The sequence below is a fragment of the Pseudoalteromonas sp. SG44-8 genome (assembly GCF_014164125.1).
GTDB classification, from domain to species: Bacteria; Pseudomonadota; Gammaproteobacteria; order Enterobacterales; family Alteromonadaceae; genus Pseudoalteromonas; species Pseudoalteromonas rhizosphaerae.
In genome coordinates this window covers 1,439-45,152 of sequence record NZ_JACJEQ010000030.1, presented here as the reverse complement: position 1 = coordinate 45,152, position 43,714 = coordinate 1,439, and the positions used below count along the sequence as shown (strand labels likewise).

35 protein-coding genes and 1 tRNA gene are annotated in these 43,714 nt (G+C 36.6%); 34 read left to right on the top strand and 2 right to left on the bottom strand.

The annotated features are described in order from the left end of the window. Positions 1-168: 168 nt before the first annotated feature. A complete protein-coding gene (locus tag H5163_RS17755) occupies positions 169-2,817 on the top strand; it encodes a family 20 glycosylhydrolase (protein WP_182735664.1) in 2,649 nt (882 codons plus the stop codon). Between the two features lie 257 nt (positions 2,818-3,074). Next, positions 3,075-4,370, top strand: a complete 1,296-nt coding sequence (gene nagP, locus H5163_RS17750) for an N-acetylglucosamine MFS transporter NagP (protein ID WP_182735663.1) — start codon at positions 3,075-3,077, stop codon at positions 4,368-4,370. Between the two features lie 489 nt (positions 4,371-4,859). On the opposite strand, the gene H5163_RS17745 is transcribed toward nagP, so the two are convergent. Together H5163_RS17745 and H5163_RS17740 are read right to left on the bottom strand one after the other, a co-directional pair. Further along, the gene (locus H5163_RS17745; protein ID WP_182735662.1) at positions 4,860-5,327 is read right to left on the bottom strand and encodes an REP-associated tyrosine transposase; all 468 of its coding nucleotides are present in this window, start codon (positions 5,325-5,327) and stop codon (positions 4,860-4,862) included. 529 nt (positions 5,328-5,856) lie between these two features. Further along, positions 5,857-5,932 (bottom strand) — tRNA-His (locus H5163_RS17740). Between the two features lie 282 nt (positions 5,933-6,214). Here H5163_RS17740 and H5163_RS17735 point away from each other — a divergent pair. The 32 genes from H5163_RS17735 (at position 6,215) to H5163_RS17580 (ending at position 43,123) form a co-directional block, all read left to right on the top strand. Then, entirely contained in the window at positions 6,215-7,033 is an 819-nt protein-coding gene (locus H5163_RS17735; protein ID WP_182735661.1) for a mechanosensitive ion channel family protein, read from the top strand. A gap of 32 nt (positions 7,034-7,065) precedes the next feature. Next, complete coding sequence (locus tag H5163_RS17730; RefSeq protein ID WP_182735660.1) at positions 7,066-7,842, top strand: YdiY family protein; 777 nt, start codon at positions 7,066-7,068, stop codon at positions 7,840-7,842. A 121-nt stretch (positions 7,843-7,963) separates the two neighbouring features. Further along, positions 7,964-10,639: an SLBB domain-containing protein gene (locus tag H5163_RS17725; RefSeq protein ID WP_182735659.1), complete on the top strand. Its 2,676-nt coding sequence runs from the start codon at positions 7,964-7,966 to the stop codon at positions 10,637-10,639. 55 nt (positions 10,640-10,694) lie between these two features. Further along, positions 10,695-11,612, top strand: coding sequence for a Wzz/FepE/Etk N-terminal domain-containing protein (locus tag H5163_RS17720; RefSeq protein ID WP_182735658.1), 918 nt, complete (start codon positions 10,695-10,697; stop codon positions 11,610-11,612). After that, the gene (wecA, locus tag H5163_RS17715) at positions 11,613-12,674 is read left to right on the top strand and encodes a UDP-N-acetylglucosamine--undecaprenyl-phosphate N-acetylglucosaminephosphotransferase (RefSeq protein WP_182735657.1); all 1,062 of its coding nucleotides are present in this window, start codon (positions 11,613-11,615) and stop codon (positions 12,672-12,674) included. Next, positions 12,671-13,666 (top strand): RimK family alpha-L-glutamate ligase, encoded by a 996-nt coding sequence (locus H5163_RS17710; RefSeq protein ID WP_182735656.1) that lies wholly within the window; start codon positions 12,671-12,673, stop codon positions 13,664-13,666. The genes wecA and H5163_RS17710 overlap by 4 nt, the downstream gene beginning before the upstream one ends. After that, entirely contained in the window at positions 13,666-14,772 is a 1,107-nt protein-coding gene (locus H5163_RS17705; protein ID WP_182735655.1) for an alanine dehydrogenase, read from the top strand. Before H5163_RS17710 ends, H5163_RS17705 begins: the two co-directional genes overlap by 1 nt. Beyond that, entirely contained in the window at positions 14,762-15,988 is a 1,227-nt protein-coding gene (locus H5163_RS17700) for an oligosaccharide flippase family protein (RefSeq protein WP_182735654.1), read from the top strand. Before H5163_RS17705 ends, H5163_RS17700 begins: the two co-directional genes overlap by 11 nt. Then, positions 15,981-17,231 carry an O-antigen ligase family protein gene (locus H5163_RS17695; protein WP_182735653.1) on the top strand — a complete coding sequence of 417 codons (1,251 nt, stop codon included), beginning with the start codon at positions 15,981-15,983 and terminating at the stop codon, positions 17,229-17,231. The genes H5163_RS17700 and H5163_RS17695 overlap by 8 nt, the downstream gene beginning before the upstream one ends. Next, a complete protein-coding gene (locus H5163_RS17690; protein ID WP_182735652.1) occupies positions 17,218-18,411 on the top strand; it encodes a glycosyltransferase in 1,194 nt (397 codons plus the stop codon). Before H5163_RS17695 ends, H5163_RS17690 begins: the two co-directional genes overlap by 14 nt. Further along, positions 18,387-19,139 carry a WecB/TagA/CpsF family glycosyltransferase gene (locus H5163_RS17685; protein ID WP_182735651.1) on the top strand — a complete coding sequence of 251 codons (753 nt, stop codon included), beginning with the start codon at positions 18,387-18,389 and terminating at the stop codon, positions 19,137-19,139. The genes H5163_RS17690 and H5163_RS17685 overlap by 25 nt, the downstream gene beginning before the upstream one ends. A gap of 136 nt (positions 19,140-19,275) precedes the next feature. Then, the gene (gene rfaH, locus H5163_RS17680; protein ID WP_182735650.1) at positions 19,276-19,764 is read left to right on the top strand and encodes a transcription/translation regulatory transformer protein RfaH; all 489 of its coding nucleotides are present in this window, start codon (positions 19,276-19,278) and stop codon (positions 19,762-19,764) included. 920 nt (positions 19,765-20,684) lie between these two features. Beyond that, entirely contained in the window at positions 20,685-21,803 is a 1,119-nt protein-coding gene (locus H5163_RS17675; RefSeq protein WP_182732670.1) for a polysaccharide export protein, read from the top strand. Between the two features lie 8 nt (positions 21,804-21,811). Next, positions 21,812-22,246, top strand: a complete 435-nt coding sequence (locus tag H5163_RS17670) for a low molecular weight protein-tyrosine-phosphatase (protein ID WP_182735649.1) — start codon at positions 21,812-21,814, stop codon at positions 22,244-22,246. Between the two features lie 14 nt (positions 22,247-22,260). Further along, positions 22,261-24,498 (top strand): polysaccharide biosynthesis tyrosine autokinase, encoded by a 2,238-nt coding sequence (locus H5163_RS17665; RefSeq protein WP_182735648.1) that lies wholly within the window; start codon positions 22,261-22,263, stop codon positions 24,496-24,498. 375 nt (positions 24,499-24,873) lie between these two features. Further along, positions 24,874-25,755: a glucose-1-phosphate thymidylyltransferase RfbA gene (gene rfbA / locus H5163_RS17660; RefSeq protein WP_182735647.1), complete on the top strand. Its 882-nt coding sequence runs from the start codon at positions 24,874-24,876 to the stop codon at positions 25,753-25,755. Next, complete coding sequence (rfbC, locus tag H5163_RS17655) at positions 25,752-26,297, top strand: dTDP-4-dehydrorhamnose 3,5-epimerase (RefSeq protein ID WP_182735646.1); 546 nt, start codon at positions 25,752-25,754, stop codon at positions 26,295-26,297. The genes rfbA and rfbC overlap by 4 nt, the downstream gene beginning before the upstream one ends. A gap of 12 nt (positions 26,298-26,309) precedes the next feature. Next, complete coding sequence (gene rfbB / locus H5163_RS17650; protein WP_182735645.1) at positions 26,310-27,374, top strand: dTDP-glucose 4,6-dehydratase; 1,065 nt, start codon at positions 26,310-26,312, stop codon at positions 27,372-27,374. A 1-nt stretch (position 27,375) separates the two neighbouring features. After that, complete coding sequence (gene rfbD / locus H5163_RS17645) at positions 27,376-28,224, top strand: dTDP-4-dehydrorhamnose reductase (RefSeq protein WP_182735644.1); 849 nt, start codon at positions 27,376-27,378, stop codon at positions 28,222-28,224. A 248-nt stretch (positions 28,225-28,472) separates the two neighbouring features. Then, positions 28,473-29,486: a glycosyltransferase family A protein gene (locus H5163_RS17640; protein ID WP_182735643.1), complete on the top strand. Its 1,014-nt coding sequence runs from the start codon at positions 28,473-28,475 to the stop codon at positions 29,484-29,486. A gap of 58 nt (positions 29,487-29,544) precedes the next feature. Then, entirely contained in the window at positions 29,545-30,756 is a 1,212-nt protein-coding gene (locus tag H5163_RS17635) for a hypothetical protein (protein WP_182735642.1), read from the top strand. A 56-nt stretch (positions 30,757-30,812) separates the two neighbouring features. Beyond that, positions 30,813-32,114, top strand: coding sequence for an O-antigen polymerase (locus H5163_RS17630; RefSeq protein WP_182735641.1), 1,302 nt, complete (start codon positions 30,813-30,815; stop codon positions 32,112-32,114). A 9-nt stretch (positions 32,115-32,123) separates the two neighbouring features. Then, entirely contained in the window at positions 32,124-33,185 is a 1,062-nt protein-coding gene (locus H5163_RS17625; RefSeq protein WP_182735640.1) for a glycosyltransferase, read from the top strand. After that, positions 33,186-34,406 carry a glycosyltransferase gene (locus H5163_RS17620; RefSeq protein WP_182735639.1) on the top strand — a complete coding sequence of 407 codons (1,221 nt, stop codon included), beginning with the start codon at positions 33,186-33,188 and terminating at the stop codon, positions 34,404-34,406. It abuts the gene before it with no gap. After that, a complete protein-coding gene (locus tag H5163_RS17615) occupies positions 34,396-35,481 on the top strand; it encodes a glycosyltransferase family 4 protein (RefSeq protein WP_182735638.1) in 1,086 nt (361 codons plus the stop codon). The genes H5163_RS17620 and H5163_RS17615 overlap by 11 nt, the downstream gene beginning before the upstream one ends. 1 nt (position 35,482) lies before the next feature. Next, positions 35,483-37,069 (top strand): hypothetical protein, encoded by a 1,587-nt coding sequence (locus H5163_RS17610; RefSeq protein ID WP_182735637.1) that lies wholly within the window; start codon positions 35,483-35,485, stop codon positions 37,067-37,069. Positions 37,070-37,139: 70 nt separating this feature from the next. After that, a complete protein-coding gene (locus tag H5163_RS17605) occupies positions 37,140-38,177 on the top strand; it encodes a polysaccharide biosynthesis protein (protein WP_182735636.1) in 1,038 nt (345 codons plus the stop codon). 2 nt (positions 38,178-38,179) lie between these two features. After that, positions 38,180-39,286 (top strand): UDP-2-acetamido-2,6-beta-L-arabino-hexul-4-ose reductase, encoded by a 1,107-nt coding sequence (locus tag H5163_RS17600; RefSeq protein WP_145236644.1) that lies wholly within the window; start codon positions 38,180-38,182, stop codon positions 39,284-39,286. A 2-nt stretch (positions 39,287-39,288) separates the two neighbouring features. Then, complete coding sequence (gene wecB / locus H5163_RS17595) at positions 39,289-40,419, top strand: non-hydrolyzing UDP-N-acetylglucosamine 2-epimerase (RefSeq protein WP_182735635.1); 1,131 nt, start codon at positions 39,289-39,291, stop codon at positions 40,417-40,419. Further along, complete coding sequence (locus tag H5163_RS17590; protein ID WP_182735634.1) at positions 40,419-41,627, top strand: glycosyltransferase family 4 protein; 1,209 nt, start codon at positions 40,419-40,421, stop codon at positions 41,625-41,627. The genes wecB and H5163_RS17590 overlap by 1 nt, the downstream gene beginning before the upstream one ends. After that, complete coding sequence (locus tag H5163_RS17585; protein ID WP_182735633.1) at positions 41,624-42,559, top strand: SDR family oxidoreductase; 936 nt, start codon at positions 41,624-41,626, stop codon at positions 42,557-42,559. The genes H5163_RS17590 and H5163_RS17585 overlap by 4 nt, the downstream gene beginning before the upstream one ends. 15 nt (positions 42,560-42,574) lie before the next feature. After that, on the top strand, positions 42,575-43,123 hold the full coding sequence (locus H5163_RS17580; RefSeq protein WP_182735632.1) for a sugar transferase: 549 nt from the start codon (positions 42,575-42,577) through the stop codon (positions 43,121-43,123). Positions 43,124-43,714 lie beyond the last annotated feature (591 nt).

The following is a 43,714-nucleotide window of genomic DNA, read 5'->3' as shown; positions in this document are numbered from 1 at the left end:
ACCGCTTACCGCTTACCGCTTACCGCTTACCGCTTATTCCCTATTTTTTCAATTAATGATAGCGCTGTCATTTTATCTTTTATATGATGGTGGTGAATAAATAATAATAAATAACAGATTACGTGGGGGGAAATGCGTAGTCTTAGGGTATACAACGAGGAGAGAGCAATGGATTTTAAAAAGCGAACTTTAGCGAGTTTGATCGCGATAATGCCATTAATGGCACAGGCGCAGTTTTCGCAAACTGATGTGAATAACTTTGCCAAAGAGACCACTCTGACATTTGCTGTGGTTGATAACTTTCATAATAAAGACGCTGGTTTTTTAGGAACTATTACACTAAACAACCAATCTGATGTTGCACTTCCTGCAGGTGAAAGTGACTGGCAGTTGTATATTCACTCAGTTCGTAAGATCAGTACTGAGCTAGTTGCGGGTTTAAATATTGAACACGTAAATGGTGATTTACATCGCATTACCCCAACTAAAAACTTTACAGGGTTAGCTTCAGGTAAAAGCTTAGTACTTGAGTTTGACGCTCAAGTTTGGGTGGTTGCTTATTCTGATTTTATGCCACGTGCTTTTTTTGTATCTGGTGATAATAAACCGGCTATTTTTGCAAATACTGACAGCGAAGATATGACCCAGTTTGTTGCACCGTTCGAGCGTGAAAATCAACTGCGTCGTTATAACGAGCCAAAAGATTTAACGGTATTAGTCACCCCACAAGTGCGTTTTGAGCGTAATCAACAAACGACAAGTCAAGTATCGCAACAAGACGCATTAAAGCGGATCATTCCAAAGCCACAAAAAGTAGAGTTTAATCGCGGTAATGCAACACTTGATAGCAGCTGGCAGATCACTTTCCAAGGTCAGTTAAAGAACGAAGTCATGGTGTTTATGCAAGATTTGCAAGATGACTATGGCCTGACCTTAAAAGCACAGCCAGATCACATCAAACTAGCAAAAGAAAAACTGATCAGTTTAAAAGTAAATCCACAGTTGGCCGGTGGTAAATCAGAAAGTTACACTCTTGAAATAGATGACGATCGTATTGAAATTGTTGGGAGTGATAATGCCGGTGTCTTCTATGCCATGCAGAGCTTACTTAATCTACTCCCGGCAAATAGCCAAGGTACTGTAGACATTCCACAACTTGAGATTGAAGACAGCCCTCGTTATACCTGGCGTGGTATGCACTATGATAATGGCCGCAATTACCACGGCAAAGACGCTATGTTCAAATTGGTTGAGCAAATGGCGCGTTATAAAATGAATAAACTACATTGGCACTTTTCAGAAGATGAAGGTTGGCGCTTAGAAATTCCAGGATTACCAGAGCTAACTGATATTGGTGGTTATCGCTGTTTTGACCTTGAAGAAAAAGAATGTCTGTTAACACAGCTAGGAACCGGGCCATTTAAATCGGGCTCAGGTAATGGTTACTTAACCCGTAGCGAGTTTATTGAATTACTAACATTTGCTAAAGACCGCCATATTCAAATCATTCCTGAAATTGAAGGGCCGGGGCATGCTCGAGCATCAATCAAAGCAATGGAAGCGCGTTATCATAAGCTTGCTGATGAAGCTCAAAAAACAGCTAAAAATAACCTTATTAATAAAAAGAATGCAGGAAAAGAAACGCAGCAAGTCGATATTAGTGCAGCGACACAATATTTATTGAGCGATCCAAAAGACACCTCGGTATATATGACGGTGCAAAACTACAAAGATAACTCGATGAACGTATGCATGGATTCAACCTATGCTTTTTTAGATAAGGTTACCTACGAATTACAACAAATGTACCGCGAAGCCGGTGTGCAATTGACTAACTTACACTTTGGTGGCGATGAAGTGGGTGCCGGTTCATGGGTTGGCTCGCCAATATGCCAAGCAATGTTTGCCGACCCCAATAATGGGGTTGCCGGTGCCGCAGATCTAAAACCTTACTTTACACAACGTGTGGCCAAGTTACTTGAAAAGCGCGGTATTTCGCCAGGTGCATGGGAAGATGGTTTAATGTATGACCGCACTAACCCGTTTAAGCGCGATGAATTTCCAAATAAAACCTTTACAGCAAACGTCTGGGACAATATTTGGGAGTGGGGTGTTGCAGACAGAGCTTACCGCCTTGCCAATGCAGGTTATCAAGTTATATTATCGCATGGTACACACTTATACTTTGACCATCCTTATGAAGCTCACCCAGAAGAACGTGGGTATTATTGGGCAACTCGCTATACCGATACTAAAAAAGCATTTAATTATATGCCAGACGATGTGTATGCCAATGCCGATTACACCCGAACACGGGAGCCGATAGATAACCTTGAAGCTTTAGTTGGTCGTCCACTACCAAAATTAGAAAAGCCAGAAAACATCTTAGGTATGCAAGGACAAGTTTGGTCTGAAACTATTCGAACCGAAGATCAAGTATTGGCAATGATATTCCCGCGAATTCTGTCTGTTGCTGAGCGTGCATGGCATAAAGCACCATGGGAGGGCGAGCAGGTTGATCGTAAAAGCCAAGAAAAAGACTGGGCACAATTTTCTGCTGCAGTTGGTTTGAAAGAGCTTACAAAGTTGGCAAATGCAGGTGTAACTTTGAATTTACCTGTACCTGGAGGTGTGATCAACAATGGTAAGCTTGAGATTAATACGCCATTTGCATATTTAAATACCGAGTATAGTTTAGATAATGGCGCGAGTTGGCAGCAATATACAGCTCCGATCAGTGTTTCTGAACAGCAGTCTGTGGCATTACGTAGTAGCTTAAATAGTAAACTGAAGAGCAGAATTACTCATATAAATTAATATATTAGTAACTAATTACGTTTTGAAAGGGCCATAAAGGCCCTTTTTTGTGCCGTTGTAAAATAAATTGTTACTAGTAATATGGCTGTAATTAACGTAAAGTTTTATGGCAGCGCTGTCATTTTTGTTTCGACATTGTCATTTAAATGTCGCCAAAGTGTTATAAAGTACAGCAACGCTAATCGTCGATTTAAGTTTTTTTTGAACTTAATTGCAATAAATAATTACAACGATAGCTCGCAACAAGAAGAAGTTTTATGGAAGCCACTGTGTCAAAAATAAACAAACAAAGTAACTTTATACCCATGGCCATTGTTGCCACTTTATTCTTCATCCTAGGTTTTGCAACCTGGTTGAACGGTTCACTAATGCCATACTTAAAACAAGTATTACAGCTTAGTCCATTTCAAGCGTCACTGATTTTATTCTCGTTTTATATAGCTGTTACTTTTACTGCAGTGCCATCGGCAATGATCATTCGTAAAGTTGGTTATAAAAATGGTATGGCACTCGGTATGGCAACCATGATGGTGGCAGGTTTGTTATTTATTCCAGCTGCAAAAACTCAAGTGTTTGCTTTGTTTTTGTTTGCGCAGTTGGTTATGGGGGCTGGTCAAACCTTGTTGCAAACAGCAGTAAATCCGTATGTTGTTAGGATTGGGCCTGAAGAGTCAGCTGCTGCACGTGTTAGTATCATGGGGATATTAAATAAAGGCGCAGGCGTGATTGCGCCAATCGTTTTTACAGCATTAATTTTAAGTGATTTTACTGGCCTCGTTGGTAAAGATTTATCACAAGCTGAAATTGATTCAATGGCGAATAGTTTAATTTACCCTTATTTAGGGTTAGCGCTATTTATTGGTGCACTGGCATTTGCCGTGACAAAGATGCCATTACCAGAGCTTGTTGATGATGAGGAGCAAGGTGCTAAAGGGCAAGTAAAAGAGGCGCTTTCCCATCCAAGTCTTGCACTAGGGGTGCTTGCTTTGTTCGTTTATGTAGCCGTGGAGGTGATTGCAGGCGATACCATTGGTACTTTTGCGTTATCGCTAGGTGTTGAAAAATATAGTGTCATGACCTCTTATACGATGGCTTGTATGGTGCTGGGTTATATCTTAGGTATTGCACTTATACCACGTGTTATTTCGCAGCAAGCTGCATTGAGTTTGTCTGCTATTTTAGGCTGCGTACTAACCCTTGCCGTGGTATTTAGCGATACTAGTTCAGTGGTTGTCGCAACAGCGCTTGGTTTAGAGGTACAATTACCAGATACACTATTGATGATAGCTGTGTTAGGATTTGCGAATGCTATTGTATGGCCTGCGGTATGGCCGTTAGCGTTGTCTGGGTTAGGTAAATTAACCAGTGTTGGTTCTGGTCTGCTTGTAATGGGTATCGCCGGTGGTGCGTTTGGTCCACTATTTTGGGGTCTAGCAAGCGGTGGTGTGGATTCTGCCGAGGCTCAGCAGGGCGCTTATATCGTAATGTTACCTTGTTATTTATTCATCCTTTTCTATGCTGTTAAAGGGCACAAGATGAAAAGCTGGAAATAGATAACTTCGTAGGTGCTAGGAAAAGTTTGACAAGAATCGAGCTATTACAAACCTTGTAGCACCTAGAACCTTATTTTTGAAAAGAATTTCTATAATGTAGAAATAATCCCGTGTGTAATGCCACCGAAAGGTGGCATTTTTTTGTCTGCAAGAAAGCAGCTTGCGAGCTGGCGAGAGTAAAGTTCGCGAGGGTACGCTAATCGGCGCTAAAGCGCTCTCCTACGGGATAATGCATGTGTATGTTGCTTGTGGGAGCAGGCTTCAGCCGTGATTATGTTTAAACCTAGGTTATATGTAAAAGCTAATCGGCGCTAAAGCGCTCTCCTACGGGGGGATGTGTGTGTATGTTCCTTGTAGGAACAGGCTTCAGCCGTGATCGTGTTTAGACCTAGGTTATATGCAACAGCTGATCGGCGCTAAAGCGCTCTCCTACGAGGTCATGTGTGTATTGTATGTTGATTGTGGGAACAGGCTTCAGCCGTGATTGTGTTAATCATGTTCAGAGGGGTTTAAATAAATACAATCCCAATGGGGATAACTTCCAAGGTTGTCAACAATACCGGCTCTCATTGGGTTGGCAGCTATGTATCTTGCTTGATGTAATAAATGTTCTTCATCTCGAATTAATGAATCGTAGAAACCAGCTTGCCAAATTTGCTCATTTTTAGCTTTGTGCATGAGAAATGATGTACGCCCTTTTACTTTAGCCACCACCGAAGATAGCGAATCTTGTGTTTTCAGCTGCAATAACCAATGCATATGATCAGGCATTATTACAAAGCAAATTGTTTTAGTTAAGCCATTTAAATCAGATTGTTTTAGTGAGCGTATTAGAATTCGCGCATTACAAAAATCCTCAAATAATTTAACTCGTTGATGTGTACATGTGGTCACAGAATAATAATGGTTAATAATAGAGTGACGATGTTGACGTAGCTGCTGTGACCGAAGTTTCATTTTAATCCTTTAAATATAAAACGGTTTAATGAAGTATAGATTAAATTATGCAATCGGCGCTAAAGCACTCTCCTACGAGTAATGCATGTGTATTGTATGTTGCTTGTAGGAACCGGCTTCAGCCGTGATTGTGTTTAGGCTTAGGTTATACGCAACAGCTAATCGGCGCTAAAGCGCTCTCCTACGGGGGGATGTGTGTGTATGTTTCTTGTAGGAACAGGCTTCAGCCGTGATTATGCTTAGGCTTAGGTTATATGCAAAAGCTGATCGGCGCTAAAGCGCTCTCCTACGAGGTCATGTGTGTATTGTATGTTGCTTGTAGGAATAGGCTTCAGCCGTGATTGTGTTTAGGCTTAGGTTATATACAACAGCTAATCGGCGCTAAAGCGCTCTCCTACGGGATAATGCATGTGTATATTTCTTGTAGGAACCGGCTTCAGCCATTATTTTTGGCTTATGCTTAATATTAATTAATCAATAGGATGAAATTTTAAGACGTATTTGATATTGAAATTAAGAAGGGAAAAGATGGGGCGATTGACGGGGCTTGAACCCGCGACAACCGGAATCACAATCCGGGGCTCTACCAACTGAGCTACAACCGCCACAACACACCTTGTTTGGTGTGGCGCGGATAATACATAAAATAATAAATCTTGTGAAGGGTTAAGAGCAAAAAAAATGAAAAAAATTTAGAATTGAATATTTTTGTTCATAAAATGGCCTTGTGATGAGTTTTTAAATCACTTTTTTATCTGATAGGGCTAAATAAAATTAATCCTAAAGAATTTCTTTTAAAGATAAATAGATTAATTAATGAAATAATAAATTGAAATCAGATATAATTTAACCAGCAAATTGCTTAATACTGAATATCAGGAGTGATAATGGATACAATACTTAACTGGATAAACGAAAACTCAGGTTTGATTTTGCATTATGGCATTCAAGCTGTAATCGCATTGGTGATCTTTCTATTGGGTGGTCGTGTTGCAAAATTTTGCTCTAACCTAACTGAAAAAGCATTCGACAAAAAGAAAGTAGACAAGGCTGTAGGTTCTTTCGTATCAAGCATTGTTTATGCCATCGTATTTATGGCGACAATCTTAATGGCGTTGTCACAAATTGGCATAGAGACCACTTCATTTATAGCTATTTTAGGTGCTGCAGGCTTAGCTGTTGGCTTAGCACTTCAAGGTTCACTATCTAACTTCGCATCTGGCGTACTTATTATTTTACTTCGCCCATTTAAATCAGGTGACTATGTTGAAGCTGGCGGTAAAGCTGGAACAGTTAAAAAAATCGAGATCTTCTCTACAGAATTTCGTACTCCAGATAACAAAGTAATCATCATGCCTAACTCGGCAATTATGTCTAGCCCAATTGTTAACTTCTCTCGTGAGAGTACTCGTCGTATCGATTTAGTCATTGGTGTAGGCTACGATGCTGATTTACGTAAAGCAAAACAAGTACTTAAATCAGTGTTAGATAAAGAGTCTCGTATTTTAAAAGATCCAGCATACACAGTCGCAGTATCTGAGCTTGCAGATTCGAGTGTAAACTTTGTTGTGCGCCCATGGGTTAACTCTGGCGATTACTGGCCAACATATTTCGATTTGATGGAAAATATCAAAATCTCATTAGATGAAGCTGATATTACTATTCCATTTCCGCAAATGGATGTTCACTTTCACAAGCAAGATTAATCAACCAAACAAGTAGCAAAGGTTATTTTTTAATGAAATTAAAGCTTTTATCAATTTTAGTTGCAGCATCTGCTGCAACTAACGCATTCGCTGAAGATACTAAAACATGGGAAGTTACCAGTGAGCTAGGTGCAATTATTACCAGCGGTAATACAGAAACAACCACACTTAAAGGCGGCATCAAGGCGTTACATAACTTAGAAAGCTGGAACAACGAGTATAAAATTAACGGTCTTTATAAAGAAGACGACGTTGAGAATGATGCTGGTATAAAAGAAACGCAACGTACTAACGAAAAATACTCGTTATCAGTACAAGGTAACTATAAGTTAAATGAAGAGCATGCGCATTTATATGTTTATGGTTCACACGTTTCTGATTACTTTGGTGCTTATCGCAGCGAGTCGGTTATTTCAGCGGGTTATGGTCAACGTTTATTAGACCGCTCTGACATGTGGTTAAATGCTGAAATTGGTCCTGGTTATAAGTACTTTCAATACCCTGATACAAGCAGTGAAGTTGATGAAAATGGTAACTCTTTAGCGGGTGAGCGTGAAGGTGAGGTTATCGCTCTAGGTAAGCTTGATTATAATTGGCAAATTTCTGATAACGCAAAGCTTACTCAGTTAGTTTCAGTCGAATACGGTGATACCAACACTAAAACACGCTCAGAAACAGCGCTTTTAGCTAAAATTAACGGTTCATTACAAATGAAGGTTGCTTATAACATTACTAACAACTCAGTTGTTGCTGACGACAAAGAAAGCACAGACACAGAAACGTCGCTGACACTGGTTTACAGTTTTTAACAATTTAGCCTCGTTTAGTGACATTTAACTGTAATAAAGGGACGTAAGTCCCTTTTTTATTTGTTTGTAAATAATGTAGAATAGCCAATCTTTTGGCCGTTGTTCTAGGAAAAACCTACTTGTGATGCTTTTTAAACGATTTTTAATATTTTTTTTACTGCTAACGACTGCGTCTGCATTTGCTTTCACTCCTACTGCATCGCAAATTGAACAATTTAAAAAGCTACCGAAAGCGCAGCAAGAAGCACTTGCTATGCAATATGGTGTTGATCTAACAAGTATCACTGGTAATCAATCATCACCTAGCGCAGCAGCAGAAGAACAACAAACTGTTTATCCGCGTCAAGAACAAGAAGAGCCTGTTTTAACAGACGAAGAACGCTTTGATCCACAAAGAGGTGAAATCAAGCCTTTTGGTTACGAGTTATTCTCTGGTGAGCCTACGACCTTCATGCCAAGTGAAAATGCGGCTGTACCAGAAACATATTTAATTGGCCGCGGTGATCAATTAAAAATTAACTTTTATGGTAAAGAAAGTGAAAGCTACGAAGTTGTAGTGGATCGTGAAGGCCGAATTAATATACCTAACTTAAGCCCTGTCACCGTTGCTGGGCTTACATTTGGTGAAATTAAAGAACTTATCAAAGCTAAAGTTGAACAAGAAATTATAGGCGTAAAAGCGTTTGTATCTTTAGGTCAATTGCGCAGTATGCGTATTTTAGTGTTAGGTGAAGCATATAAGCCGGGTAGTTATAGCGTATCGTCGTTGACCACAGTGTCGCATGCACTTTTTATTAGTGGTGGTGTATCAGACATTGCATCCTTACGTAATATTCAAGTAAAACGTGCTGGTAAAGTCATTGCAAACTTTGATCTGTATGAACTACTGATTAAAGGTGATAGTAGAAACGATATCACTTTAAAATCAGGCGATGTGGTTTTTGTTCCACCCGTAGGGGCCCAAGTTGCTGTTGAAGGGCTGGTTAAACGTCCTGCAATCTTTGAAATAAAAAATAATGAAACTGCCCAAGATATATTGAAAATGGCCGGTGGCTTAAAGCCAGAAGCGTATGCACAAAAAGCAATTATCGAGCGCTTTAATAATTACAATGCGAAAGAAATTTTATCAGTCGATTTTAGTGTTAACGATATCAACTATATTCCGCAAGATGGCGACAGAATTCGTTTTAATCCGGTAAGTTTACAGATTCAAAACTCAATTACCGTTATTGGTGCAGTAGCTCGCCCAGGAAGTTATCAATGGCATCAAGGTAAGCGTATTTCTGATGTATTTACGTCTGTTCGTGGTGATTTGTTACCACAAGCTGACCTTAGTTATGCTTTGTTAGTGCGTGAAATCAATATTGCAGGCGATATTGAGGTGTATCAATTTGATATTGCGCAAGCGATTGTAAAAGCAGCTGAACACGATTTAGAGTTGCAAGCAAATGACAAGTTATTAGTTTTTAGCCGCTTTGAAGCAAAAGAAGCTGAAGAGTTAGCGATAACAAATATGGCACTGACTGAAAAGCAGCAGCAACAACAAATCAAAGTTGAGCAGTGGCATAAATATCAAAAGAAAGAATTCGAAAAATACATAGGGGTTATTCAAAGTGAAGATCCTTTCAAAAAGCCTGATGACGGCGCCAATTTAACTATTGCTCAATTGGCCAAGCAAAGAAAAGCGGCTGAAGAGGCTGCTGAGCTTGCGCCTGAAGATTATTCAATCTTTAGTCGCTATAACATATTAAAACCAATTAAAGCTAAATTAAAACAGCAAGCTTCAGTAACTCAAGCCATGCAGTTAATTGAAATAAATGGTCACGTTGCTTACCCAGGTGTATACCCATTAACAGTAGGCGCTGAAGTTAACGAACTAATTATAGCCGCAGGTGGGTTACTTGAATCTGCTTATACAGAGCAAGCTGAAATTACTCGGTTATTAGCTGGTGATGCTTCTAAAGTCGAGCACATAAAGTTTAATTTACATAAAGCTATGCTAGGGGAACTTGGTGATAACCGAAAACTGCGAAGTAAAGATAGTTTAAATGTATTCTCAATCCCTAACTGGCAAGAAAATGTAAAAGTTGAGTTAAAAGGTGAAGTTAAATTCCCTGGAACTTATACAATTCGTCGTGGTGAAACATTGACTAACCTACTAGAGCGCGCAGGTGGGTTCTCAGAGTTTGCTGAAGAAAAGGCTGCGATTTTCACACGCGAGTCGATTCGTAAACAAGAGCAGCAGCAATTAACTAAGTTATCAGAAGAGTTACGTCGTGATCTTGCACAAAAAAGCTTTGAGAAAGGCGCCAGAACGTTATCGTACGATGAGATGAACAAGTTACTTATCGACTTAGCAGATATAGAAGCGGTAGGGCGACTCGTTATTGATCTTCCTTTAATCGTTGAAGATAAACAAAAGCTGGTTCTGCAAGACGGCGATACTTTATATGTGCCAAGTAAGCGTGACTCTATCAGTGTAATAGGCGAAGTAAACTATGCCACATCTCACTTATTTAAACCGGGTATTTCATATAATGATTACATCGCCCTTAGTGGTGGTTTAAAAGAGCGCGCTGATGATGAGCGTATCTATATTATCAAAGCCAACGGCTCAGTGAAAATTCCAAATTCAGGAAGTTGGTTTGCTGTCAATGATTCACAAATTCTAGAGGCTGGTGACACAATCGTAGTTCCACTCAATTCTGGTTATATGGATAACTTGACTCTGTGGAGTACAGCAACACAGATCATTTATCAGCTAGGTGTAGCAGTAGCTGCTATTAGTAGTATTTAAAAGCACAGCAGAAAGCTGTATTTCAGAATTTTATAGGGTTACGAGAAGCTTAATTATGAGTGTTGAACAACAAAATCCAGAGTTGTCATTTGGTGACTTAGTTAATCAGGTTTGGAAAAATAAGGGGTTAGTAATAGTTGTTTGTATTTTTACGACGCTAGCTGGATTATATGTAGCAATAAGTAAACCTGATGTTTATATGTCGGAGGTGCTTTTATCACCAAATAGTGATGACAAGTCATCTTCATTGGGGGGGTTAACATCTGAGTTGTCAGGTATATCTACATTAGTCGGTTTATCATTAGGTGGCAGTAAAGTTGATCAGACTCTACTTAATCTTGAGGTTCTTAAGAGTAGACATTTTCTAACAAACTTTATTGAAGAGAATGATTTAGCCGTCAAGATAATGGCAGTTACAAGCTGGGATATGCATAAAAAAACATTAAGCTATGATGAGAAATTATATAATCAAGACTCAGGGCAATGGGTTCGAGAAGTTAGCCCCCCAAGACAACCAAAGCCATCAGCACAAGAACTATATGAAGCTTTTACTGAAGATAATTTAGTCATCACAAGCAATACTGAAACAGGACTTTTAACTGTAGCTATAAAGCATTATTCCCCTTATATTGCGCAACAAATACTCACTGGATTAGTTGATGGGATAAATAAAGAGCTGAGGGAGAGAGCTTTAAAAGAGGCTGATTTAAGTATTCAATATTTAGAGTCAGCGATGAAAAATACTGATGTGTCGCAATCAATTCGTATTTTATATGAACTTATCGAAACTCAGCAGAATGAAAAAATGCTTGCGAGCGTTAAAGACGACTATGCATTTAAAATAATTGATCCAGCAATAGTACCAGAGAAGAAGTATGGGCCTAGCCGAGCATTGATTATCGTCCTAGCTATGATGTTGGGTTTATTTTTGTCTGTAACCATTATAACTATTAAGTTTTCAAGGTCGTTATAAATGCCAGTTAACTTTTTTTATTTTCTGTTCTGTGCTTACTTACTTACTTATTTACTTATATGGATAGCAAAGCCTATTGCATGTAAGTTTGGTCTAGTAGATCAACCCAATCACAGAAAGCTTCATGAAGGCTCTATTCCATTAGTAGGTGGTGTCTGTGTATTTTTTGGTATTAGTATTAGTACTTTTATGCTGTTGCCTTTAAGTATAGAAGTATTCAGTTATATTATATTGTCAGGCTTAATGGTACTCGTAGGTGTTATTGATGATTATAAAGATATATCAGTAAGACCAAGATTATTTGTACAAATAATAATTGCACTTGCTATGATTTTTATTGTTGATTATAAACTACTTTATTTAGGTAATATTTTTTCTAATGGTGAAATAGAACTGGGACAGTTCTCTATATTATTTACAGTTCTAGCTGTAGTCGGTTGTATTAATGCATTTAATATGGTCGATGGTATTGATGGTTTGGTTGGTCTATTGTCGTTGATTGCTTTTTCTGCGCTAGCTTTTTTACTATATCAGGCAAATATTCCATGGTATGCGTTATGTATTTTTTTTATAGGCGCGATAATTGCGTATCTTATGTTTAATTTGAATTGGCCTATAAAAAAATATAAAAAAATATTTATGGGTGATGCTGGTAGTATGCTAATTGGATTTTCTATTATATGGCTTTTATGCATAGGAACTCAATCTCATAAACCAGCCCTAAGCCCAGTCACTGCTTTATGGATAGTTGCCGTTCCACTGATCGATATGGCCGCAATTATGCTAAGAAGGATAAAAAAAGGCGATTCCCCTTTTAAACCTGATAGAGAGCATTTGCATCACATATTTATGCGTGCTGGAGCTACGCCAAAACAAACATTATTGATTATTAGTATGTTTTCATTATTAATGACTTGTTTGGGTATTTATTTAGAGCGAATAAACGACACCGTCAGTTTTATAGTTTTTATTATAATTTTTTTGATTTATAGCTATTTAATAAACCATGTTTGGAAAGTACTTATATATATTAGAAAGTTCAAAAGTAAGGTGTTGAAATGAAGTTTGCTATTTGCTCATATCTCCCTGATGCTCAGCAGTCTATTGCAAATGCGTGTGAAAAATATGGTATACAGTTCGAACACATAAACTTATTGTCTCAAGATTGGCTTAACAAGTTTCAAAAAGGTAACTATGACGGTGTTGTGATACGTCCTCCTTGTACATTTGAAGCACATAAACAAATGTATGATGAGCGTAGCTATGTGCTGAACAAGAAGCTGTCACTTCCCATTTACCCAAGCTATGAAGAGCTGTTTGTATACGAAAGTAAGCGCAATATGCATACGTGGGCGATGTTATATGATCTGCCACATCCAAAAACGAATGTATTCGCTACTAAAAAGGATGCATACGATTTTTTTCAACACTGCGAATACCCACTAGTAAGTAAAAGTAATGTTGGTGCAAGTGGTATCTCTGTTAAAATTATAAAAAATCAACAGAATGCAAAAAAATTAGCGAGAAAAATTTTTGGCGCAATAGACCCTGAACTTGCCCTAGGGTACTGTCCTATTGGTAAAAAGCATAATATACCCTACCCACGATTTGGAAGACGACAAAGTCATTACATGATTTGCCAGCAGTTCCTTGATATAAAATGGGAATGGCGAATTATCAAATTACACGATAGTTACTTTGGCCATAAAAAACTAATTGGGGAAAATAACATGGCAAGTGGTTCGATGTTAGTTGGTTGGGAAGATCCGCCAAAGCAGTTATTACATATGGTGAAGGACTTTTCTGATAGTGCTGAATTTACCACTGTTGCGCTAGATATCTTTGAAACTCAAGATGGGCATTATTATGTTAATGAAATTCAGCCAATTATTGGGGCAATAGCGCCATCACAGATGTACATTAATGACATACCTGGCCGCTATAAATTTATTAACGAAGAGTTTGTGTTTGAGCAAGGCGAGTTTTGTAAAAACCAGTGTTGGGATTTGCGTATTGAAGCATTTATTAGACAGCTAGAGTCAGGGGAGCAGTAATGTACATTGGAATATTTGGTACGTCGTTAAAAAAAAATGAAAAAAGAATACCAATCCACCCCGAACACTTTGATGATATAGATGATCATATACTGAAAAAACTCATTTTTGAAGAAGGTTATGCTCAAGAGTTTGGGTTTGATATAACCCAACATAAGGACAGAATAGCGGGAATATTATCGCGCTCAGAAATGTTTGAGCAGTGTGATATATTGATATTGCCAAAGTTTTCAGCGCAAGATAATAAAAACTTTAGGCAGGGGCAAACTATCTATGGGTGGCCGCACTGCGTTCAAGGAGATGAAATCACTCAAACAGCCATTGATAAAAAGCTAACTTTAATTGCTTTTGAGGCTATGTTTAGCGGAAAGCATCATATTTTTCATAAAAATAATGAAATAGCAGGCTTTGCATCATTAAACCATTGCTTGCAACTAAATGGAGTCACAGGGCTATACTCAAAGCCAATGAAAGCAGTTGTGTTAGGGTTTGGCTCGACTGGACGAGGTGCAGTTACAGCGTTACAGTCTCAGGGAATTAATACTATTGAAGTATATACTCAGAGACCATCTCATTTAATTCAAAACCAAATACCAGGTGTTATTTATTCGCAATATCGAGTTAAAAATAATCGCGCATATCACAACAGCAAAGAATTGTTACTCGAAAAATTAAAAGATGCCGATATTATTGTTAATTGTATTTTGCAAAACCCAAATAACCCAGTTGATTTTGTTTGCAACACTGAGGTTTTAGCATTAAAGAAGAATGCTATGCTTATTGATGTTTCTTGCGACACTGCGATGGGGTTTGAGTTTGCCATACCAACTTCTTTTGATGAGCCAGGCTTTAAAGTGCAAGAGCATATTTATTATTATGCCGTTGACCATACACCTACACTCTTTTGGAACAGTTCATCATATGAACTCAGCAAAGCTTTGTTACCTTTTATAACAAATATATGTGAAGCTGCCACTGCGTATAATAACGATGAAATACTTTCAAAGGCAGTAGAAATTGAACATGGTAAAGTTAAAAATTTGGCAATATTAGAATACCAAAACCGCCAAAGTAATTATCCGTACAGAAAAAATAATGAGTGCTAAAAAGCAGTTTTTCTCAAATTTAGCTGGAATAGGGATAATAGATGGATTAAATCTATTAATCCCATTATTAACTATACCTATCTTGTCTAGAGTACTCGGCCCTGAAGAGTATGGTGTGTATTTGCTGATTCTTACAATCGTAATGTTTGGCTATACATTTATTGACTATAGTAGTAATTATGTTGGTGTAAGGCAGCTTTCAAAAACAAACAATAAACTAGAGCATAGCGAAATTTTTATTAATCATTTTTGTTATCGTTTAGTTTTCACTTTTTCGTACATTTTTTTTACATTTATATTAGTCACTTTTTTATATGAATGGCAAGTAGTCATGTTAACACTATATGTCTGCATGCCTTTTTTGATCGGCTATGCATTAACTAATGCATGGTTTTATATTGGTACCGAAAAAATTTATTTGTTGGCATCTTTGACTGTTTTAGGGAAATTGGTGCATCTAGTTGTTATTTTACTCTATGTAAAAAAACCAGAAGATCTTACATTAGCACTGCACTCATTAAGTCTACCAACCCTAATTGTGGGTTGTATTTTATGTTATTTAATATATAGAAAATATTTTATTAGATTTTCAGGAATAAAACAGTTGTATAACCGCTCTTTGGCTGAATTAAAGCAGGGTGTAAATGTGTTTGTAGGTTTACTTGCACCAAACTTATATAATGCCATACCATTAATTGGCGTTGCTGCATTTTATAGTAAGTTAGATTATGCCTTGCTTGCATCTGCAGTAAAAGTCGCAGGAGTCATACTTATAGTACAAAATGTTATAGCAAAAGCTCTGTTTCCCATTTTGAGTAAGGGGGATAGCCGTAACTTAAATATAGTACTATTGATTAATTTGGTTGTTGCTATTGCGATGTTAATTGGGTTAATAATACTTGGTGAGTGGTTAATAACTAGTTTTTTAGGTGAGCAATATTTGGAGGCTTATACTTATTTAATTATTATGGCTATCAGTGCTATTTTTACTGGTGTAGCAAATACTTATGGGCAAGGTTATTTTTTAGCTAAGGGAAAAGATACGCAATACCGAAAAATTACTGTTTACAGTTCAATTGTCGCAGGGGGAGTGATGCTCGTCTGTATTTATTGGCAAGGCTTATTTGGATTTGTGCTTGGAATGTTAGTGGCTCGCTTAATTTTGGCTATTTGTTTATATATTGCTTACTACCGTGAAGGAAGTAAAGTTGCTTAATAACTTAGTCTTTCATAAATTCATTTGGTTAGTAGTTACTTTCTTTCCTTTACTGCCGAATTTTTTGGGTGCGCAAAACGCACAAAAAATAATGCATTTATGTATTATTTCTATACTTTTATTTATATTTGCTTGTCGTAAAATAAAGTTGCCTTCACAGTTTTTCTTTTTTGTAATCTTAGCTACTAGTTTATTATTTGTATACTATAGTAGCTTAACACTACTAAAAACAAGTTTTATAATAGCATCAGATTACCCTGATCTTATCAGGCAATTTGTTTATCTTGGCTATGTTTTATTTGCATTTGCAATGCCGCTTAGAAACAGTGAGCTTCAAGAGCTATTATGTTTTTTGAAAAAGTTACTGATTTTTCAGATTGTATTTTCTACTTTTGTTTATATACCGGCGCTTTGGCCATTGGTAGATATATTTAAAGGTAGGCCAAGTGATGATATGGCTTTACATTTTTACCGGTGGTCTGGTACTTACGGTTATCCATCCGATTTTTCATTTTTTATATCATTTTTTATTTTTTATTACTTTTCATTTTATGCCAGAAAAATAGTAATGAAAAAAAACGATATATTTATGGTATTACTCCTATTTTTTGCCCTTTTTATGTCATTTAGTCGAGGAGGGATTTTTTCTACTTTTGGAGTGTTAGGGATTTTATTTTGGTTTACAGGTGCAAAAAAGCGTAAAACATCCTATGTTCTTATCGCTAGCGCAGGTTTGACATTAATTTTTATTGTTCTGTTTTTTTCAGATAAATTTCAACAGGTTAATTATATAATTCAAATTTTTGGCTCTGACTCACAAAGTGTCGACGGATCTACTGGTCACCGACTTTATGAGTTAGGCTTAGCCGCTGAATACGCAGGTGAGCAAGTTCCATTTTCAGAAGGTGCCAATAGGGACGAATTAGCTGGTCGTATATCAATTATTGAGTCTTTTTATGGCTACCATCTCATTAAGTTTGGAGTGTTAGGATTGTTTTTTGCTTTATCAATTAAGTTAACATTGCTTACATTGTGTGTTTTTGTTTACAAAAGATATCTGAATAATATCCATATATCGTCTTTCGTGTTTGCACTGATAGGTCTGATTTTATCTGAGGTGTTATTTTTTGGTTTTTCATCGGCTATTACTGATCGCTTTAAAACGTTGCCCACTTTTTATTTAATGATCGGTTATATGAGCAGTCTTTACTTTAGGAAAACAGCAGCTAATGAAGAAAGATAAATTACTTTTTTTGATTGATAAAATGGAAAATGGTGGTGCTGAGCGACAGATGCTAAAAATAGCATCTTTATATCAGGGTGAATATGATATTGATGTTACCTCATTATATACAGCAACACCTAGTATGCTTGAGCAGGCCGAAAAACTAAACTTTGAATATGTAGTACTGCATGAGTTTAAACATAAAGGAGCGCTCGGCAAAATTTTTCAGTTGTTCGAGAGTTATAAAGCATTACAAAAGCTAATTATAAATACAGATTACTATGCTATTTTTTCATTTTTAGAGTGGAGTAATGTGTTAGCCGTTTTAGCGAGGAAAAAAAGTAGAAAAAACAGGATACGATTGTTTTTAAATGTACGAAACTATCTTTCAAACCAATATGCTTCAAAGGGACAATTTAAACTGCGTATTGCTAAATACATACTCCCATATTTTTATAATCGTGCAAATGGCGTTATTTGTAACTCCCATGCAATAAAGCAGGATTTGATAGCTAATTTTGGCGTGCATAAAAAGAATGTGCAGGTTATCTACAATAGCTTGGATTTAAAAAAAATTACCTTAGATTCTCAGAAAAGTATAGATTGTATTGATAATGACAGTGACCACTTAACATTTGTAGCTTGTGGGCGACTAGTAGAGCAGAAGCAGATGCACTCTCTATTGTTGTCATTTCACCAATATAACAAAGAAACCAATCGCAATGATAGGTTATTAATTTTGGGTGACGGAGAACATAAAACGCTATTAGAAAACAGTATCAACAAACAAACTATCAATGCGCAATTGATTGGTCACCAAGATAATGTTGCTGCTTGGTTTAAAAAAGCCGATTGCTTTTTATTAAATTCTTATTTTGAAGGGTTCCCCAATGTATTAGCTGAAGCTGTTGCACTAGGTACTTATGTAATAGCAGCTGACTGTCTTTCTGGGCCAAGAGAAATAATAACAAATTTTGAAATTATTGATTACAAAAAAACACTACCGAATGTGTATCAAACAGATTTAGGTGTGTTATATAAAAGCCAGTATAATGCTCATCAAGTTAACCCATATCTAGTTAGAGCGCTAAAAAGTAGCATTCAATACATAAATATACATTCTCGCAACAACACAAAAACACTGTTGCAAGATGAGAGTTTTGGAGTCTTGCCGTGGCGCAAAGTTTTAAGTGTATAAAGCTCGAAAATAAAATTTACAGTAAAGATGTTTTTATTCAGTTACTACAAGCAGAACAGAGCACAATTGTTGAGCAGAAAGAACAGAATAAATGTATCGCTATTAGCTTTGTTAACCCTTTTTCCTATAAGCTAATTTCTGAAAGCCCTACAATAATAGACGCAATTGATTATTGGTTTATTGATGGAAGTTTGCTTTGCACGTTAACAAACTTTACCAGAACAGAAAAAATAGAGCGGGCAAGTTTTGATTTTTCTTCAGTGGCGACTGATTATTTCAATTACGTAACATTGGATAAAACACCAGTCGCATTAATTGGAGCTGCGGTGGAGGAGATTGAAATTGCAGCGAAAAATTTGAAATTGATGTTTCCTAGCCTTAAATTATCTTATATACACCATGGTTATATTAAGATAGAGCAATATAAAGCTATTTGCGAGCAATTAGATGCTCAAGGTGTTGAACGTTTAGTGGTAGGGATGGGGACGCCAATGCAAGAGGAATTCACACTATTTGTAAAGCAGCATAGTAAAACAGTAAAACAAATAGTAACGTGTGGTGGATTTTTAAGCCAAACAGCTATTAAAGGTGATTATTACTACCCTTTAGTAAAAAAATTAGGCTTACGCTGGTTACAAAGAGCAATTATGCATAAACATGTTCGTGAGCGCTTAATTCATGATTACCCGAGATTTATAGTTAAATACTGTCTGTCCCACTTTAAATAGCAATGAACCCCATTAAACATGAAAAGTTTTAATGGGGTTTTTTATAGACACTACCCTAATTGAGCACGTATAATCCCATCGTCTGAAATAACAACAACAAGTTCTCAGGCAAAAAGTCAGCATTTTAGGGATTGATATGGATAGTTGGTACTTATTATTTTGTAAATCAAGGCAAGAAGCTCGTGCCCAAGTTAATTTACAAAACCAAGGGATTGAAGCTTTTTTTCCTCAGCTACAAAAACAACAGCTAATTAAAGGTCGTCGTACTTTTAAGCAATCTGCTGTGTTTCCTAATTATTTATTTGTTCGCTTAAATCCTCAAACCGGCAACTTTGCTGCGGTAAAAAACACCCGTGGTATAAGTGGTTTTGTGTCGTATGGTGCATCGTATCAATTAGTACCTGCACAACTTATCAAAGAATTAAAAAATTTCGAGCTAGCTCAAGATAGTAATAATTTACCGCAACCAGGTGATTTAGTGTGTCTAAATAATGGCTCGTTTAAAGACGTACAAGCAATATTTAAAGAGCCCGACGGCGATATGCGCAGTATATTGTTAGTCAACCTACTCAATAAACAAATAGAGATGAGCGTAGATAACTGCGACGTAAGAAAAGTAGGTTAAAAGTTAAAGGTTAAAGGCACTAGGGAAGTGACATTGACCTAATGAACACGCGTCAGCAAGCTTAACGCCTACGGTGTTAAATTACGTGTAGGCGAGTAGCTTGCTACCGCGAAAGGTCTTGTATTTTACAATTTGAATTAAACTGACCAGAACGTAGGAACTGTAACCTAGGGGCGGAAGCGTGTCCGAAGGACTAGACAAGCAAAAAGTTTTGCTTTCAAGCTGGAGCGAGAGGAGCTCTGCGACGAACTGGAACGTGAAGCGTGTCCGAAGGACTAGACAAGCAAAAGATTTTAAGTGATTTACGCACAAAGAGGACGCTGCGCTAAAGAGGAAGATATAAATAGGTATGTTTTCTAATTTACCCTCATTGCCTTCTCTTTGTGCAAAAAGTGGTTTTCGTAGGAGCGGGCTTTAGCCGCGAATGGTTTCTCAGTGCAGCAAAGCGACTCGGTGCCCTCGGTGGTAAAAATTGTTTTGTGCGTGGGTTTATCTCGAGCGAAAGATTTTAAGTGATTTATTCACAAAGGGGACAAGAGAGCGCTGCGCTTAAGAGGAAGATATAAATAGGTTATGTCTTCTCATTTACCCTCATTTACTTCTCTTTGTGCAAAAATGGTTTTGTAGGCGAGTGGCTTGCCACCGCGAATGTTTACTCAGTGCTCGGTGATAAAAATGGTTTTCGTAGGAGCCAGCTTTAGCCGCGAAAGGTTTGACCTTTCATCTTTAGCTTTAAAACGGATTAACCTAGAACCTAGAACACTAAATTAACAAAAAAGTTAACTGCTTGCACAGTAAACGTGCAACCAACCTTGCGAAGCAAAGGTAGCCATGCTTTAATTAGCCAGCAAAAAATAACAGCAATATATTTAAAAATAAGCTGAAAGTTTTAGAATTTAATATTATTTTGGGAATAAACAATGGCGCTAAGCTGTAAAACACTTGTAGCATCACTCACGTTGCTAACGATGACAGGTTGTACAATCATCCCCGGTAGCCATTTCGAAGGAATCGAATCGGGTGAACAAACAAAAAACCTTGAACAAGACCTTGAAAAAGTAAATATTCAAATTATTGACTCATCTTTAATTTATCAGCAGAACCAATCGCGTAAAAAAAATAAGCCACCTTCGAGCCTTGATGGTTTAAATGTTAGTGATTACGAATACATACTCGGTGTGGGTGATGTACTTACCATTGGTGTATGGGATCACCCAGAATTAACCATACCAGCAGCTGTACAACGTACCGCAGAGTTTGATGGTTTTCGCGTGCAAGCAGACGGTACCATTACCTACGCCTATGCACCCAATATTCAGGCAGCAGGTAAAACAGTACAACAAGTACACAGCGAATTGGTGAAGCGTTTAAGTCGAGTGATTGAAGACCCGCAAGTTGATATAAAAGTGGTTGGTTTTCGTAGCCAAAAAGCGTATGTAACTGGCGAAGTAAAGCAACCAGGTATATTACCTGTTACAGAAATTCCACTCACATTGATTGATGCCTTAAACCAAGCCGGTGGTTTAACTGAAGCTGCCGATTGGCGCACGGTTACCTTTACCCGCGGCGACAAAACTGAAGTTATTAAACTTGATGATTTTTATGCACATGGCGATATTTCGCAAAATCGCTTGTTACAACATGGCGATATAGTGCATGTAAACCGGAATGACTTACAGCGTGTTTTTGTGTTAGGTGATGTTAAAAAAGCAGGCTCTGTTGATGTTAATCGTTATGGTTTAAACCTTGCAGAGGCACTCAGTAATTCAGGTGGCTTAAACGAAAATACCGCTGATGCTAACGGCGTGTTTGTACTGCGTAAACGTAACCTTGAAACTGATGGTGTTATTGCCGATGTATACCAGTTGCATGCAAAAAATGTTGCAGCATTAGTTTTAGCTGAGCAATTTGAATTACAACCACACGATATTGTATATGTAACATCGGCACCTCTTGCTCGTTGGAACCGTGTAATAAGTTTATTATTACCGTCAATCGCAACAGTTGATTCAATTGATGGCTTAACAGCTACAAACTAAGGATAACGATGTTTGATTCTATATTAGTGGTGTGCGCTGGTAATATATGCCGCAGCCCAACTGCTGAATACGTATTACAGAGTAAGTTAGCCGGTAAAAATGTTAAAGTATCCTCTGCGGGTTTAACGGCTCTTGAAGGTAAAGCCGCTGATGCGACAGCAAAACAGATTGCATCAGCGAATGGTATAAATATGGATGCACACCAAGGTCGGCAGTTAACATCAAGCCTAGTTGCGCAAAATAGCGTTATTTTAGTGATGGAACAACGCCACTTAACTGACCTGTGTAGCCGCTACCCAGAAGCGCGCGGAAAAACCTTTTTACTCGGCAAATGGTTGGGCGATAAAGAAGTGCCCGATCCATATAGGCAGAGTCTTGAAGCGTTTCAACACGTTTATGCATTAATCGACAGCGCTTGTAGCGCTTGGCAAAAGTATTTATAAGGATAGGCTAGTACATGAATGCTCAGCCCACTGCATTAGCAGCAAATAAACAAAATAGTAATCAGCCACAAGCAAGCCAAGAAATTGACCTAATGGCGCTGTTAGGCGCTCTGATAGATCGTAAATATTTTATAATCGCCTTAACAACCGTGTTTTTGTTTGTAGGTGTGGTTTATGCGGTGTTTTCGACCCCGATATACCAAGCTACTGCGATGATCCAAGTAGAAGAAAGCGGTGGCTCGGTGCCTGGTTTTGACGACATGGCCGGCATGTTTGAAAGTACCTCAGCTGCAGTAACTGAGGTCGAGCTACTAAAATCACGCTCAGTCATTGGTGAAGCGGTAGATACATTGCACCTAGATGTAGTTGCAGAGCCTAAACTATTTCCATTTATAGGTAGTCGTGCATTTCGTAAATTTAGCCCAAAGAGTGAAGGTGAACTAGCTGAGCCGAGCTTTGGAGCCAGTTCTTACGCTTGGGGCGGTGAGAGTATCGATGTATTTAGATTCGATGTACCACGATCTGCTATCGGTGCTGGATTCACATTAGTAGCCCAAGAGAATAATAGTATTACGCTATTTAACGGTGAAGGCGAGCAACTATTAACAGGCAAAGTAGGGCAAGAGTTAACCAACGGTAAATTTAATTTAACGGTGCGTAGTTTAAATGCACGTACCGGTACTGAATTTATCATTTTACGTAAAGACCGCTTAAATACTATTTTAGATTTACAGGCCGCCATTGGAGCCAGTGAAAAGGGTAAAGACTCAGGTATTATTAATTTGAGCCTGCAGAGCGCAAAACCACATTATGCTGAAAAAGTACTTGATAAAGTTGCAGGTATTTATGTACGCCGCAACGTAGAGCGTAATTCAGCCGAAGCGCAAAAATCACTTGAATTTTTAGAAGTACAACTACCAGAGATTAAAAAGCAGTTAGAGTTTGCTGAGCAACGCTTTAACGATTATCAAATTAAACGCCAGTCAATTAATATTACCCTTGAAACCCAGGGAGTATTAGAGCAAGTTGTTAAACTTGAAACAAAACTACAAGAGCTTGAGCTTAAGCGTTTAGAAATGAGCCGCAAGTTTAAAAAAGATCACCCGACTTACCAAGGCTTAATTGAACAAATTAGCGCTGTTAATGAACAGAAAAAAGAACTGGTTGGGGAGGTAGGTAACCTACCAGAGACTCAACAAGAGCTACTACGCTTAAAACGCGATGTTGAAGTTAGTAACCAAATTTATACGCTGTTATTAAGCAAAACCCAAGAGCTCGATATAGTGCGTGCAGGCACGGTAGGTAACGTACGTATAATTGACCATGCAGAGGTTAATACCTCAAAGCCGGTTAAGCCTAAAAAATCTTTAATAGTGGTAATGGCAACTATGTTGGGTGGCATGTTTGCTGTTGCAATTGTATTAGTGCAAAAAGCTATGCGTAAGGGCGTTGAAGATGCCAATGAGATTGAAGCAATTGGTTTACCAGTATATGCAAGCGTACCCTACTCAGATTATCAAGATAAACTCACTGGCTTTAGTAATGCCCGTAAGGCTAGAAATAAACCTAAGTCAATCCTCGCTCTTGATAACCCTGCTGACTTATCAATTGAGGCACTGCGCAGCTTACGTACTAGCCTGCACTTTGCGATGATGGAGGCTAAAAACAACCTAATTGCAATTTCTGGCCCAAGCCCGGGGGTAGGTAAATCGTTTGTATCAGTTAACTTAGCAGCAGTATTAGCACAAAGCGGTAAAAAAGTACTGATAATCGATGCCGATATGCGAAAAGGTTACTTACAAACCCAGTTTGGCTTAAAGTGGGATGATGGCTTGAGTGATTACTTATCAGGGCGTTTAAACCTCGAGCAAGTAACTAAGCCAACCACTGTAGAAGGGTTGAGTGTTATTACTCGTGGGCAAATACCACCGAACCCTTCTGAACTACTTATGCACAGTAACTTTAGCAAATTAGTAGAAGAGGTAAGCGCAGCGTATGACATAGTTATTGTAGATACGCCACCCATTTTGGCGGTAACCGATCCTGCAATTGTCAGCGCCCATACCGGCACTACATTATTAGTAACGCGGTTTGGCCAAAATCATATTAAAGAGATCGAACTTACGCGTAACCGCTTTGAACAAAATGGTACCGACGTTAAAGGTGTAGTATTCAATGGCATAGTTAAAAAAGCTAGCAATGCTTACGGCTATTACGGTTACTACAACTACGAATATAAATCAGATAAGTAAGAGAAAAGCTCTCGGTGCTAGGATCTAGAGCGTAGGGGTAGCCTTTAGCCGCGAATGGCTTCTCAGTGCAGCAAAGCGACTCGGTGCCCTCGGTGGTAAAAATTGTTTTGTAGGCGTGGGTTTATCCCGGGCGAAAGATTTAAGTGATTTATTCACAAAGAGATAAAGAGGTGCTGCGCTTGAGAGGGAAAATGAAAATATTATGTCTTCTCATTTTCTCTTCATTGTCCTCTCTTTGTGCAAAAAAGAGGTTTATGTAGGTTTACCTTTCATCTTACACCTTAAAAACAATTAATCTAGAACCTAAAATTTGACACCCTAATGCAACATTTTAGCGTTACCTTCATAGCTGATAATTGACAAAATGGTATTAAAATGACTAAAGGAATTATCCTCGCAGGAGGAAGTGGTACCCGCTTATACCCACTGACAAAAGTAGTAAGTAAACAACTCATGCCGGTTTATGACAAGCCAATGGTATATTACCCAATCGCCACATTGATGAGCGCCGGAATTAATGACATATTAGTAATAACGACGCCAGTGGAGCAAAGTAAATTTCAAGAGTTACTTGGCGATGGTAAAGAGTGGGGAATAAATATTGAATACGTTGCTCAGCCTTCTCCCGATGGTTTAGCGCAAGCGTTCTTACTTGGCGAAGAGTTTATAGGTAACAGCAGTGTAGCTTTAGTTCTTGGTGATAATTTGTTTTATGGTCATGACTTGGTTAAATCACTTAGATATGCTGCAGAGCGTGAACAGGGGGGGACAGTCTTTGGTTACCACGTCGCCAATCCTACAGCTTATGGTGTTGTGGAGTTTGACCGAAACGGTAAAGCAATTTCAATTGAAGAGAAACCTTCAGAACCTAAATCGAATTATGCGGTACCAGGTTTATACTTTTTTGATAATAAAGTGATTGAATACGCAAAGAAAGTCAAACCATCGCCACGTGGTGAGTTAGAGATTACCGATATTATTGAGCGTTATTTAAAAGCAGGTAGTTTAAATGTAGAGATAATGGGTCGTGGTACAGCTTGGTTAGATACAGGTACACACGATAGCCTATTACAGGCTGCACAATTTATTGAAACCATTGAAAAACGCCAAGGGCTTAAAGTAAATTGCCCTGAGGAAGTCGCGTATCGTATGGGGTATATTAATGAACAGCAATTACGTCATTTGGCTGAGCCATTGCGTAAAAGTGGTTATGGTGAATACCTACTAGGCTTACTTTCTCATAAGGTGTTTTCATGAAAGTTATAGACACAGCTATTGCTGATGTGAAAATTATTGAGCCGACTATTTTTGGTGATGAGCGTGGTTTTTTTATGGAAACCTTTCGTGATGATTGGTTTCGTGAAAATGTAGCTGATGTCACTTTTGTACAAGACAATCATAGTAAATCAGGGCAAGGTATTTTACGAGGCCTACACTATCAAACGCGGCAAACACAAGGCAAGCTTGTTCGCGTAACAGCAGGTGAGGTTTATGATGTTGCGGTTGATATGCGCAAAGATAGTCCTACCTTTGGTCAGTATGTTGGTGTGTTACTCAGCGGCGATAATAAACGCCAATTATGGGTGCCAAGTGGGTTTGCCCATGGCTTCTATGTAACCAGTGACAGTGCTGAGTTTGTATATAAGTGTACAGACTATTATGCGCCGGAGTTTGAACAAAGCGTATTATGGAACGACCCCGCCTTGAATATTCAATGGCCGCTTGTTGATGGCAAAGCACCGTTATTATCAGCGAAAGATGAAGCTGGTTTACTACAGATTGATGCCCCCGCTTTTTAAGAGAATTAACTAATGACTAAAACAATATTTGTAACAGGCGGCGCGGGCTTTATTGGCTCGGCTTTAGTGCGCTTTTTAATAAATGAAACAGAGCACACAGTGGTTAATTTTGATAAGTTAACCTATGCGGGCAACCTTGAGTCACTGCGTTCAGTTGAAGAGTCAGAGCGTTATCATTTTGTACAAGGTGATATTTGCGACCGCGAAAAAGTGTCAGCGGTATGCGCTCAGTATCAGCCTGACTTCATCATGCACTTAGCTGCTGAGAGCCATGTAGATCGTTCGATTGACGGCCCAGGTGAGTTTATTCAAACAAATATTGTGGGTACATATGAGTTGCTTGAAGCTGCACGCAGCTATTACGCAACGCTTTCAGATGATAAAAAAGCGGATTTTCGTTTTCACCATATTTCAACAGATGAAGTCTATGGCGATTTAGGCGAAACAGGTTTATTCACTGAAGAAACATCATATGAGCCAAGCTCACCTTATTCAGCGTCAAAAGCAGCGTCTGACCACTTAGTACGTGCATGGCACCGTACTTATCAATTACCGGTTGTACTGACTAACTGCTCGAACAATTATGGCCCGTATCATTTCCCCGAAAAGCTCATCCCATTGATTATTTTAAATGCGCTGGAAGGTAAACAATTGCCTGTCTATGGCGACGGCAAGCAAGTACGTGATTGGCTGTTTGTTGAAGACCATGCACGCGCACTTTATAAAGTGGTGAGCGAGGGTAAATTAGGTGATACCTACAATATTGGTGGCTTTAATGAAAAGCAAAATATCGAAGTAGTGACCACAATTTGCAATCACTTAAATGACTTAATTAAAGATAAGCCAGCTAATGTCACTGACTTTAAAGAGCTTATTACGTTTGTAACAGACCGCCCTGGGCACGATGTACGTTATGCAATTGATGCTACAAAAATCAATAAAGAGCTTGGTTGGCACCCAGAAGAGACCTTTGAATCAGGTATTTTAAAAACCATCCAATGGTACTTAGGCAACCAAACGTGGTGTAAAAACGTGCAAGATGGCAGTTACCAGCGCGAACGTTTAGGCAGTAACTAACATGAATGTTTTAATCATTGGTAAAAATGGCCAAGTGGCGTGGGAGTTACAGCAAAGCTGCCCAAGTCATATTACAGCGCATGCTCTGGGTCGTAATGAGATAGACATTACCGACCCGCAAAGTATTGAGCTGGTTATTACACAGTTAAAGCCAGCAATAATTATTAATGCTTCAGCCTATACGGCAGTAGATAAAGCTGAATCTGAGCAAGATGAAGCGTATTTTATTAATGCCACAGCGGTAGAATACTTAGCTAAAGCGGCTACTAAGCACAACATACGGTTCTTACATATTTCTACAGATTTTGTATTTGATGGTACAAAGAATACCCCCTATAAAGTTGATGACCAAACTAATCCAATTAATGTGTATGGCGCTTCAAAATTAGCAGGTGAGCTGGCAATTAAAGCACATTGCCCTGATAACTCTGCGATTGTACGAACATCGTGGGTGTATTCGAGTCACGGCAATAACTTTGTTAAAACGATGTTGCGCTTAATGGCTGAAAAAGAGGAGCTTAACGTTGTGAGTGACCAAATAGGGTGCCCAACAAACGCAAGTGGCTTAGCTAAGTTTTTATGGCATTTAGCAGAGCAAGTGAGACTTGAACCTATTTATCATTACAGTGATTTAGGTGTAGCGAGTTGGTACGATTTTGCAGTATCAATTCAAAATTGCGCCTTAGATAAAGGAAAGCTTAATAAAAAAATACCAATTAAGCCAATTTCTAGCTTAGCATATCCAACACAGGCAAAGCGTCCAAAATTTAGCTTGATGCAGCAAAGTGACAATTTTAAAAGACAGTGTTGGCAGAGGAATTTAAAAAAAATGATAGTTAGCTTTTTTTAATCAAATTATAGTCAAGACTTCAAAGGGTTAATGTCACAAAACCCTTGAATGTAAGTATAAACTTAATTATCTAGTGAATGAAAAATCCGTATTTCATTATTGTATTAAAATAAAATGTATAACTATTTTAAACCAATCTGCTAAATAGGTTGGTCTAATTGATAAGTTCAATAAGTAATAAAAAATAAATTAATCTTTATTATAAATTGAAGGTTAATATTTGATCCACTAACAAACTTGGTATAACTATGAATCCTATAATTTCTATTTGCATTCCAGCATATAATCGACCAAAAGAGCTAAATAGATTACTTAAATCAATTGATTCTGTTAGACATAATAGTATAAGAATTTTAATTTGTGAAGATAAGAGTCCTAAACGAGATGAGATTAGGGAAGTTGTAAATTTATTTAAGCAGAGTACCTTATTTGATGTTACATATATAGAGAACGAAACAAATCTTGGTTATGATAACAATATTAAAAAGCTTGTATCTTATTCAGATGGTGACTATATATTATTCATGGGAGATGACGATACATTCGTACCAAACTCATTAGATCTTTTATCTACTTTTTTATCCAATAACAGTGATTTAGGGTATGTATTAAAATCGCATCGTTTCTTTTATGAAAATGGTAATATCGAAGAGTTTAGATATTTTGATGGAGATAAATTTTTTAATAAAGGTGAAGATACATATATTAGCTTGTTTCGCCGAAGTGTATTTATATCTGGTTTCACCATTAAGAAAGAGGCGATTAACGACTTGATAACAGATAAGTTTGATGGAGGCTTGCTTTATCAACTATATCTCTTGGCGGAGACTGCATTAAATTACCCTTGTGCCTATTTCGACACACCTCTTACACAAGCCGACGAGAATGGTATTCCTTACTTTGGTAGTTCAGAAGTAGAAAAAAACCTATATACACCCGGAACAATTACTATTGAAAATTCAATTCAGTTTTTAAGTGGTTTTTTTGATATAACAGCGTATATAGATAAAAAATATGGTATTGAATCTACTGATAAAATTAAGCATGACATGTCAAAGTATTTTTATCCAAGTTTGGCAATACAACGGGATAAAGGGATTTTTGACTTTTTTAAATACATTAAAAAACTGAGGGGGATGGGCTTTAATTCTTCTGTATATTTTTATATATATGCCATAGGCTTAACTTTTTTTGGAAAAAAAATCTGCGATTACATAGTGTTAACGCTGAAAAGAAAGATTGGTCGTACACCTCAGTTATAAAGAGCAGGTTTATATTTTGTTTAAGTTGCTAAATAGTTTGGTGAGAAATTCAGAGCTAATGTGGACCATTTTAGCTCAGTTTATTCAATTAGCGTCTGGGGTTATATTAATAAAGGTATTAACCAGCGAGCTCGAAGTTGCTGCCTATGGCTTGTTCGCACTAGTTATGTCAGTCAGTGCTTTTGTTTTGACAGTACCTTTTACTGCTATTCAGCAAGGGTTTTATAGGTATCGAAGTATATACAATAAAAAAAATAAACAGAGTGAATTTTACATTTCAATGGTGTTAGGTGTATCAGCTTTAATAATATTGTATATATTTGTAGCTTACATTATTCTACAAAGTTTTTCATTTGGAGGCTACTGGGTAAATCACTTCTTTCTAATTGCTTTATTTATTGTATCTGAAATTTACAAAGTGTTTACGCGAAGTATTGTTAACGCAGATCGGCAACGTAAAACTTATGCTAAATCAATACTTGCCGAGTTTATAATAAAGTTAGTGCTTTTATCCTTTATTACATATTTTTTTAGTAATTTAGAACTTGATTTTGTTATAAGTACGTATACATTCGCAAATTTTGTGAGTGTTTTTATATGTTCTTATTTTAATATTGATATGCTTAAGAATATAGAATATAAACTGTTTAAACTTATTTGGTTTAGGGTTTTAATCTTCTCTTCTCCTCTCTTGTTATGGGCTAGTTTTGGTTGGATAAGAGATATGTCTCTGAGATGGTTTTTAGAGCTTCATGGTGAGACATCTGAAGTGGCAATGTTCACAGCAATTTCATCAATAGCTATAATAATACCAATGGTAATGCAGTCAATTATTGGGGCATATTTTATACCTATTATGTATGAGAATGGTAGGGGTGAAAATAGCAATAAATTAAAACATAAATTTAATATTTTAATTTTAATTTTAATTTTAATTGGGATATTGTTGTTCTTGTTTCTATATGCGTTTTCGGGTTTTATTGTTGAACAATTAACTGATTCAATATACGTAATCCACTCTTGGGCTTTACCATGGATGTTTATAAGCTACTACCTATTTTGTTGTGGTATGATTAGCGCTACATCTTTACTAGTAGACTTTAAGCCTAAAAAATTATTTTTACCTAACTTAGTGTCAGGTTTAGTCGTGTTATGTGCTGGTTTGTTTTTTATAAAAGAATATGGCTTAGAGGCTGCTGTATTTTCTTATTGCATTTCTTACATTTCATATTTTCTATTGACATTTTTTATTGTTTACAAGAATCGTTGATTTTTTGGCTGAAATACTAAAAAAGGAGAAAAGTTATTAATTATATAGCTATAGTTATGATTTCTTTAATAATTACGTTTTTGATAATACAATTATTAAAGTATGTATATAGTACCGGTGAGCTTGTATCACCATGGACGATATTTACAGCCCTTTCTATTGTAGACATTTTAATGCCGGCAGTTTTACGTATAGCTTTTCCTGAATTTAATATTTATCCAATTTGGATGGCTAAATTAGAGGCTGAAGACTTAATCATTGCAGTTATTTTTTCTTTTTTTGGTTGGGTTCTGTTTTCATTAGGGTATTTCAATGGGAAAAAAGTTTCCATTGTAAAGAGGTACTCTATTGTCTTTATTCCAAAAAGAGCGCTCTTACTGCTTGCTTTTTGCCTTTTATTTTATGCCATTTATTTTATTGTTATCTTTAACTATCATGGTGGTGTTGACGCATATATAAGCAATAGCCTTACCAATAGGTTTGTTAGCGCTTCAGACCTGCCCCCTATAATATCTTTTTTGAATGTTATCAGACCATTGGTATTGACTTTGATTTTTATTATAGTAGCTAATCTATTTTATTTTTATTATAAAAATGGTGAGGGTAGTGTGAAAATTTTTTTCCTTCCTTTGCTAGGATTTCTTATGTCACTAACTACATTCTTTAGAGGGACAATTTTAAATTACTTATTTGGTTTTATAGCTTTAGGGAATAACAAAAATAACTTTGATTCACTAAACAGCAGATCGAATAATATGAAAAGAAAAAATAATTTTAAAGTGGTTTTTTTTATTGTTGCTGCTTTTTTGATTGTTGGTGCTGTGAGAGGGTTTTATATTGAAAAAGAAGCAGGGAATGATACTGAAATTTCTATATTAAAAGAAGTTAATAAAAACTTATCAGGAAGCGCTTTAATTGGTCTAGCATCTGTTATAAAAAATTATGGTTATTCTGTAGATTACCTTTATGGTAAAACTATATTTGACATGCTTTTGATGCCAGTCCCAAGGGTTATATATACAAGTAAACCAGATTGGTATGGAATTGATGATATTACTCGTGGTATGGGATGGCCAAAGTCAACTCAAAGCGCAGTTTCGCCTCAAGGGGAGTATTATGCAAATTTTGGAGTTTATGGAATAATTTTAATGTACTTCTTGGGCGCTTTATTCGGTGTTTGTAGAAAGTTTGCTGAAAAGGATTTAATGCATTTCTCTATTTATGCATTTTTGATTCTACCCGTCACATTAACAACATTTTGGATGTCAACAACAGGTTTAATCAATGGCCTTAAAATGATTCCATTTATATTTATTATCCTAAAAATCCTTTTCAGGAAAAATGCAGGTAAAGTTTAGAGTTCATATATGAAGATATTAATCGCTGCTGATTGGCATGGTTCTGAAATATACGCAGATGTATTTAAAAATAAGTTCGAAAAATTAGGGCATGAAGTAATATGCTTTAGTTGGAAAGAATATTTTAAACATTATCAGTACCCTCAACGCTATCAAACTGATGGTAATGTTTTGAAGTCAATATACTTTCGTTTTCAAAATAAATATATATTTGGCCCAGTAATTAGAAGGTTAAATGCTGATTTTTTAAGAGCTGTTAATAAAAACAAACCTGACATATTGTTTATATATCGCGGTACACACATTTTACCAAAAACATTAAAAGAAATAAAAAAGAATAATATAGTTACTATTTTTGGTTACAACAATGATGATCCTTTTTCTCCAAAATACCCAAAGTATTTCTGGAGGCATTTTATGGGGGGAATAAAATTATATGATCATTTATTTTGTTATAGAAAGCATAATGTTGATGAGTTTATTAGCGCTGGGTGTAAAAGTGTATCATTACTTCGAGCTTATTATACGCATGAGAGAAATAAGATTGTATCCACATCCAGTTCTCAATATTCTTGCGACATAATATTTATTGGCCATTTTGAAGATGATGGTAGAGATCAGTACCTACTAGAGCTATTAATGACAGATTTCGAAGTCAAAATTTATGGCACTGGATGGGAAAAGTCTAAATTATATAAAAAGTTGCTCCTTCTAAATGGTCCCATTGAGCCTTTATATGCTGACTATAACCTAGCTCTAAATTCAGCAAAAATTGCTTTAGTTTTCCTTTCAAAACTAAATAGAGATACTTACACACGTAGATGCTTTGAGATTCCAGCAGCAGGAACTTTGATGCTATCTGAATATACACAAGACTTAGATTCTATATTTCAAAAAGGGGTCGATGCTGATTATTTCAATAGCTGTGCTGAACTTCTAGAAAAGGTTTCTTTTTACTTAAATAATCCAGATATTTTGCAAAAAGTTACAGATAGTGGACATGCTCGCTTGTTACGAGATGGTCATGAGGCAGAGGATCGTGTAAAAGAAATTTTAGAGAGATATTACTAAATGGAATCAATAAAAATAAGCTTTTATAATTTAGTAAATAGCTTAAAGTCAAAGTTTAAGACTATAGAGTTTTTTTATAATATTAATGCAGTTTTTAAAGAGTGGGTTCTGCATAGAGACTATAGAAATCTTTCTCTAAGGTATAATCTCAATCCTAGTAAAAACAGCAGTGAGTTATCTTCAGGATTTAAAGATAAAGCTTTCAAAACAAATATTCGTGGAGATCGCCTTAAAGTAATTTGGATTGGAGCATGCTATGAACAAGACTACTCAGGCTTCATACAAGCTTTGAATAAAGTTGCTGATGTTATTGTTTTTACAAAAAATGATGGAACCTATGGTCAACAAGTCCCCAATATACGAAGAGGCTTAATATTTGACAACGAAAGAAGAATTAACGGGGAGCGATTACTTTCTATATTCAACGATAGTGGAGGTGCAAAAGAAGTTGATTTGGTTATTGGGCAGATGTGGTCAAACCTTATGGATCCGAGCGTTCTAATGGATATTCGAAATAAAGGTTCAATGGTTGTAAATATAGCTATGGATGATAAGTTACCAGTTCATTGGAAAGAGGATAAGTATGGCAGATTATCAGGTGCCATAGGCCTTGCAAATAGTGTAGATCTAACATTAAATACTTATAAGCAAGCTGTTTCGATGTACGCAAAGCATGGAGCGGATTGTATATATTGGCCTCTTGCTAGCAACCAAGATGTTTTTAAGCCAGAAAATGAAAAAGTTTATGATGTTGTCTTTATTGGTTCTAATTATGGTTATAGGGCTAAATTAATAAATAAATTACAAAAGGCTGGAATTAACATTAAGGCATTTGGTCCTGGTTTTGAATCAGGGATGATAAGTGCTCAGGAGAGTGCTGAGATTTTCGGCAAGTCAAAAATAATACTTGGAATTGGCTATATAAGCTACAGTAGAAAATTAGCAACTTTGAAGTTACGTGATTTTGATGCACTCTTTACTGGGGCTTTATATATAACTACGCGTAATCCAGATCTAGAAGATATTTTGATTGAGAATGAACACATAGTATATTACGACTCAATAAATGAATTGATAGAAAAAATAGAATACTACTTGAAAAACGAAAGTGTAAGATTGGACGTTGCTGAACGAGCTTTAAAATTAGCCAATGAGAATCACACTTGGGATATAAGAATCGCTGATACAATTGATATTCTTGGGCTTACTGATGATAGATAAAATCTCAATAATAGGCCCTTTCCCTAACCCTATCCATGGTATGTCGTTAGCTAATCAAACTATATTTAACTATTTTAAGGCACAAAATAATATAGATATCCAAAAATTTGACATTTCACTATCATCTTCTGTCAAAAGTAAAAAAGATCAAGGTCGATTTAAAATTACAGTCCTTTTTTTTGCTTTGGTTAACTTAATTAAGCTTCTACTTTTCATTGTCAAAAGGCGCGGCGGGGTCTTTTATTTTACACCTCCTCAATCTGTTCTGGGTTATTTAAGAATAAGCCCTGCTATTATATTAGCAAAAATTATGCGAGGACATTGTATTATTCATTTTCACGGAGCAAGGTTTAAGTTGTATTATGAAAGTTCTAACTTTTTATTTAAAGCTTTAATTCGTAGCACTTTTATATTCGTTGATAATTTTGTTTTGCTTGGTAAAACTATTAAGAAAGAGCATTCTTCCTTAATAGAAAAAGAGAAAATAATAATTTGCGCAAATGGGGTAGAACCCCCTCAAACCTTAACTGATAAAAAGTTATTTATAGGACATCGAGTAAATATATTATTCTTAAGTAACCTTATGGCTGATAAGGGGTTTTTTGAATTTTGTGATGCCGTTAAGAAACTGTCTACTGATAAGTATGCTGTTCATATTGCTGGTGCTATTGAAAAGGCACACCAGACTGAAATTAAAAACGCTCTTGAGAGTTTAGGGTCTATAGCAACTTACCATGGGGTAGTTTATGAAGATAAAAAAGATGAACTTTTTTCCAAGTCCAATATATTTGTACTACCAAGTTATGACGAGGGACAGCCAATGTCAATATTAGAAGCATATAGTTACGGATTAACAGTTATAACAACAAATGCTGGAGGTATACCTGATATTTTTACTGATTCAATAAACGGTAGATCCGTTAGTATAGGTAGTGCTCATGATATAAAAAATGCTATAGAAAACATTAATGATGAAGATATGCACTTATATAGAAAAAATAATATAGAGGCTTATGAGCGTTTGTATACTTCAGATGCTTTTTGCAAGCGCATATTGAATATTTGCAAAAGGTGAAATGATGCGACACAAAGATTTTTTTTGTTCTTACAATATTGAGAAATGTGTAATTACTGAACTTGACTGTTCTGGGCTTTATAATACTGGAAGTCTCGATAGTGTAGTCAATATAAATACTCAGAAGCCCCTTGTTGAGGATGACTACTTTCATGGATTAGAAATTAGTTTAAAAGACAGTGTTTTCTCTATTAAAAATGATTTATTTTGTACTGTCCCTGTTTATTATGCAGTTAATAATGACTTGTTATTTATATCATCAAACCCTGCTAAGGTTTTATCAAAAATAGAAAAACAGGAAATTGACCATGCTGGGCTCTGGGAGTCAATATTATTCAGTAACTGTGTTTTTGATAGAACACCTGTAAAACAGCTAAAGCAACTCCCATCGATGCATCAATTGATAATTGTTTCTGGCAGAATCAAAGTCAATAAGTATTTTAAAATTGATTTTCATGAGTGTAAAGAGTCTGAAGTAGAAAGTGTAATTGAAGATATACATATAAGATTGCATGAAATATTTTCAAAATTTAAAACAAGTAAATATTTAATTGGTGTAAGTGGTGGGTTAGATAGTAGATTAAGCTTGGGATATTTAAATAACTCTTTGAAGATATCTCCATTCACTTTTTGTGCAACTGAGAATAGCTTAGAGCTGAAGCTATCCAAGCAGTTATGTAGTAACTTAGGCTTTACTGATCCTGTAACATTCTTATTATCTCCCAAGAATTATTTAAAACATAAAGAGTCTTTGGCGAACTTTACAGCTGGCCAAATAGGTTTTCATCATAGCCACATTTTACATTGTTTATCAGAGTTGAATACTAGTGGGAGTTTGAAGCAGATATCTAATTATTTTACAGATGCTATCTTTGGTTGGGCAGTAAATACACATAGCTCCAATGATTTTGATTCGTGGTCCTCGAAGCTGAAATCTGTAAATTATATTTCAGACAATGTGAAAGAGGAGATATTTAAAGATATAAATAATGTCTTTGCTGATTATTCAAAGGATGAAAACTTTAGCTGTAAGGATGAATATAAATATATATTCGAACGTAACCAAAAGTTTCATATTAATCTAGCATTTCAACAAAATAGATTATGTGATACTTACTTACCATATTGCGACTATAGATTATTAAAGTTGGTACTATCTTTACCTCTGGGTGTCCGTAGTAATAAAAGAATATCTGAGCTGTTAATTTCTAAATGTGGTGTGGAAGATGTTGAGACCATTTCATCTCGACAAATGATTACCGGTCAAAGTTTTTCACAGAAATCAGGGATAAAAAAGGTTCAAGATAATTTAAGCTTCAAAGCGACAAATGGTCTTACTTTACTAATTTCAAAGCTTACTAGAGGTAATGTTATTTATCCTAATAAATATCAATGTGAGGCTCATTATAACCTCTTCCATAAAATACAGAGTAAAGGCTTGATCGAAGAAGATTTAAATTTTTTGGAAATGAGAGGGATTTTATCCACAGACCAAAAAAAGCAAATTAAAAAGGTATCTATTCGGAATGGTGGGGTCTCCAGCTTTTTTCAATTACATAGCTTGGTTAACTACCTAAGGCATATGTAATTGTACTCTTAAAAAATTAAAATTAAGTGTTTATCATTAAATAAAATTTAACTATAACTCAGGACTTTTTATGTTCCAAAATAAAACTTTGTTAATAACGGGCGGCACAGGTTCGTTTGGTAATGCAGTGCTTCGCCGTTTCCTAAATAGCCAAATCAAAGAAATCCGTATATTTAGCCGCGATGAAAAAAAACAGGATGATATGCGTAAGCATTTTAGCTCTGATAAGCTAAAATTTTATATTGGTGATGTAAGAGATGCACAGAGTATTTCAACTGCAATGCGTGGAGTTGATTATGTGTTTCATGCAGCAGCGTTAAAACAGGTACCCTCATGCGAGTTTTACCCCCTAGAAGCTGTAAAAACTAATGTGTTAGGTACTGAAAATGTACTCGAATCTGCCATTAAATATGGTGTTAGCCGTGTTGTGTGTTTAAGTACCGACAAAGCAGTATATCCTATTAATGCAATGGGGATCTCAAAGGCGATGATGGAAAAAGTGATTGTTGCTAAAAGCCGTAATTTAGAAGGTACAAATACTGTAATTTCAGGTACTCGTTATGGTAACGTGATGGCTTCGCGTGGCTCTGTTATTCCGCTATTTATCCGTCAAGTTATCGAAAATACACCAATTACTTTAACGGATCCGTCAATGACTCGCTTTATGATGACATTGGACGATGCCGTTGATTTGGTTCTCCATGCATTCGAGCATGGTGAGAACGGTGATATTTTTGTGCAAAAAGCACCGGCAGCAACTATTGACGTATTAACACAAGCTATTCTTGAGATGGTTGGAAAGCCTGAGCATAAAGTAAATATAATTGGCACTCGTCATGGCGAAAAGCTTTTTGAAGCTTTATGTAGCCGTGAGGAAATGTTTGTTGCCCAGGACCAAGGTGAATATTACCGTATACCTGCTGATAATCGTGATTTAAATTATGCTCAATATACAGAAGAGGGTGAAAAAGATCTTTCAAGCATTGAAGACTACAATTCACATAATACTCAGCGTTTGGATGTTGAAGGTATGAAACAACTACTCCGCAAGCTCGACTTTATGCGTGAAATTGAATCTGGAAATTTATTTGTACCAGAGGGAGTGTAAATATGAATATATTAATCACTGGCGCATCTGGGTTCATAGCTAAGAATTTAATTGTAAGTTTAAAGCGAAATGATAAATATGAAATAATTGAGTTTAGCCGCGAGTCTTCACAATCAGAGTTAAAAGAAGGTGTAGAAAAAGCTGATTTTATATTTCACTTGGCGGGCGTAAATAGGCCAAAAAACGAAGGTGAGTTTAAAGAAGGTAACTCTGATTTAACATTACAGTTATGTGAGCTTGTTAAGGGAACTGGTAAGAATATTCCTATTGTATATACATCGTCTATTCAAGCTGAGCAAGATAATCCATATGGTAAAAGTAAGTTAATAGCTGAAACACACCTAACAACACTACATAATGATACAGGTAACAGTATTTATATTTATCGCCTACCTAATGTGTTTGGTAAATGGTGTAAACCTAATTACAATTCTGTAGTTGCTACGTTTTGTCATAATATTGCTAATGATCTGCCAATTCAAATTAATAACCCTGAAGCTGAGGTTAACCTAGTACACATAGGCGCTGTTGTAACTTCATTTTTAGATACATTGTCTAATCTACCAAAAAATACACTACATATAGATGTTGAACCTACCTTTAAAATAACTTTAGGCGAGCTTGCAGAAACCCTTTATAGCTATAAAAAGAGCCGTGAAACATTAGTAACAGAGCCTGTAGGTGATGGCTTTAATAGGGTGCTTTACGCCACTTATATCAGTTATATAAAGCCTGAGGACTTCAGCTATTCTGTCGTCAAACATGAAGATCCGCGTGGTATGTTTGTTGAAATGTTAAAAACGAAAGATTCTGGTCAGTTTTCTTTTTTTACAGCGCACCCGGGTATAACGCGTGGTGGGCACTATCATCATTGTAAAACTGAAAAGTTTTTAGTTATTAAAGGTAAGGCTAAATTTGGTTTCAGGCATATAGTTACTGATGAAGTAAGCGAGCTTATAACGAATGGTGATAAGCCAGAAATAGTAGAAACCGTTCCAGGTTGGTCTCATGATATAACTAATATTGGTGATGAAGAATTAATTGTAATGCTATGGGCAAATGAAAATTTTGATCCAAAAGCACCAGATACTGTAGCTCATAAGGTTTAACAATGAAAAAGCTTAAAGTAATGTCGGTAGTTGGCACCCGACCAGAAATTATTCGCCTCTCGCGTGTTTTAGCTAAACTAGACGAACATTGCGAGCATATATTGGTTCATACCGGTCAGAATTATGACTTTGAATTAAATGAAGTTTTTTTTAATGATCTTGGTGTAAGAAAACCAGATTATTTTTTAAATGCAGCAGGTAAAAATGCAGCCGAAACTATTGGTCAAGTCATTATTAAAGTTGACCAAGTACTTGAAGACATAAACCCTGAGGCCATGCTAGTCTTGGGTGATACAAACTCTTGTATTTCAGCCATACCAGCAAAACGCAGAAAAGTACCTATATTTCATATGGAAGCGGGTAATCGTTGCTTTGACCAGCGAGTTCCTGAGGAAACAAACCGTAGGATAGTAGATCATACTGCTGATGTTAATTTAACTTACAGTACAATCGCACGAGATTATCTTTTAGCTGAAGGATTACCTGCTGACCGAGTTATAAAAACGGGCAGCCCGATGTTCGAAGTGCTTAATCACTATATGGATAGAATTGACTCATCAGATGTATTAAGTCGCTTAGGGCTTAAGCAAGGTGAATTTTTTGTAGTGAGTGCTCATCGTGAAGAAAATGTAGATTCGCCAAAGCAACTAGTTAAGCTTGCTGAGTCTTTAAACAAGATTGCAGAGCAATATAATTTACCTGTTATCATTTCAACTCACCCACGCACACGCAATCGTATTGAAGCGCAAGGTATTGAGTTTCATAAGAACATTCAATTACTGAAGCCATTAGGTTTTCATGATTATAACCACTTACAGAAAAATGCAAAAGTTGTGTTGTCTGATAGCGGCACTATAAATGAAGAGTCTTCGATTATGAACTTCCCTGCATTAAATTTACGAGAAGCGCATGAACGTCCTGAAGGCATGGAGGAAGCCTCTGTAATGATGGTTGGCTTAGGTGTAGAGCGCATAATGCAAGCTTTGCAGATACTAGAAACTCAGCCAACTGGGGCTACAAGGTTATTAAGGCCTGTTTATGATTACAGTATGCCAAATGTATCAGATAAAGTTGTACGTATAATTCACTCATATACAGATTATGTAAATCGCGTTGTGTGGAAAAAATATTAATGCGTATAGCACTTCTTCCGGATGATTACTTACCGAGTAGTACGTTAGTACATGCGAAAATGTTTCATGAACTTGCTCATGAGTTTATGAAACAAGGACATGATGTTGTTGTAATCACTCCAGGCCTACCTAACCAGAGCCAAAAATTAATAATTGAAACTGTTGATGGGGTAGTCGTTTGGCGATTTCGTGCAGGCTTAAGGCGTGGTGTCGGAAAACTCAAACGAGCATTAAATGAAAGCTTATTATCATTGAATGCGTGGAGTGCCATTAGAAAAGAAGTAGAACAAGCTCCATTTGACATATGTGTAAATTATTCACCTACGATCTTCTTCGGTAATTTGACAAATAAATTACGGCGCAAATACAATACATATATTTATTTGGTTCTTAGGGATTTGTTCCCACAATGGGTGATAGATGAAGGAATGATTTCAGAGAGCTCCTTGATAGGTAGATACTTTCGTTATTTTGAGCACTTAAATTATAAGGCTTCAAACAAAATTGGCTTAATGTCTAAGGCTAATATAGATTGTTTTTCTTCCATTAACTCTCAATATAAAAATACAGAAGTACTTTTAAATTGGGCTTGTTTAGTGCCGTCTCAATTTAATCGCTATTCGATAGATGTAAGAGAGGAGCATAATCTTACTGATAAGGTGATTTTCTTTTACGGTGGTAATATAGGTCATGCTCAAGACATGGCTAATTTACTTCGACTAGCTGATAGATTGAAATGTAGACCTGAAGCACATTTTTTATTTGTCGGTCAAGGCGATGAGTTTGAGCTAATAAATCAAATGAAAGCTGAATTAGATTTACAAAATGTAACTATATTACCCTCTGTTAATCAGTCTCAATATAAAGAGATTCTGACTCAAGTTGATATTGGTTTATTTACACTCGCTAAGACACATAAAGCACATAACTTTCCAGGCAAACTTTTAGGTTATATGGTGCAGTCATTACCTATATTGGGTAGTGTAAATCCTGGGAATGATTTAATTGAGTATGTTAATGATTCACATTCAGGTTATGCTTATGAGAATGGGGAAGACGAATCTCTTTTAAAAGGGGCTATTAAACTTTTAGAAGAAGTTGAGCTGCGTAAGCAAATGGGATCAAATTCATTTGAACTTTTGAAACAGAATTTTTCTGTTGAACAAGCGGCACGAAAAATCATTTCAGCAATGGAAGGCCAACATTGAAACTATTAATAACAGGTTATTCAGGTTTTGTTGGTAATAATTTAGTAGAGCAATTGCAAGGCAATTATCAATTAAACCTACTTGGAAGAAAGCAGTCTAATTTCGGGAATATTTTTACACATAATTTGGACTCGAGTTCACTTTATAACGAGGCGCTTGTAAATGTCGATGTGGTTGTGCATTGCGCTGCAAGGGTTCATATTATGGATGATGTTGCTAGTGATCCTCTTAATGAATTTAGGGCCGTAAATACTCACGGAACACTTAATTTAGCTAAACAAGCAGCAGCAGCAGGTGTAAAACGCTTTATATTTTTAAGCTCGATTAAAGTGAACGGTGAAAGTACAAGTGATCAAGCCTCTTTTACTGCAAGTGATAAATCAGCTGCGGAAGATCCGTATGGCATATCTAAAGCAGAGGCAGAGCAGCAATTGCTAGATCTTAGCAAGCAAACCAGTATGGAAGTTGTGATTATCCGTCCACCACTAGTGTATGGTGAAGGGGTGAAAGCAAACTTTGCATCTTTGATGCGTTTTGTAGGCAAAGGCTTGCCATTGCCATTTAGATCTATAAAAAACAACAAGCGTAGTTTAGTGTCTGTTTATAATTTGGTTGATTTAATCAGGGTGTGTATTGAGCATCCAAAAGCCGCTAATCAAGTGTTTTTAGCTTCTGACGACCATGATTTATCAACGGCTGAAATGGTAGCATTAATGGCAAAAGTGCAAGGTAAAAAAAACTTTGCTCTACCAGTGCCAGTTTGGTGCTTTAAATTAGCGGGAAAATTGCTCAACAAGAGCGATGTTATCGATAGATTGACTGGCTCATTACAGTTAGATATTAGTCAGACAAAGAATACTCTTGACTGGAAACCGCCATTCTCAGTTGAATATGGTTTTAAACTTGCTGCTGAAAAACCTTCAACAAAATAATTAATGGATTTATAAATGATACGTTTACTCGACTTTTTGTTTTCACTGTTTGGTTTGTTATTTGCATCACCATTTTTAGTAATTTTATACATTATTGGTTTGTTTGATACCGGCTCACCTATATTCACGCAAGAGCGTGTAGGTCGTAATAAAAAACCATTTACACTAGTCAAATTTAGAACAATGACAGTTGACACTGCATCTGTAGCGAGCCACTTAGCAAGCACAGCATCAATAACCCCTTTTGGTGGTTTTTTGCGTAAAACAAAGTTAGATGAACTTCCGCAACTTTGGAATGTCCTCAAAGGTGAAATGAGCTTAGTAGGCCCTCGGCCTGGTTTATTTAATCAAGAAGAGCTAACTCAAGCACGCGATGCTAAAAATGTATTTGATGTACGCCCAGGTATTACAGGCCTTGCCCAAGTAAATGAAATAGATATGTCTACCCCAGAGTTACTTGCAAAAACAGATCGCGAAATGATCGATACACTGACAATTGGTAATTACTTTAAATATATATTAATGACTGTAACCGGCAGTGGTAGTGGGGATCGGGTTAAGTAAAATGTAACTAGGTGCTAGGGTAAGAAACAGGTTCTTGGTAAGTGACTAGGGGCTAGGAAATTAAAGAGGGAAGTTTTATGCAATTTGAAAAACTGGATGTTTGGAAAAGAGCTTCTCGTTTAGTCCAGCACTTCAGTGATAAAATGTTCTAGTGATTTATTCACCACGGAGAACACCGAGTTCACTGAGGTAGAGATTAGAGAGTTAATAGATTTATATTTCCTTTTTACTGGTCTTTCCTCTGTGTAGCGAAGCGCCTTTGTGCTCTCGGTAGTAAAATGTTTTTAGTGATTTATTCACCACGGAGCGCACCGAGTTCACTGAGGTAGTGATTAGAGAGTTAAAAGATTTATATTTCCTTTTTACTGGTCTTTCCTCTGTGTAGCGAAGCGCCTTTGTGCTATCGGTAGTAAAATGTTTTTAGTTATTTATTCACCACGGAGCGCACCTAGTTCACTGAGGTAGTGATTAGAGAGTTAATAGATTTATATTTCCTTTTTACTGGTCTTTCCTCTGTGTAGCGAAGCGCCTTTGTGCTCTCGGTAGTAAAATGTTTTTAGTGATTTATTCACCACGGAGCGCACCGAGTTC

What these genes read in the sequence shown, in the direction of transcription:
- H5163_RS17730 (WP_182735660.1), top strand. Translation starts at nt 7,066, where the DNA reads ATGAAATTAAAGCTTTTATCAATTTTAGTTGCAGCATCTGCTGCAACT.
- wecA (WP_182735657.1), top strand. Translation starts at nt 11,613, where the DNA reads ATGCCAGTTAACTTTTTTTATTTTCTGTTCTGTGCTTACTTACTTACT.
- H5163_RS17630 (WP_182735641.1), top strand. Translation starts at nt 30,813, where the DNA reads ATGATTTCTTTAATAATTACGTTTTTGATAATACAATTATTAAAGTAT.
- H5163_RS17610 (WP_182735637.1), top strand. Translation starts at nt 35,483, where the DNA reads ATGATGCGACACAAAGATTTTTTTTGTTCTTACAATATTGAGAAATGT.
- rfbD (WP_182735644.1), top strand. Translation starts at nt 27,376, where the DNA reads ATGAATGTTTTAATCATTGGTAAAAATGGCCAAGTGGCGTGGGAGTTA.
- H5163_RS17705 (WP_182735655.1), top strand. Translation starts at nt 13,666, where the DNA reads ATGTACATTGGAATATTTGGTACGTCGTTAAAAAAAAATGAAAAAAGA.
- rfbB (WP_182735645.1), top strand. Translation starts at nt 26,310, where the DNA reads ATGACTAAAACAATATTTGTAACAGGCGGCGCGGGCTTTATTGGCTCG.
- wecB (WP_182735635.1), top strand. Translation starts at nt 39,289, where the DNA reads ATGAAAAAGCTTAAAGTAATGTCGGTAGTTGGCACCCGACCAGAAATT.
- H5163_RS17615 (WP_182735638.1), top strand. Translation starts at nt 34,396, where the DNA reads ATGATAGATAAAATCTCAATAATAGGCCCTTTCCCTAACCCTATCCAT.
- H5163_RS17700 (WP_182735654.1), top strand. Translation starts at nt 14,762, where the DNA reads ATGAGTGCTAAAAAGCAGTTTTTCTCAAATTTAGCTGGAATAGGGATA.
- H5163_RS17735 (WP_182735661.1), top strand. Translation starts at nt 6,215, where the DNA reads ATGGATACAATACTTAACTGGATAAACGAAAACTCAGGTTTGATTTTG.
- H5163_RS17670 (WP_182735649.1), top strand. Translation starts at nt 21,812, where the DNA reads ATGTTTGATTCTATATTAGTGGTGTGCGCTGGTAATATATGCCGCAGC.
- H5163_RS17590 (WP_182735634.1), top strand. Translation starts at nt 40,419, where the DNA reads ATGCGTATAGCACTTCTTCCGGATGATTACTTACCGAGTAGTACGTTA.
- H5163_RS17710 (WP_182735656.1), top strand. Translation starts at nt 12,671, where the DNA reads ATGAAGTTTGCTATTTGCTCATATCTCCCTGATGCTCAGCAGTCTATT.
- H5163_RS17720 (WP_182735658.1), top strand. Translation starts at nt 10,695, where the DNA reads ATGAGTGTTGAACAACAAAATCCAGAGTTGTCATTTGGTGACTTAGTT.
- H5163_RS17665 (WP_182735648.1), top strand. Translation starts at nt 22,261, where the DNA reads ATGAATGCTCAGCCCACTGCATTAGCAGCAAATAAACAAAATAGTAAT.
- H5163_RS17675 (WP_182732670.1), top strand. Translation starts at nt 20,685, where the DNA reads ATGGCGCTAAGCTGTAAAACACTTGTAGCATCACTCACGTTGCTAACG.
- rfbA (WP_182735647.1), top strand. Translation starts at nt 24,874, where the DNA reads ATGACTAAAGGAATTATCCTCGCAGGAGGAAGTGGTACCCGCTTATAC.
- H5163_RS17620 (WP_182735639.1), top strand. Translation starts at nt 33,186, where the DNA reads ATGGAATCAATAAAAATAAGCTTTTATAATTTAGTAAATAGCTTAAAG.
- H5163_RS17745 (WP_182735662.1), bottom strand. Translation starts at nt 5,327, where the DNA reads ATGAAACTTCGGTCACAGCAGCTACGTCAACATCGTCACTCTATTATT.
- H5163_RS17600 (WP_145236644.1), top strand. Translation starts at nt 38,180, where the DNA reads ATGAATATATTAATCACTGGCGCATCTGGGTTCATAGCTAAGAATTTA.
- H5163_RS17605 (WP_182735636.1), top strand. Translation starts at nt 37,140, where the DNA reads ATGTTCCAAAATAAAACTTTGTTAATAACGGGCGGCACAGGTTCGTTT.
- H5163_RS17580 (WP_182735632.1), top strand. Translation starts at nt 42,575, where the DNA reads ATGATACGTTTACTCGACTTTTTGTTTTCACTGTTTGGTTTGTTATTT.
- rfaH (WP_182735650.1), top strand. Translation starts at nt 19,276, where the DNA reads ATGGATAGTTGGTACTTATTATTTTGTAAATCAAGGCAAGAAGCTCGT.
- H5163_RS17625 (WP_182735640.1), top strand. Translation starts at nt 32,124, where the DNA reads ATGAAGATATTAATCGCTGCTGATTGGCATGGTTCTGAAATATACGCA.
- rfbC (WP_182735646.1), top strand. Translation starts at nt 25,752, where the DNA reads ATGAAAGTTATAGACACAGCTATTGCTGATGTGAAAATTATTGAGCCG.
- H5163_RS17690 (WP_182735652.1), top strand. Translation starts at nt 17,218, where the DNA reads ATGAAGAAAGATAAATTACTTTTTTTGATTGATAAAATGGAAAATGGT.
- H5163_RS17640 (WP_182735643.1), top strand. Translation starts at nt 28,473, where the DNA reads ATGAATCCTATAATTTCTATTTGCATTCCAGCATATAATCGACCAAAA.
- H5163_RS17755 (WP_182735664.1), top strand. Translation starts at nt 169, where the DNA reads ATGGATTTTAAAAAGCGAACTTTAGCGAGTTTGATCGCGATAATGCCA.
- H5163_RS17635 (WP_182735642.1), top strand. Translation starts at nt 29,545, where the DNA reads ATGTGGACCATTTTAGCTCAGTTTATTCAATTAGCGTCTGGGGTTATA.
- nagP (WP_182735663.1), top strand. Translation starts at nt 3,075, where the DNA reads ATGGAAGCCACTGTGTCAAAAATAAACAAACAAAGTAACTTTATACCC.